Genomic DNA, 47,743 nt, shown 5'->3' on the forward strand with positions numbered 1-47,743 from the left:
GATGAGCTACGACCGGGCCGTGGTCAAGCTGTCGGCGGAGTCGATCGCGGCGAACCGGACGCTCTATTCGCCGCCGCCGCGCGTGACGCATCTCGTGCCCTCGTCCGACCGTGCGCCGCAGGCGTGGCGCTACACGATGTCGGCGCCGGCCGACACGTGGATGCAGGCGGCGTTCGACGCCTCCGCCTGGAGCGAGGGGCCCGGCGGCTTCGGCGCGAAGGACACGCGTTTCGCGCGCGTCGGCACCGAGTGGAAGAGCGCCGACATCTGGCTGCGCCGGACGATCGAGCTGACCTCCGCGCCGTCGACGCTCTACCTGCGCGTGTTCCACGACGACGACGCCGAGGTGTACGTCAACGGCGTCCTGGCGGCGAAGCTGGCGGGAGCCAACTCGTCGTACGCCTATGTGCCGCTCGGCGCCGGAGCCCGCGCGGCCCTGGGGGCTGGTCCGGCCGTCCTCGCCGTGCACGCGCACCAGGTGCGCGGCGGCCAGTTCGTCGACGTTGGCCTCGCCGACGTGCAGCCGCCGCGCTGAGAGGACCCGCCCCGACGCCCTCTCGATCGCGAAGCCGCCGATTGGCGCGCGGGCGGCGAGTGGTCAGACCGCTTTGCCGATTGTGCGGCGCCCATCGCCGCAATTCTCTTGACAGCGCACCCCCGAATGGGTTCTCCTGTCGCCGGCGAGCGCGGTAAGTGGTTTGGCCACTTGGCGCGGCGCCGCCGGCAACCCCCTCGAGGGCGGCGGTCGGAGGTCGGAATCTCAGGCGGCCAGGTCTTCACTTCCGAGAGCCAACCTGGCCGTCGGCACCCGATCTCCGACCCCCGTCTTCGGGACCTCCCGCTATACTGATTCGACCAATGTTCGAGGGCAGCACCGACCAGGTCGTCGCCTTCGTCCGCGACCTCATCGTGCGCGGCCAGGTCCGTCCTGGGGACCGGCTGCCAGCGGAGCGGGAGCTGGCGGTACAGATCGGCGTCAGCCGTCCCTCGGTGCGCGCCGGCCTGCATGCGCTCGCGGCGATGGGCGTGGTGCAGTCGCGCCACGGATCCGGCACCTACATTCCGTCCGGGCCGCCGGCACTCGGGTCGGAGCCGCTGAGCTTTCTCGCGGCGCTGCACGGCTTCTCGCGCGACGACATGTACGAGGCGCGGCGCATTCTCGAGGTGGAAGCGGCCGGCCTTGCGGCCGAGCGCGCCACCCACGAGCACCTGGCCACCCTCGCAGACGAAGTGGCCGGCCTCTTCGCCAACCGGGAGAATCCACAGCTCTTCTTCGTGCACGACATCAATTTTCATCGTGGTGTCGCCAATGCCGCCGGCAATCCGATCGTCGCCGCGCTGGTCGACATGGTCTCCGCGATGTACTACGAGCGGCGTCAGGCGACGGTCGCGCGCGCCTCCGACCGCGACCTGCGCGACGCCGCCGAAGCCCACCGGCGCATCTACCAGGCCATCCGCGCCCACGACGCGGCCGCGGCCAGGCGCGCCATGAACGATCACCTGCTGCAGGCGAGCCGCTATCAGGCGCAGGAACTCGCCAAGGCGGTGCCGCGCGTGGCGGTCCGCCGCCGCAAGTCCACCCCGGCCCGGGCTTACTCCTAGCCGGTCTGCCGGCGAGCGCCAATCATCCGTGAACCCGATCATCATCATCAGCCCGTCCGACAACGTCGCGACCGCGCTCGAACCGCTCGAGCCCGGGCTCGTGCTGGCGGGCGCCAGCGCGGTGACGGTCAGCGAATCGATTCCGCGCGGGCACAAAGTCGCGCTGCGCGCCATCGGCGCCGGCAACCCGGTCGTCAAGTACGGGAGCTCGATCGGGACCGCTACGGCGGATATCGCGCCGGGCGCGCACGTCCACACCCACAACCTGGCCAGCCGGCGGGGCCGCGGCGATCTGGCGGCGGCCGGCCACGCCGCCGTTCCGCGCCTGGCCGAGCCGCCCGACGATCGAGGCGATGCATGACGGCGCCCCGTGCGACCTTTCAAGGCTACCGGCGCCCCGACGGCCGCGTCGGCGTCCGGAACCATCTGCTGGTCGTGCCGACCGTGATCTGTTCGTCGGTGGTGGCCGACCGCGTCGCCGCGTCGGTCGCGCCGGTCGGTACGTCGCTGCCGCACACCGCCGGCTGCGGCCAGCTGGGCCCCGACCTGCTGACGACGCATGGCACGCTGGCGGCCTACTGCGCGCACCCGAACGTCGGCGCCGTCATCGTGATGGCGCTCGGCTGCGAGCAGGTGGTCGCGCAGCACCTGGCGGAGACCGCGCGCCGGGCCGGCAAGCCGGTGCAGGTGATCGCGATTCAGCACGAAGGGGGCACCGTGCGCGCCACCGAGCGCGGCATAGCGGCGGCGCGGCAGATGGTCGACGATCTGGCGCGCGCGCCACGAGAGACGTGCGATCTCACGGAGCTCATCCTGTCGGTGAAGTGCGGGGGCTCGGACTACACCTCTGGCCTCGCGTCGAACCCGGCGCTGGGGCGCGTCGCGGATCGGCTCGTCGATCTCGGCGGCGCGGTGGTGCTCGGCGAGATCGCCGAAATCATGGGCGCCGAGGATCTGCTGGCGGCCCGCGCCGTGACGCCCGACACCGGCGCTCGCCTGTTGCGGGTCGTCAACCGCGTCGAATCGGAGGCGATGTCGCTCGGTCTCGATATCCGCGGCACGCAGCCGGCGCCGGGCAACATCCGCGGCGGGCTGACGACGATCGAGGAGAAATCGCTCGGCGCGACCCACAAGGGGGGTGAGCACGCACCGCTCACCGACGTCGTCGGCTACTCGGCGCGGATCACCGAGAAGGGGCTGACGGTGATGGACACGCCCGGCCTCGACGTCGAGGCGGTGACCGGCATGGTCGGCGGCGGCGCGCAGGTGGTCGTGTTCACGACCGGGCTTGGCACGCCGACGGGGAATCCGATCGCGCCGGTGATCAAGATCACCGGTAACGCGCGCACGGCCGTGTCGATGGCCGACAACATCGACCTCGACGTGAGCGGCGTCCTCGACGATCGCGAAACACTGGATCAGGCCGCGTCGCGCCTGTTCGACAGGCTGCTGGCGGTCTGTGCCGGCGACGCCACGGCGACCGAGCGCCTCGGGTTCCGGGAGTTCGCGATCTACCGCCGCAACCCGACCATCTGAAGGAGAGGTTCCCGCGTGGCGTCCGCATCGACGACGACGGAAGCGCCGGCCCCCGGCGCCGGCAGGTGGCGGTGGGGCGTCTGCGCGCTGCTGTTCCTGGCGACGACGGTCAACTACGTCGATCGACAGGTGATCGCGCTGCTGAAGCCGACGCTCCAGCACGACCTCGGGTGGACCGAGATCGACTACGCCGACATCGTCTTCGCCTTCCAGGGCGCCTACGCGATTGGCCTGCTGGTCGCCGGCCGGATCATCGATCGCATCGGCACCAAACTCGGGTTCTCGCTCGCGCTGCTCGTCTGGAGCGCTGCGGCGATTGCGCATGCGTGGGCGATCGCGATCGGCGGCTACACGGCGCCGCTGCTGGCGCTGGCCGGCCTCACGTATTCAGGCTCGGTCGCGGGTTTCATCGCGGTGCGCTTTCTCTTGGGGCTTGGCGAAGGCGGAAATTTCCCAGCGGCGATCAAGACCGTCGCGGAGTGGTTCCCGAAGAAGGAGCGCGCGCTGGCGACCGGGATCTTCAATTCCGGCACCAATGTCGGCGCGTTGCTGGCGCCGCTCGCCGTGCCGTGGCTGACGCTGCGCTACGGATGGCCGGGCGCGTTCGTCGCGACCGGCGCCATCGGCCTCGCGTGGCTGGCGCTCTGGTGGCCGCTCTACGCGCCGGCGGCGCGCCATCCTCGGGTGACGCCGCAGGAACTCGCCTACATTCAGAGCGACCCGCCGGACCCACCCGTGCGAGTGCCGTGGCTGAAGCTGATTCCGCACCGGCAGACGTGGGCTGTCGCGGCCGCCAAAGGGCTCACCGATCCGATCTGGTGGCTCTATCTCTTCTGGATTCCCGACTTCCTGTTCAAGCGGTACGGCATCGACCTGAAGTCGCTGGCCTTGCCGGTGATCGTCATCTATCAGCTGGCGACGGTCGGCAGCGTCGGCGGCGGCTGGTTCTCGTCGGCGCTGATGCGCCGGGGCTGGACGCTGAACGGCGCGCGCAAGTCGGCGATGCTGACGTGCGCGATCGCGGTCGTGCCGATCGCGTTCGCGGCGCGCGCCGGCAGCGTGTGGACCGCGGTGATCCTGATCGGCGTGGCCGCCGCCGCGCATCAGGGATGGTCGGCGAACGTGTTCACGCTCGCCTCGGACATGTTCCCGCGCCACGCCGTCGGCTCGGTGGTCGGGTTCGCCGGCATGTGGGGCGCGCTCGGCGGCATGGTCATCGCCAAGGTGACCGGGTATATTCTGCAGACGACCGGCAGCTATGTACCGGTGTTCATGATTGCGGCGTCGGCGTACCTCGTCGCGATCGCGGTCGTGCACGTCCTCGCGCCGAGGCTCGAGCCGGCACAGCTGGATCAGGCATGACGACAGGCGTTCTGCAATCCGCTTCGTCCGTCCGCATCCTCTCGACCGAGGAGATGCGGGCGATCGTCCGCGAGGCGCTCTCCGGGGTCCGCCCGGGAACGCGCGTGCTTGCCGTCATACCGGACAAAACGCGCGACGACAGTACAGATCTTCTCTTCCCCATGGTGTCGCAGGAGCTGCAGGCGCGAGGCGCGGGATCGTTCGACGCGCTGGTGGCGCAGGGGACCCATCCGCCGATGACCGGCGGGGAAAAGCGGGCCAAGATCGGCTTCGGCACGGCGGAGCTGCCGCTCCTCGGCGAAGTCTTCGATCATCACTGGGATGATCCGTCGCAGTTGACGACCCTCGGGACGCTCAGCGCCGACGAGGTGTCGTGTCTCACTGATGGCCTGATGCGCGAGGAGGTGCCGATCCAGCTCAATCGCCTGCTGGCGCCGGGCGCCTACGATCTGATTCTCGTGATCGGGGCGGTCGTGCCGCACGAGGTCGCCGGATTCGCGGGCGGGGCGAAGTACTTTTTCCCTGGCGTCGCCGGCCCGGCGCTGACCCACCTGACGCATTGGCTCGGCGCGCTCGCCACGATCGAACACGTCATCGGACGCGTCGAGACTCCGACGCGGCGCGTGATCGAGGCCGCGGCCGATCGGGTGTCGACCCCCGTCATCGGACTCACGTCGGTGGTGACGCGTGTCGACGGAGCGCTGCGCACGCATGGGCTGTTTGCCGGATCGCTGCGCGACACGGTCCGCCAGGCCGCGGCGGTCAGCACGCAGGTCCACATCCGGTATACGGGACGCCGCTATCGCCGCGTGCTCGCCCTCCTCGACGAGCACTACGACGAGATGTGGGTTGCCGGCAAGGCGAGCTACAAGCTTGGCGGGATCATCGAATCGGGCGGCGAGCTCGTCATCTACGCACCGCACCTGACCGCCATTTCGACGACGCACGGACGGCTGATCGAGAAGTACGGCTACGCGCCGCTCGAGCAGGTGCAGGACATGCTGGCGGGTTCCGACGAGCTGCGCGCCAACCTCTGCGTCGCGGCGCACCTGGCGCACGTCAGTTACGGCAGCCGCGTCGCCACCGACGGGGTCATCGTCCCGCGGTACCGGATTACCCTGGCGTCGGCGATCCCGGAGGACGTCTGCCGGCGCGTCCGCCTGGGGTATGCGCCGGTCGCGTCGATCGACGTCGCCGCGGGCCGCCTCGATCCCGACACCCTGGTGGTCGAAAACGCCGGGCGCGACCTGTATCTCGTCGCCTGACGCGGCTGGCCGCCCTCCCCATCCTGGCTGGTGACATGCGAAGTGCATTGATCGTGGGCGCCGGCATCGGCGGGCTCGCGGCGGCGATCGCGCTGCGGCACGCCGACTGGGAGGTCCAGATCGTCGAGCAGGCGGCGACGCCGCGCGAACTGGGCTTCGCATTGGCACTTGCGCCCAACGCGCTCGCGGCACTCGACGAGCTCGGCCTGCGCCACGTCGTCGTGCCGCGCGGCGTCGAGGTGAAGACGCTCGAGGTGCGCCGCGCCGATGGGCGCCTGCTCAAGCGGATCGTCATGTCGGGCGCCGCCGTGCAGTCCGTCGTCCTCTTGCGCCCCGCGCTGCACGGGGCACTCCTGGAGGCGGTCGGCCCCGGCGTCCTCCAGCCAGGTTGTCGCGTGACAGGCGTCGAATCCGGGTCTTCGGCAGCGGTGGTGACGGCCGACAATCAGGACCTCTCCCGGCGCACGCCAGCCGATGTTGTCGTCGGAGCTGACGGAGTGGGGTCGGTCGTGCGACGGGCGCTCCATCCCGGCGAGCCGCCGCCGCGGCCTTCCGGCTACCATGCGCTGCGCGGGGTCAGCGAAAACGTCGCCGACCGGATGGGTGGCGCCGACGCCGTTGTGTATCTCGGCGACGGTGTGGAGATCGGCGTTGCGCGCGCGAGCGCGTCCGCGGTCTATTGGTACATCTCGCTGCTGGACGGGGCCGTCGAAGCCGACGCGGCGGCGGCGCTCGATCGCGGGCTTCGCGGCGTCCACGAAACCCCCGCGGGAATCATACGCGCCGCCGCAGCCGACGCGATCCGACTGGATCGGCTGTGGCTGCGCGCGCCGCTCGTGACTTGGGGACGCGGCCGCGTGACGCTGCTCGGCGACGCGGCGCATCCGGTCCTGCCGCACACGGCGCAGGGCGCCGCGCAGGCGCTCGAAGACGCGGTCGCGCTTGGGCTCGCCCTGCGAGGCGGCGATATCGAGGCGGGTCTGCGGCGCTACGAGCAGGTCCGCGCGGCGCGGACGCGGCGGATCATCCAGTCGGGGCCGCGGATCGCGGCGATGACGACCACGCGCAGCCGCGCGAGGATCGCGCTGCGCGACTCGCTCGTGCGCCTCACGCCGGCCCGGGTGCTGGCGACGACGATGACCCGGCTGGCGGCGGATCCGCACCGCGCGCTTCGCGGCTGAGCAAATCAGCGCGTCATAGAGTCAGGCCGAGCTGGCTCGTCACGTACGCCTTGTTGGTCTCGGCGCTCGTCTTCGGCGTCCCGTTGGCGTCGACCACCTTGTCGAGCTCGACGATGGCCCAGCCGGAAAAGCCAATCGCCTTCAGCGCCGCGACGCAGCCTTTGACGTCGACGCGTCCCCGTCCGAGCTCGACCCACTGGTAGCCGGGCGCTTCGTTGACGATTCGGACATCCTTGAGATGCACGACCTTGATCGCATTGCCGTGCTGTTGAATGAACGCGACCGGATCGCCGCCACCCTGCTGGTAGTGCGCGATGTCGAAGAGCAGGCCGACCGACGCGGCATCGCACTGGCTGAGGATCGCCTCGATCGCCGCGGGCGGTTCTCCCGTGCTGTTCATGTGATGGTGATAGACGAGCGGCACGCCGAGCGCGTTCGTCTTCGCGCCGAGCGTGTTCATCGCGTCGGCGAGCCGTTTGTAATCGTCGGTCGTGACGACGCGCCCCTTCGGTTTCTCGTCGATGACCTGGATCCGCTGCCCGCCGGCATCACGCACGAACTTCGCGTGCTCCAGGTGCATGTCGATGTTGGCGGCGACGTCCGCCGCCTGGTAGTTCAGATTGCCGCTCGAGAGCACCGGAAAGGCCAGCGTGTGCGTCTTCAAGAGCGCCTTCAAATCCGCCGGCGTCTTCCCCCAGCGATCGAACGCGCTGGCACGCAGCTGGATACCCTTGAAGCCCACCGCCGAGACATCTTCGATGGCTTTGGGATCGTCACCGCCCCAGGTGATCGCGGCGTAGCCAATTGTGAACGCCTGCGCGGCGGCGGCGTTCAGGCGCCAGGCGATCGGCGCGGCGGCCAGCAGTGACAGGAACTCCCGGCGTTGCATGTCAGACATGACTCGTGACCTCGTGCGCACTCCGGCGCGGCAGCGCGGCGATCGCCAGTGTGCCGACGAGCGCAATGGCAATCAGAAGAAGGAACCCGGTCCGGTAACTGGCCGAATGGTCCCGAAGATACCCGATCAGCATCGGCGCTGTCGCTTCCGCCACGCCGTCCGCGGTGAGAAGCACCCCCAGCAGCCGGCCGAGCACCCGCACACCGAACAGCTCGGCGGCCATCAGCGGGATGATCATGTACTCGCCGCCGAGACCCAGGCCGAACACGATCGAGAACGCGGAGAGCGACGTCGGGCTGCCGGTCAGCAGCAACGGGATCGAGCCGGCGACGAGCACGTAGATCAGGAGCATCACCGCTTTTTTCGGAAGTCGATCGGCGAGCCATCCCATGAGCAGACGCCCGAAGATGCTGAAGAACAGCACCATCGCGGCGATCCGGCCGGCGGCATCCTGCGCGAACTTCAGGTCGAGGCTGAGATACAGCTTGAGATGCTGGTTGGCGCCCCCGACCGCCGCGATCGAGCACATGCTGCCGAGCGCCAGCAGGTAGAACGCGGGGTCGCGGAAGACGTCTCGCAGTCCGGGCCCGTCTGGCGGGTCGTTCGCACGCGGGCCACGTCGCGCGGGTCCGGCGCCGTCTGGCTGGTCCGTCACGAAATACGCCATCGGCAGCGCGACGACAACGATCACGACGCCGATGACCTGCAGCGCACCGCGCCAGCCGAACGCGGCCGCCAGGTTCGGCGACAACCTGAGCACGAGCCAACCGCCGATGCCGATGCCCAGGTAGGCGAAGCCCATCGCCTTGCCGCGGCCGGTGTCGAACCAGCGCGACAGCAACACCTGGTTCGGAAGCGGGCCGCCGCAGACGTAGCCGATCGCGTTGAAGACGTAGAAGAGGTAGAACATCCACAGCGTTGACATGTGCGCGAGCCCGACGAGCGCGCCACCCGCCATCACGATCCCGGCCATCATGAGCCGCCGCGGTCCGAACCGATCGACGATCCATCCGGCGGCGAATCCGAACAACGGTCCGATGATCAGCCGGCTGATCGCGTTTCCGGACGTCACCTGCGCGCGCGACCAGCCGAACTCGCGCACCATGAAGTCGTAGTAGAACGGCAGCCCGTAGAGCGCGAGGCCGACGATGGTGAAGAGCGCCGTGAACGAGGTGGCGGCGACGTAGCCGCGGCGCCTATCCACGAACGTCCTCCAACCGTCGCTTCGGATCGTCGAGCCGCGACGCGTCATCGCTCACGATAGTGTTCCTCGCTCAGTGCGCGCAGGCGCGCGGCCGCCAACCGCAGGAGTGGCGGGTAGAAGTGTGCGTGCCGGTGGCGGCATGGTGGGGTGCATCACGCGATCCGCCGTACACCGTCGGACGCCGCACAGGGATAGATGTCGGCGACTCGCCCGGTGGTCGTCGCATAGCCGCCGCGGATCTGCTCGGCGACCGAGGCGACCGCCGGCGCGTCGACCAGCGCGACGACACAGCCGCCGAAGCCGCCGCCGGTGAGGCGAGCGCCGTAGACGCCGTGACAGGCGCGCGCCGCGTCCACCAGCGCATCGATCGAGGGGGTGCTGATCTCATAGTCGTCCCGCATGCTGGCGTGCGAGGCGTCCATCAGCGCGCCGAAGGCCCGAAGATCGCCGCGGGTGAGAGCCTCCGCCGCGTGGAGGACGCGCTCGTTCTCGGTGACGACGTGGCGGCAGCGGCGGTAGACGCGGGCGTCGAGCCGCGCCCGGCTCTCCTCGAGCTGGGCGGAGGTCACGTCGCGCAGCGCGCGGACGTCTGGAAGCGCCCCCTGCAGCGACCGCACGCCGCTCTCGCAGTCGCTACGGCGGTGGTTGTACTCGCCCGACGCGTGCGCGTGCCTGGTCATCGAGTTGCAGATGAGCACGCGGACGCCGTCCGGTATCGGCAGGGCGTCGATGCGCAGCGAGCGCGTGTCGATCAGTAGGGCATGCCCGGCGCGACCGTGACAAGCGATGAACTGGTCCATGATTCCACAGCGCGTCCCGACGAACTCGTGTTCGGCCTGCTGGCAGGCCAGAGCCAGCTCGGTGAGGTCGATCGGCGCGCCGGCCAGATCGAGGAGCCCGAACCCGATCGACACTTCGAGCGCCGCCGAAGAGCTGAGCCCCGCCCCGGCGGGCACGTCGCTGGTGATGGCGATGTCGGCGCCGCGCAGGCGATGGCCGCGCCGCTCCAGGATCGCGGCGGTGCCACGGAGGTAGTCGCTCCAGCTCCCGCTCGGTCCGGATCCCGGCTGGTCGAGGTCGAACGCGATCGACGGCGCCTGTCCCGATTGCACCACCACCGTGCGATCGGGGCGCGGGGTCATCGTGGCGGTCGTCGCACGATCGATGGCGACCGGCATGACGAAGCCGTCGTTGTAGTCGGTGTGCTCGCCGATGAGATTGACGCGGCCTGGCGCGCGGTAGGCGAACGTCATGACATGCCGCCTCTAGTCGACCCAGAGCCGCGGCTGGCGCACGAAGAAGTTGCGGATCACTTCCTCGACGTTGGAGTCCGCCGGCAGCGTGGACCAGAGTTGCAGGTAGGACGGCTCGCCGAGCGCGCGGCCCGCGAAGAGCAGGCTGGCCTGGCGCATGGGCCACGCCCCGTCGTACATCACGTCAGGCGGCTTCGGCCACGTCTGCTTGTCGCGGATGTAGGGCACCATGAAGGCCATGGCCCTGCGCATGCCGCGGCCGTCGGGCAGCTCGTAGGTCCACAGATCGTCGTTTCTGGTCGAGAGGATCTGGCAGATCGTCGCCATCGCCTCGAGATTGAAGAGCGAGTAGCCGTAGGGCTTGCTGCGGGCGAGCTCGCGGGGGAAGCTGCCGTCGGCGGCCATCTGCTGCAGAAGGACGGTCTTGAACCGGCCGCGGCAGTCGCGCAGCAGCGGCTCGTTGCCGGTGTAGTGCGCGAAGGCCGCCACCTGCATCACCCAGCAGGTGGCGTGGTTGTTCGTCGTGTCGCGTTCGTCGCGGCCGTACTGGTCGGTCGTCAGCCAGTCGAGATAATCGGCGAACCAGCGCCGCGTGCTGCGCGCCGACTCCGGGCCCCAGCCGGGAGCGCCGTCGAGGCGTTCGAGCGCGCGCGCCACCTCGACGAGGTGGATCGTGTCGATGATGCCGGTGCCGCGGCCGGTAACGCGGCCGTGGATCGCCTGCGCGTAGCGCAAAGCTGGCGTCATCTTCGTCGCCGCCGCCACGAACCACGCGTCGGCATGGCGCCCAGCGGCGAGCGCATACTTGCGGTCGTGGGTCAGCAGATAGGCGGCGGTGAGCGCCGGCATCTCGACCGACAACCGCATCAACGCCTTGCGGTGCTCGTCGAAGTTTCCGGGATTGCTCATGCCGTCGCGCTGGAGGTAGGGCCCGTCGGGATTCGCCGGGTCGGGCCACCAGTAATCGCCTTCCGAGAAGTAGTCGTGCACGCCGCCGGCGCTGCGCGGCGAGTGCGACGCCGTGACCGTCGTGGGGGCGTCGGTGAGATAGCGATCGGCCTGCGCGAGCACGCGCGCGCGCTCGCGCGTGCTGGTGTCCTGCGGCAGCGCCGGAGCGAGCCACAGCAGCAGGACCGCGCCGATGACACCCAGACGAATCACCTGACGAGGCTCGATTGCGGCACGAGGCGCGGCGGGGTGATGACCCCCTCGATCACGATGGGCACGATGCTCACGGTGCAGGGCATGGGGCTGCGGTCACTTTAGCGTTAAAGTGAGCCGACTGTATCACCGGCGCAGCTAGGTAGCTGTTGGCAGCGCCCGTCACGGATCGCAGGAGCAATGATGCGTAGATCGATGCTCGCCCCGACGCTGATGTTGATGCCGATGTTGCTGCTGATACCGATGCTGACGGGGGCGGCTCGCCTCGATTCAGCCCACGGTCTCGCGCAGGGCGCCGGCGCGGATCCGGCAAAAGAGACACGGCTCGAATGGTTCCGTGAGGCCAAATACGGGATGTTCATCCACTGGGGCCTCTACGCCATTCCCGCAGGCGAGTGGAAAGGGCAGCGCTGCCTGGGGCTCGGCGAGTGGCTGATGAACCGGTGCAAGGTGCCGGTGCACGACTACGAGGCGCTCGCGAAGCAGTTCAACCCGATCAAATACGATCCCGACGCCTGGGTGCAGCTCGCGCAGGACGCGGGGATGAAGTACATCGTCATCACCTCCAAGCATCACGACGGATTTGCGCTCTTCAAGTCGGCGGCGAGCCCGTACAACGTCGTCGACGCGACGCCGTATCACAAGGACGTGCTGAAGCAGCTGGCCGACGCGTGCGCGCGCCGCGGGATGCGGCTCGGGTTCTATTACTCGCAATCGCAGGACTGGCACGAGCCGGGAGGCGCCGGCAACACCTGGGACTTCGGTCCAGACACCGGCCCCGACGGTAAGACCGAGCTCAAGAAATACGACGACTACCTGCGCGGCAAGGCGGAGCCGCAGGTCAAGGAGCTGCTCACGAACTACGGGCCGGTGGCGCTCGTCTGGTTCGACACGCCGAGGATGATGACGCCCGAGCGCGGTCAACGGTTCGCCGACATCGTCCGCACCCTGCAGCCCAAGACATTGATTGACGGCCGCCTGGGTTCGGAAGGTGACTACCGCTCCACCGGCGACAACGTGATCCCGTCGGAGGCTTCGACAGAGGCCTGGGAGACGCCAGCGACCACGAACGACACCTGGGGGTACCGCACCGACGACACCAACTGGAAGGGGCCCGGCCAGATTCTCTTCAAGCTCATCGATATCGTGAGCAAGGGGGGGAACTATCTGCTCAATGTCGGCCCCATGGCCGACGGACTGATCCCGGAGCCGCCTCAGGAAAGCCTTCGCACCGTCGGGCGGTGGCTGAAACTCAACGGAGAGGCGATTTACGGGACCAGCCAGTCTCCCTTCGGGGACGAGTTCGGGGAGTGGACGTCGCGGAACGCCAAAGACATACGCGGACAGCGGTTGTTCCTGCCGAACACCGACTGGCGGGCGACGGTGAAGCCAGGAAAGCTGTATCTGACGTTTTTTGTCGCGCCGCGAGGCCCGTTCGTGCTGCCGGCGATGCAGAACAAGGTGACCCGCGCTTATCGTCTAATGGACAAGGTTCCGGTGACCGTATCGTCCGAAAACGGACACACGTCGCTGACGATCGACGGACCGTTGCCGGATCCGATGGCCACTGTGGTCGTGGTCGAGTTCAGTGGTGACAAAATCGTGCGCTGATCGCCTTCCAGCGGGAACGCTACGGCCGGCTGGGCGCGCTCGTCGTCTGAAAAGAAGTTGCAACCTTTGGCCAAGACCGCTAGATTGACCTTATCCGGGGTCTGACGATGGGTGGCGCGGCGGGCGCTTTCGCGCTAACGCTTCTCCTCCCGACGCGACTTCGCAGTCGCGCCGCCCATCGGCAGGCCCCGCTTCTCACATTCGGGTTCCAATCCCGCCGCTTCAACGATCCTGAAATTCCTACTCGCTGATCAGTGATCCCTGATCAGCGTTCCGACATCGCGACTCTCCGCCGTCATCCCTTCTGCGCCTTCAGCTTCGCTGCATCGGGGTGCGCGACATAGAACGGGTCGAGCGGATAGCAGCCCGACACGAGGCCGAGGCGCGGGCCGGTCGTGCAGTCGCTGAACGTGCGGCAGATCGACTTGCGCGACATCGGCCGGCCGGCGAGCACGTCGGCCGCCATCTGCGGATACGACAGCACCATACGGCCGAGGCCGACGAAGTCGGTCAAGCCGTTGCGTACGTTGTACTGCGCGACGTGCGGCAGCCACTCTTGGAGATAGGTGTAAGCGGAGCCAACGATCGCCAAGTGCGGAAACGCCTCTTTCAGTCTGGCGGTTCCAGCGATCTGGCGGGCGACGCCGCGCAGGGGATCTTCAGGCGGGAGATAGCCGTCGCTCGGCGGAAACAGCGCCGGCCGCTGCATGTGCGGGTTGTAGTACGGGCTGCCCGCCGTCACACAGATCCAGCGGATGCCAAGGCCTTCGAGGATCCCGAGCAGCTCCCTGGCGTCGGCGAGGGCGGCATCCAGGTGGCCATCGTCGGGCAGGAACCCGAACGCCGACGCGTATGCGCCGGGAACCTGTTCCGGTTCGCCGACGCCGTTTTCCCCCTTGCGGTACGGGATCATGTCGAACGCGGAGAGGCGCACCGCTACCCGCAGTCCGGGCACCGTGGCGCGAATTCCTGCCGTGACGTTCCGAATGAAGCGCGTGCGATTCTCGATCGATCCGCCGTATTTCCCTGCACGCGCGCGCGCGCTCAACAGCTCGTGCCCGAGATAGCCGTGGCAGTGCTTGATGTCGACGAAAGCGAAACCGGCATCGTGCGCCTCTCTCGCGGCGGCGACAAAGCGATCGACGAGGCGATCCATGTCGTCGTCGGTCATCGTCGTCAGGCCGGCTGCAAAGCGGCGGTCGAGCAGGGGATGCGCATAGGCGACGCGCGGCTCCATGCGTCCCTTGACCGACGGCTGCGAATAGCGGCCGGAATGCGTGAGCTGCAGGCCGATTGCGAGATCAGCATCGGCATTGGCGCCGAACGCCTCGCGGTGCGCCGCGACGAGCGTCTCGCGCAGGGCGGCAAGCGCCGGCGTGGTCGCCTCTGAGATCAGGAGCTGCCGCGGATTCGCGCGGCCGTCGAACTGCACGGCCACCGCCTCGCCTCCCCAAATCAGCTTGGCGCCGCTCCTGCCGAACTGCTGCCAGCGGCGGCGGGTCAGGTCGCTCGGGTGGCCATCGGCGGTGCCGTCCCAGCCTTCCATCGGCAGGATGCAGAAGCGGTTGCCGGTGCTCAGGCCGTCAAGTTCGAACGGCCTCGCCATTGGCGATGCACCGGGCGGGTCGAGCACGTCGTCGAACTCGAGCGCCGCACCGATTTGCCGCAGGTGCTCGCGAAAGGCCGACGCTGTCTTCAACGACGCGACACGCGGGTAGCTCACGAGTCGGACCTGTCGGGGCGACGGACTGTTCTCATGGGGCTCGCGTTCCATCGGTGATTCATCGCTGGTGCGCCCGGGACGATCGAAGCTCGGTCCACACCGGGCCGTCCGGATAACGGTACGCCACTCGCGTTTCCGGCTTGATCGTGCTGCTGTAGCCGGGCATCGACGGCGCACGATAGCGGCCGCGCTCGACGACGACAGGATCGACGAAGTGCTCGTGGAGGTGGTCGACGAACTCGGCCACGCGATCGTCCATCCGGCCTGACACGGAGACGAAATCCCACATCGAGAGGTGCTGCACCAGCTCGCAGAGTCCGACGCCGCCGGCGTGGGGGCATACCGGTACGCCGAACTTCAGCGCCATCAGGATGACAGCGAGATTTTCGTTGACGCCGCCGAGCCGGCAGCTGTCGATCTGGCAGTAGGAGATGGCGTTGGCCTGCAGCAACTGCTTGAACAACACGCGGTTGGCGCAGTGCTCGCCAGTGGCGACGCCGATCGGCGCGACCGCCCGCGCGATCGCCGCGTGCCCGAGCACGTCGTCGGGACTGGTCGGCTCTTCGATCCACATGATGTCGTGGTGCTTGAGCGCGGTCACGCAGGCGATGGCCTCACCGACGTCCCACCGCTGGTTGGCGTCGATCATCAGCTTGTTGTCCGGCCCGATGGCCTCGCGTACCAGCGCGACGCGCCGCGCGTCGTCGGCGGGATCGGCGCCGACCTTGACCTTGAAGTGAGTGAAGCCTTCGTCGAGCGCCTCCCGGCAGAGGCGGCGCACCTTGTCGTCGGAATAGCCCATCCATCCGGCCGACGTCGTGTAAGCGGGGTACCCGTCGCGCAACAGGATCCGCTCGCGGTCGGCCTTGGTGGCGTGCTGACGCTCCAGGATGGCTTCCGCTTCCTCGGGTGTCAGCGCGTCAGTGATGTAGCGAAAGTCGATCGTCGAGACGATCTGTTGCGGCGTCATGTCGGCCAGCAGCTTCCACAGCGGCTTGCCGGCCTGCTTGGCGTGCAGGTCCCACATGGCGTTGACGATCGCGGCCATCGAGATGTGGATCACGCCCTTCTCGGGGCCGAGCCAGCGCAGCTGCGAGTCGCAGGCGAGCGTCCGCCAGAACGCCGCCGAATCGGCGAAGACCGCGTCCACGTCCTGGCCGACGACGAGCGGCATGAAGCCCCGGATCGCTTCGGCGCAGATGTCGTTGCCGCGGCCGATGGTGAAGGTGAAGCCGTGCCCCTCGAGCGCGGTGTCGGTCTTCAGCACGACGTAGGCCGCCGAGTAGTCGGGATCCTTGTGGACGGCGTCGGTGCCGTCGGCGGTCAGCGACGTGGGAAACCGCAGGTCGAAGATCTCGTAGCCGGTAATCCGCATGAGACTAGAGGCTATCTCATAAATGCCGGTTGCAATCGCCGGCGAGCGAGCGCCGCGAGTGAGCCACGCGAACGGAGCGCGCCGGCGCAGCGGCGCGCGAGAGCGCGTGTAGGGGGGCCCGGCTGGGCGAAGCGCCCCGGGGAAATTACTAGTGCCCCTTTGCCGACCGCACGCGATCGACCGCCACCGCGGCGACGATGATCGCGCCGGTCACGATCTGCTGGACCCAGTTGGCCAGCCCCTTCTGCGAGCAGCCAATCTGGATGATGGTCATGATCGCGGCTCCCATGATCGTGCCCGCCACCGAGCCGCGTCCGCCGGTGAGGCTGCCGCCGCCGATGATGACGGCGGCGATCACGTCGAGCTCGGCGCCGACGCCCACGGTGGGGTCGCCGACCGAGAGCTTCGAGAACTGCAGCAGACCGGCCAGGCCAGTGAGCAGCCCGGAGAGCGTGTAGACGACGACCTTGGTGCGTGGAATCGCCACTCCGCACAGCCGCGCCATCCGCTCGTTCGAGCCGATCGCGAAGACGTGCCGCCCGAACCGTGTGTAGCGGAGCAGCGCCGCGATCAGAATCGCGGTGGCGAAGACGCCCCAGATGCCCCACGGGACCATCGCCGGGCCCCGCTCGGCACGGAGCAGATCGTTCAGCCAGGTGAAGGGCGCTTCGATCCGGCGTTCGTCGGCCAGCCCCTTTGCGGCGCCGCGCACGACGAGCATCGTCCCGAGCGTGACGATGAAGGGAATCACGTTGAGGCGGGTGATCAGCAGGCCGTTGAGCAGTCCGCACACCGCGGCTGCCGCCACCCCCGCGACCGCCGCCGCCAGCGGGCCCATGCCGGCACGCAGCGCAATGGCAATCGCCACCGTGGTGAGTGCGATGATCGAACCGACGGAGAGGTCGATGCCGCCGGCGGCGATGACGATCGTCATGCCGATCGCCGACACGCAGACGATCGCCGCCTGCCTGGCCATCAGATCGAGGTTTCCAGGGGCGTAGAACTGGCGTCCGACGAGGATCCCGAAGATCGTCGCGACGACGATGAGCCCGATCAGGGTGCCGGCGCGGTCAACGAACGATCGGCGGGTCATGCGCGCGACGGCCCTCCGCTCGAGTCGAGAAGGAGGTCGTGCTCGTTGAGGCCGGCCGCCGCACGCGGCGCCTGCAGTCGTCCGCGCTGCATCACCGCGATCCGGTCGCAGAGCCCGAGCAGCTCGGGGAAATAACTGCTGACGACGAGCACAGCTTTGGCGGGCGCGCCGTCGGCACCCGCCGCCAGCCGGTCGACGAGGCGGTAGATCTGGGCCTTGCTCGCCACGTCGATGCCCCGCGTCGGCTCGTCGAGGAGGAGCACGTCGACGTCGTGGTGGAGGAGCCGGGCGAGCGCGACTTTCTGCTGGTTGCCTCCCGACAGCTCGCCGGCCGCCTGGTCGGGTCCGCCGCACTTGATCGCCAGACGGGCGATCCAGGCGGCCGCGGAATGGCGCTGCCGCCGCGGCACGACAACACCGGCGGGGCCGAAAGGCTGCAGGCAAGTCAGCGTGAGATTGTCGGCCACGCTCAGGCTGCCCGCCAGCCCTTCGTTCTTGCGATCCTCGCTCAGCAGTCCCATGCCGGCGCGCCAGTGATCGCGCGGGGTGCGGCCGCCCCCGCCGGCGCCGATGCGCACCCGGCCGCTCTTCACCGGCGCGAGCCCGAACAGCGCACGCAGGAACCGCGTGCGGCCGGAGCCGACCAGGCCAGCGATGCCGAGCACTTCACCGCGACGCAGCGTGAAGGTGGCGCCGCCGGGCTCGAAACCGCTCACCTCGAGCAGCGGCTCGCCTGGCTGCCGATCGCTGCGCGCGAACAGATCGCCAGCCGCGGCGCCCACCATCGACGCCACGATGGCGGCGGGCGTCGACTCCGGCGTGCTGCCGCCGCCGGCGTTGCGGCCGTCACGCAGGACGGTATAGCGGTCGGTGATCGCCTGCACTTCTTCGATGAAGTGGGAAATATAGACGATGGCATACCCGTCGGCCTTGAGGCGGCGGAGCAGCGCGAACAGGTGCGCGACGTCGTCGCGTCCCAGGCTGCTGGTCGGCTCGTCGAGCACGAGAACGCGGCAGCCGACGGCGAGCGCGCGGGCAATTTCGACGAGCTGCTGGTGGGCGACCGAGAGATCGCCGACGACGGCATCGGGCCGGATGTCGTCGTGTCCGAGCTGAGCCAGCGCGGCCTTCGCCTGCGCGCGCATCGCCCGCCAGTCGACCAGGCCCGGGACCCACGACCACCGGCCGGTCGGGGCCGGCTCCGCCCCCAGCAGCATGTTCTCCATGACCGTCAGATGCGGCGCCAGCGACAGCTCCTGGTGAATCATCGCGACGCCGGCGCGGCGCGCCTCGATCGGGCTCTTGGGCACATACGGGCGCCCGTCGATCGTCATCGAGCCGGCATCGGGCTGCAGCACGCCTGCCAGAATGGCCATCAGCGTGCTCTTGCCGGCGCCGTTCTGTCCGACGAGCCCGAGGATCTCGCCGGACGCGACCGAGAGATCGACGCCGTCGAGCGCCTGGGTGGCGCCAAACGCCTTGCGCACCCCCCGCATGTTGAACGACGTTTCGTTCTGCATCGTGTCGGTGTCAGATGCCGAACGTTCGGTGCGCCTTTTCGCTCATCATTTCTTGAGGTCCGGCTCCAGCAGCGACTTGATCTCGGGCGTGTCCATGTTGTCGCGGGTGGCGACGTGCGCGCCGGTGTCGATCCGCTTGTCGACCGGCTGGCCGTGGAGGTGCGAGACCATCGTCTTCACGGCGAGGTACCCCATGCGCACCGGGTCCTGGACGACCAGGCCGTCGATGGCGCCGTCGCGCAGCCCCGTCACCAGGTTCGGCGACGCATCGAAGCCGACGAACTTTACCTTACCGGCCCAGCCGTTGTCCTGCAGCACGCGCATCATCGCGAACGACACCGATTCGTTCGGCGTGAAGATGCCGTCGATCGCGAGCGAACCATCACCCTTCTTGTAGGTACTGAGCAGCGCCTCCGCCTTCTTGTACGCTCCCTCGACGTCAGCCCCGCCGTACTGGTTGTCGCTGACCACCTCGATGCCGGAATTCGCTTTCATCGCCGCGAGGAAGCCTTCCTCGCGCTTGCCTGTGCTGTCGTGGCCTTCGGCGTAGCGGAGCAGGAGCACCTTCCCCTTGCCGCCCAGCGACTGGGCCAGGCGCTCGCCGCCGATCCGTCCGCCATTGAGATTGTCGGTCGCCACGAAGCTGACGTAGTCGTCGCTCTTCAGCCCTGAGTCGAAAATAACCACGGGGATCTTCCTCTGCTGCGCCTCCTGGATGGGCCGCACCAGCGCCGACTCGTCGAGCGGCGCGATACAGATGCCGGACACGCCGCGGCTGACCGCGTTCTCGACCTCCGACACCTGCGCGTCGCGGTCGTCTTCGCGGAGCGGGCCGCGCCATACGATCGCGACGTTGAGTTCCTTGCCAGCCTGCTCGGCGCCGGCGCGGATGCTCTGCCAGAACACGTGCGTCGTGCCTTTCGGAATGACTTCGATGGTCAACCCGCCGGATCCCGTCTGGCCCCTGCCGCATGCGGCGAGCGCCGCGAGAGCGACGAATGCGAAGGCTCGTCTCATGACTCGTTCATCCTCAGATAGACGTGTTCAGCCGTCCGCCCCATGATGCGGGCGCGTTCCTCGTCAGAGTATTCCGCGATGGCCTCGCGCACCAGCGCGAGGGTCTGCCGATAGGTCGCCCCCAGGGTACACACCGGCCAGTCGGATCCGAACATCAGCCGCGACGGCCCGAAGGCCTCGAGCGCTGTGTCGAGATACGGGCGCAGGCCGGCGGGCGTCCACGTACGCCAGTCTGCCTCGGTGACCAGCCCCGAGAGCTTGCACCACACGTTGGGCAGCGCCGCGAGTCCCCGGATGTCGCGGCGCCACGATTCGAATCCGCCGCCCCGGATGTCGGGCTTGCCGAGATGGTCCAGCACGAACCGCTGCGCCGGGAACGCCGCGGCGAAGCGCGTCGCCTCGGGCAGCTGGCGCGCGTAGATCAAGATGTCGTAGACGAGCCCGACCCGCGCCAGGGCGGCGATGCCGTGGCGGAACCCGCTGCCGTCGAGAAAACCCTCGGGCTCGGCCTGGACGACATGCCGGATACCGACCACACACGGCTCCTGGCCGACCCGTTCGAGCTGCCGCTCGATATCGCGCGCGCGCAGGTCGATCCAGCCAACCACGCCCCTGATGAACGGCTGGGTGTTGGCCAGTTCGATCAGCCAGCCGGTTTCCTCGGTGTCCTGGCGCGCCTGCACGGCGATCGTGCCGCCGACCCCCTCGGCGCGCAGCTCGTCCTCCAGATCGCCCGGCAGGAAGTCGTGCGCGAGCGCGGCCATCGAGCCGTCGATCCAGCCGTAACGCGACGGTTCATACCGCCAGAAGTGCTGATGCGCATCGATCACGTGGGCGGAGGACTCGTTCGCGGCGCTCACTCGCGGCGTCCTCTGTGCGGCACCGGCGTCGCGCCATGGGCGCTGGAGTCGTAGCAGGCTTCGACGACGGCCATCGTCTTGATCGCATCGTCGACGGATGAGACGAGTGCAGGGTCTTCCTTGGCGACGAACCGCTGCAGGTTCGACATCGGACCCTCGAACGCCTCGGTGAACCACGAGCCGCGCAGCGGCACGTCGTGCCAGCGGCGCTCGGCCGTCACCTGCATCGTGTCGGGCGGACCGGCCGGGTAATCCAGGTTGACCCCCCAGGTGACGCGCGCGATCCCGTTCGTCCCCTCGACCATGATCTGCGAGCGCTTGAAGGCCGGCTCGGCCCGATGGGTGTGGTTGAGGACGAGTGAGCACCGCAGCCGGTCGCCGTAGTCGAGGATGATCGAGCTGCGCGTGTCGCGCAGCTGCGGCATCTCGGGGTGACCGACCGCTTTGCAGTAGACACCAGCGGGCTCGCCGATCAGCCAGCGGATGGCGTCGAGATAGTGGATCGAGTGATAGACGATCTCGACGCGCGGCGCGCCGGCCATGAACGTCCAGTTCCCCCACGGCTGCTCGACCACGAGCCGGACATCGACGTCGACGATGCGGCCGAGATCGCCGCCGGCGGCGAGATCGTGCAGAGCCAGCATGGCCGGGGCGAAACGCAGCTGGAAGTTGAGTGCGGCGACCAGGCTGCGCTGGTGGCAGCAGGCCAGGATGCGATCGGCTCCGGCGAGATCCGCGCCCATCGGCTTCTGGATCAGCACGGGCGCGCCCTGTGGCAGCCGCTCGAGGATGCCGACGATCTGGTCTCCCGGGACTGCCAGGTCGAACACCGCCCCGGGATGCGCCGCAGCCGCCTCGATCGAGGTGAAGACCGTCGCGGACGGCACCGACGTGGCCGTCGCTCTCGCCTGCTCCGGATTCACGTCGAAGAACCCGGCGACCGGGAAGCCGAGGCGCGCATAGGCCGGCAGATGCGAGGTCCGGACGATGGCGCCTGCGCCGACGAAGACGATCGGACGAGGATGGGCGGGGCGCGGCCAGGCCTGTCGGAGGTCGCGCATGACGGCGCTCAGGGACGCGCCGAGGGCACGCGATGCTCGAACACCAGATCCATCGCGGTCCACCAGTCGCGCTCGCCCGCGCCGGGCGCCGGCCGCTGCAGCGACATCATCAGCTGCTCCCATTCGGCCACGCGCGGGTGCGAGGCCATGCGCGTGGCGAAGGCGCTGCGCAGATCGGAGCCGTCTTCGAGGTCGGCGATCATCACCAGCCGCGTAGCGAGCAGGTAGATCTGCATGTCGATCACCCCGGAGGCGCGCATGCTCTCGAGCACCTCCGGCCAGACGCGGCGATGGTAGTCGCAATAGGTCTCGACGACCGAATCGTCCTTGAGATCGATCGCGAGTACCTGACGAATCATCGGTGTCTAACCGGAAAACGCCGTGACCGTCTGCCGCTGCCTGCCGAGGCCGTCGATGCCGAGCTCGACGACGTCGCCGGCCTTGAGGAAGACCGGCTCCGGCTTCAGACCGAGCCCGACGCCAGCCGGGGTGCCGGTGGTGATGACGTCGCCCGGCAGCAGCGTCATGAACTGGCTGCAGTAGCTGACCAGCGCGCGCACGCCGAAGATCATGTTCGCCGTCGTGCCCTTCTGCCGCGACACGCCGTTGACCGTCAGCCACATGCCGAGCTGCTGCGGATCCGCGACCTCGTCGGCCGTGGTGATGAAGGGTCCGAGCGGCGCGAATGTGTCGCAGCTCTTGCCCTTGACCCACTGTCCGCCGCGCTCGAGCTGAAAGGCGCGCTCCGAGTAGTCGTTGTGCAGCACGTAGCCGGCCACGTGTTCGAGCGCGTGGGGCTCGTCGACGTAGGACGCCTTCTTCCCGATCACGACCGCCAGCTCGACCTCCCAGTCGGTTTTCGTCGCCCCCTTCGGGATGACGAGATCGTCGTTGGGGCCGACGATCGCCGAGGTCGCCTTGAAGAAGAGGATCGGCTCCTTTGGCAGATCCATCTTGCTCTCGGCGGCGTGATCCTTGAAGTTCAGCCCGATGCAGACGATCTTGCTGGGCCGCGCCAGCGCGGCGCCGGTGCGCGCGGCGGCGTCGATTTTCGGCGCTGCGGCTCCCTTCTGCCGGACCCAGTCGGCGACGCCGCGAAGGCCGTCGCCACCAAAGAAGGCCTCGTCGAAGTCGCGGACATAGCCGGACACGTCGAGGCGGGTGTGGTCGTCGAGCAGCACCGCGGGTTTTTCCTGGCCTGGTGCGCCATAGCGGGCGAGTTTCATACGGCGGTCACGCCTCCGTCGATCGGATACGCGGCGCCGGTGATGAACGACGCCTCGTCCGAGCAGAGATAGAGCGCAAGTTGCGCGATTTCCTCCGGGCGCCCCATGCGCCCGATCGGTTGATAGGCCGACAGCGTCTGCATCATCTCCTGCTCGCGGCCCGGATAGTTCTTCGCCAGGTAGCCGTCGACGAACGGCGTGTGGACGCGGCCCGGGCAGATGCAGTTGCAGCGGATGCCGCGCTTCACGTAGTCGGCGGCGATCGAGCGGGTCATCGTCAGCACCGCTCCTTTGGTCATCGAGTAGGCGAAGCGATCGACGATGCCGACCAGCGCCGCCACGGAACACATGTTGAGGATGACGCCGCCGCCCTGGCGCAGCATGACCGGCACGATCGCGTGCGCGCAGAGATAGACGCCGAAGATGTTGACGCGGTACAGCCGGTCCATGTCGTCGGGCGCCGTCGTCTCGACGGTGCCGACGTGCGCGATGCCGGCGTTGTTGACGAGGATGTCGATGCGCGCGTGGGCCGCGGCAAGCGTCGCGGCGAGCGCGTCGACCTCGGCTGGCTGCGAGACGTCGCAGCGATGCGCCGACCCGGCGCCGCCGGCCGCCGCGATCTCGTCGGCGATCTGGCGGGCGGCGGCCTCGTCGCGATCGACCACCGCCACCTGCGCGCCGCGGGCCGCGAAGACCCGCGCGATGGCCGCCCCGATGCCCGAGCCCGCGCCGGTCACCACGGCCATCTTTCCCTGGAGTTCGAACATGTCCGACTGCGATCTATCTTAGTGGATTTCCGGATCGGCGATCGGCGCGGTGCCCTGCAGGAAGTCGAAGTCGCATCCCTTGTCTGCCTGCGTGACGTGGCGCGCGTAGAGGTGGCCGTAGCCGCGCGGGTAGGCGACCTCGCGCGGCGTCCACGCCGCTCTGCGCCGCGCCATCTCCTCGTCGTCGACGCGCAGCGACAACCGTCGCGCCGGCACGTCGAGCTCGACGATGTCGCCGTCGCGGACGAACGCGAGCGGACCGCCGATGAACGACTCGGGCGCGACGTGCAGCACGCAGGCGCCGTAGCTCGTGCCGCTCATTCTGGCGTCGGAGATCCGCACCATGTCGCGCACCCCCTGCGACAGCAGCTTCTTCGGGATCGGCAGCATGCCCCATTCCGGCATGCCCGGTCCGCCGAGCGGGCCGGCGTTCTGCAGCACCAGTACCGAATCCGCCGTGACCGGCAAGTCCGGATCCTCGAGCCGCCGCTCGAGATCGTTGTAGTCGCGAAACACGACCGCCGGTCCCGCGTGTTGCAGCAGCCGCCGCTCGGCGGCGGTGTGCTTGATGACGGCGCCGTCGGGCGCGAGATTGCCGCGCAGCACGGCCACCCCTCCTTCCGGCCCGACCGGGTTGTCGCGCGTGCGGATGACGGCGTCCTGGCACACGACCGCCCCTGCGATTTCGGCGCCGAGCGTGCGCCCCGTCACCGTCAGGCAGTCGAGGTCGAGCAGGTCGCGCAGCCGGGTCAAGGCGGCGCGCAGGCCTCCGGCATAGAAGAAGTCCTCCATCAGGAATGCGCCCGACGGCCGGATGTTGCCGATGAACGGCGTGCGCCGGGAGAGCGCGTCGAAGCGATCCAGATCCAGCGTCGCGCCGGCGCGCCCCGCCATCGCGATGAGGTGAATGATCGCATTGGTCGATCCGCCGAGCGCCATGGCGGCCGTCACCGCGTTGCCGAACGCCGCGGTCGTCATGATCTCGCGCGGCGTGAGATCCTCCCATACCATCTCGACGATGCGGCGGCCGGCGGCGGAGGCCATGCGCGGATGCGACGAATCGGCGGCGGGAATCGACGAGGCGCCGGGCAGCGTCATGCCGAGAGCGTCCACCGTCGCGGCCATCGTCGAGGCGGTGCCCATCGTCATGCAGGTGCCGAACGAGCGCGCGATGCCGTCCTCGATCTCGCGCCAGGCGCATTCGTCGATGCCGCCGACGCGCTTCTCGTCCCAGTACTTCCAGGCGTCGCTGCCGGAGCCGAGCGTCTGTCCGCGCCAGGTGCCGCGCAGCATCGGTCCGGCCGGGACGAAGATCGCCGGCAGATTCGCGCTGGTCGCGCCCATCATCAGCGCCGGCACCGTCTTGTCGCAGCCGCCGAGCAGCACGACCCCGTCGGCGGGGTAGGCGCGGAGCGCTTCCTCGGCGTCCATCGCCAGGAGATTGCGATAGAGCATCGTGCTCGGCTTCATGAATGTCTCGCCGAGCGTGAGGACGGGGATTTCCATCGGGAAGCCGCCGGCCTGCCAGATGCCGCGCTTGACGTCCTCGGCGCGTAGCTTGAAGTGCGCGTGGCAGGGATTGGCGTCGCTCCAGGTGTTGAGGATGGCGATCACCGGCTTGCCGGCGATGTCGTCGGCGGTGAAGCCGGCCTGCTTGATGCGCGAGCGATGACCGAAGGATCGGAAGTCGTCGCGGCCGAACCAGCGGTGGCTGCGGAGATCCGCAGGGGACGTCTTCGGGGTCATGCGTCTCTCAGCGTTCGCGCGGCCGGCGTGACTTGCGCGATCTGCGCATCCTTCAGCGCCGACACATAGGGTGGGATCGGGCCGGTCCCGGCGATCCCCGCGGCCTCGGTGGCGTGATGCAGCACGCGCGCCGGGCCCCAGGCGTCGCGCAGATCCTCGAGCGGTATGAAGTGCGCGCGCAGCGTTTCGGCCGCCGCCCAATCCCCCGCACGCGCGGCGGCGAAGAATTCCTGGCAGCGCGCCGGCGCGATGCAGCCGGATCCGGTCGTCATGCCGATGAGCCCGAAGTCGCGCAGGTGGACGACGGCCGGACGCTCTCCCATGCCGCTGACGACCTTCGACCGATCAACCCGGCGCAGCAGACCGTCGAGATACGGATCGCGCGAGGGATCGTCGAGGACGACGGCGTATTTGATCGCGACGGCGACGCCGTCGGCGACGAGCCGGCCGATCGCGTCGAGGCCGGCGTCCCGATCGCTGCCGAACACGGTGTCGGACTTCAGATACAGGATGAGCGGCATGCCGGCGGCGTCGGCGATGTCGCGGTAGCCCGCGTCGAGACCGCCCGCGTCACGCGGGTCGCCGCACGGCAGCATCATCACGGCCGGGAATCGGTGGCGGCGCAAAATCCGCGCCTGATCCATCGCGTGTCCGAACGACGGGCCGATGCTCGGGATCGGCCAGCGCGGTGCGGCGAACGAGGCCAGCCAGCCGCAGAGCATCTCGAACTCGCCGAGCGTGGCGTGATAGAGAAACGCGTTGCCGCCGTAGAGAAAGCGGGTGATGCCGCCAGCCTCGATGTAGCGCGCGATCTGCTCGGCGGCGTCGAGATCGAGCGTCCGCCTGGCGTCGGCGCGTCGAGGCAGCGGCGGAACGGAGAACACACCGTCGAGGGTCAGAGCCGTCATACGCCTGTCACATTCTCCATACGCCCGACGCCGTCAGGCCGCCTTCGATGTCGATCGCCGGCCAGTCGGGCGTCGAGGTGATGATCTCGAGGCGATCGCCGAGGACGAGCGCGGTGTCCTCGACTTTCGTCCCGGTCACGGTCGGATTCCATGCGAACGCCTGGCGCTCGGCGACGACTTCCGGCGAGTGGGGATGCGCGATCCATTCGCGGGCGCGATACCCGATCGCGCCTCCCTGATGATGCTTCAGGATTTCCTCGGCGCAGCCGGCATCGGCGTAGGCGCGCGCCAGCGTGTCGTAGAGCGCCGCGCCGGTCGCGCCCGGCCGGGTCGCGGCCAACACCCGCCCGAATACGCCCGCCGCCGTGCGTGTCCGCGTCTCGAGATCGGGCCGCGCCCCGGCGGCGACGACCCGCGAGAGCGAGACGATCAGCCCGTCGCGCTCGGCGCACAGCGCGAGCATGACCGCCTCCTTCCACGCCGTCTGCGTCGGCACCGGGTGCCGGTAGCGGCGCAGCCGTTCGTCGGCGCCGACGAGCGCCACCACGGCGCGGGCCCGGAAGCCGGCCGCCGCGTCGGCGACGGCGCGGGCGATGTCGACCTCGAGGCCGCCCGGCTCGAGGCCGCGGCAGATCCGGCCCAGCGCGACACCGGCGTCACGCCCGAGCGTGCGGTAGCGTGCGGCCTCGCCGTCGGTCAGGCGCGCCCGCGCGCGCGACAACATCGGCTCGATCGGCGTCGTGTCGGGCAGCGGCCAGTCGGCGGCCACGCTCGCGCCGCCCGGCAGCACGCGCTGCGCCAGGCGGACGGCGTGGCGGGGATCCTGGTCATCCGCCCACGGATACTCGATCGGGGCGTAGTCGAGGCCGGCCAGCACCTCCTCGAGCATGCGCGGCATCTCGATCGCGTTGGCGAGCACATGACGGCCGCCGGCCGCCGTCACCAGCAGCCGCGCCGATCCCGTCTCGCGCGTCGTGTCGATGCGGTTGTGCCGTCCGCTGGTGAGCCAGGCGATGTTGTGGTGCGCCGCGAGCAGGATGGCGCCCGCGCCCGCGTCGCGCGCCAGGCGGACGAGGCGGTCCAGCTTTTCGTCGTGTTCGGCCGCGCGGTCGGTCATCGGCGCCCGTTGGCGGCGGCTCCCGTCTGTGCAAACGCCTTCTGTTCGCGATCGGCGCGCTCGGGCGTGAGGCCCCCGTCGACGATCAGGACCCGATAACGGAAGGTCACCGACTGTTTCGGTTCGAGCGCGAAGCCCAGCGTCTCCTTGCCGTTGCTGAAGATCTTCTGGCCGAGTGGATTCGCCGAGAACAGTCCGAAGTTACGCGCGTGCCAGTAGGTGGGATAACCGGGATTCGACGGGTGATCGAGGATGGCGATGGTGATCGTGTCGCTGCCGATCTGGCCGGTCAGCAAACACCAGCGGCCGCGCGTGCCCCAGGCGTCGTCGCCCTGTTTGCCGTCGCTCGTCGTGTAGTTGCCGGTGATGCCGGCGTTGTCGAGCTTCGGCACCTCGGTCGGGCGGCCCGACATATCGGTGAAGACTTCCGGCTTCGTCGACGGCAGCTCGAGCTGGCGCGCGACCCGCAGGCCGAGCATCCCGTCCTTCGCGTCGTCGAAAGTGACTCGCGTGTCGAGCGCCGTCAGCGTAGTCGTGCGATCGATCGTGCGGGTGGCCGCGTCGCCGCGGAAGACGAACGCGGTGCGCTCGTGCAGCAGCGTGGTGCCGTCGTGCCGCACCCAGTCCGACTCCGTGACGAGATCGCCGCGCTCGCCGGAGGTCGCGCTGACGATGCGGCGGTGGAGGATGGTGCCCATCTTTGGCGCGTCTTCGGGCTTGATCGCGTCGGAGTTGTTCCAGAAGTCGATGCCGTTGACGTTCTCGTAGTTGAGCCAGAACCCGACGTGATGCGGATGGTCGACCCGCTCGCCCGGACGCGGATCCAGGGGCCAGCCGCGCGTGACGAGCGTGCCGTGCGCGTCGCGAATCGGGTAGAGGACCGGCTTCTTGACGGTGTCGGGCCAGATGTACGACGTGAACGGTTTGCCGTCGACGGTGACGTCGACACGCCGCGCCGCCTCGTCGACCTTGACGTTCACTCCAGGGATGCCGGTCACACCGGCGGTGCTGCGCTCCGCGGCCAGCGGAAGGACCAGCCCGACGGCGGACACCAGGAGGACGAAGAGGGGACGCATGGCGACAGCTCCTTGTGGGCGGCCGGACGAAAGCGGTAAAGTCTGTCCCACATGACTGCCAAATTCAAGCTCGCCACCATGACGTTTGTTGCCGCCGCAGCGGCCGCAACGCAGACGGTCGCGACGGCGCAGACCAGGAAGGATCCCACCGCCGCGACCGTCGCAGCCGACCAAGCCGGTGGCTGGACGCCGCTCTTCGACGGCAAGGACTTGAAGGGCTGGCGCGGCTACAACAAACCGGACGCGTCGGAAACGCGGTGGCGCGTCGAAGACGGTCTGCTGACGCTGCCATCCAACGGCGCCGGCGACACCCACGGCCAGCGCGATCTGATCACCGACGCGACCTACGACCAGTTCGACCTGCGGTGGGAATGGAAGATCTCGCTGGGGGGCAACAGCGGCGTCAAGTACTTCGTGCTGGAGGATCGCCCTGATGCGATCGGCCACGAGTACCAGATGATCGACGACGAGCGGCATCCCGACGCGAAAATCGGTCCCCACCGCCAGACGGCGGCGTTCTACGACGTGTTTCCCGCGCACGATCGCCCGATGAAACCGGCCGGCGAGTGGAACACCAGCGAGGTGATCGTCAAGGGCAAGCACGTCACGCACTTCCTCAACGGCAAGAACGTGCTCGAGTACGACCTCGATTCGCCGGCGCTGATGGCCCAGATCGAGAAGAGCAAGTTCAAGGGGATCGAGCGTTTCGGCCACCCGCAGAACGGCCACATTCTCGTCCAGGACCATGGCGATCAAGTGTGGTACCGCACGATCGAGATCAAGCGCCTGAAGTAGATCGCACCGTGCGAATCGGGATCATCGGCGCGGGCGGCATCTCGGGGACGCACGTCAGGGCGGCGCAGGGCATCGACGGCGTCGAGATCGTCGCCGTCCACGGACACAACCTGCAGAAGACGACAGCGCTGGCCGACTCGTGCGGCGCGGTCGCCTACGAGGACTTCGACGCGTTCCTCGCGCATCCGATGGACATGGTGGCGATCGGCAGTCCATCCGGGCTCCATGCCCGGCAGGCGATCGCCGCGCTCCGCCGCGGCCTGCATGCGCTCGTCGAGAAGCCGCTCGACGTCACCACCGCGAACGTCGACGCGGTGATCGTCGAGGCGGATCGCGCCGGCCGCCGGGTCGGCGTGATGTTCCAGGAACGCCTGCTGCCCGAGGTCGTGGCGCTCAAGCAGCGCCTCGATGCGGGTGAGATTGGCTCGCCGCTCTTCATTTCGGGACAGATGCACTGGTACCGGCCGCCTGAGTACTACGCCTCGTCGAAGTGGCGCGGCACGCCTGGGCTCGACGGCGGCGGCGCTGTCATCAACCAGGGCATCCACACCCTCGACCTGATGCTGCATCTCCTCGGCGACGCGCGGCGGGTCAGCGCCCGCACGGCAACCCGGCTCCACGACATCAAGGTCGAAGACACGGCCGCGGCGCTGATCGAATTCGAGAACCGCGCCTTCGGGCTCTTCGAAGCCACGACCGCCGCGGCGCCGGGGTTCGCGCGCCGGATCGAGATCGCCGGCAGCCAGGGACGGCTCGTCTACGAGGATCCGCCGCGTCCGGCGACGGTCGCCGACGCCACGCCGCATCGCCGCGTGTTCGAGGACTTCATCGAAGCGGTCCGGACCGGCCGCCGGCCCGCCTGCGACGCGGTGGAAGGGCGCCGCAGCGTGGCGCTCATCGAGGCCCTCTACAGGTCCGCCACGTCTGGAGGATTCGAGACGCCATGACCATGAAGCGAATCGCCGCCGCCGCGCTGCTGATGCTGGCCGGCGCCGGCCTGCAGGCGCTCGCGTCCGCGCGCACCGCGCCCGGCGGCTACATCATCGAGCGCGATGCCGACATCGCCAGGGACGAGCCCGGCACCCACAACGGCGGCGGCATGACGATCGGCTACTCCTTCTTCGCGAAGGTGCCGAACCTGAAGCTGGTCTTCCGCAAGCGCGCCTTCCACCCTGGATCGGGGGTCGGCCTGCACGAGCAGAAGGAAGACGAGATTTACTACGTGCTGAGCGGGAAGGGACGGATGACGCTCGACGGCAAGGACTACGACGTCACGCCAGGCACCGCCATCCTCACCAGGACTGGCAGCTCGCACAGCCTGAAGCAGGTGGGCAGCGACGATCTGGTCGTGCTGATCAACTACGAAGTCGAGCCGCAGCCGATGAAGTGAGCGCGGGACCGGCCGGTCATTTCCTGGCCGGCTCGCGGCGTGCGATCCACTTCAGGATGCGGTCGGCGGCGTCCTTCGCGGCATGCGCCGGCGAGCCCTGACCGATACCCTTGAGCTCGGATTCCTGACCGCCGGACGAGAGGCGGAAACGCAGGATCGTCTCGCCGAGCGAGGTGACCTTCTTCCCGCCGAACGGCCCGCCGCCTTCATCCTGCACTTCGCGCCCGGTCACTTCGACGAGCAGCGTCGCGTCCTCTTTGCGATCGACGAGGCTGATGCCTTTCTTCTTGCTGAGCGCATCCTTCAGCTCGCGCACCCCCTCGACCCGCCCCTGCTCCTCGGCGGATGGCGCGCCGGTCGACGTGGTGTCGGTGAAGACATAGGCACGAACCGTGGTGAGCGTGTCCTTGGCCTGCGGCGGCGCGACACTCAGAAGCGAGAGCACGAGCGGGAGGATCATCTGGTCTCTCCAGGTTACAGGCGTGGCAGTGACAGGCCCCCGTCGACGGTGATGACGCTGCCGGTGGCGTACGGCGCGTCGCCGCGCAGCAGGGCGGCGACCAGGCGCCCGACGTCGGCCGGCGTGCCCCAGCGGCGCTCCGGCACGAGCCCGTCCGCGATTCGCTGATCGTAAACCTCCCGCACGCCCGCCGTCATGTCAGTGTCGATGATGCCGGGCCTGACTTCGTAGACGGGAATGGCGTGCGGGGCCAGTCGCAGCGCAAAGAGCCGCGCCGCCATCGAGAGTCCCGCCTTGCTGATGCAGTAGTCGCCGCGGTGGGTCGAGGCCAGCTCGGCCGAGACCGACGTGATGAATACGATCGCGGCGGCGAACGCCGGATCGGACCCGCGTCGGGTCACCTGCGCGCGCGCCAGCGCCTGCGTCAGGAAATACGGCCCCTGCAGGTTGGTGCGGATCAGCTCCTCGAAGCTCTCCTCGGACGCGTCGAGGATGTCGGCGCGCACGCGCGGGGCGCGGCCGGCGTTGTTGACGATAGCGTGGAGGCCGCCGTAACGGCTGGCAATCGCCTGCGCGAAGCGCGATCGCTGGTCGGAGCTGGAGAGGTCGACCGCGTCGTAGGTGACGCGCGCCCCGCCCTCGCGCAGCGCCGCGAGCGTGCCGACGACGTCCGCCTCGGCGCGCGTGCCGCACAGTACCAGGTTCCACCCATCGTCGGCCAGCGCCCGCGCGATGCCGAGCCCGATGCCGCGGGTCCCGCCGGTGACGAGCGCGGTACGCCGTTCACTCATAAAACGTCATGTACGAGTCCTCGGCCATTCGCGTGACGAGCAGCGCCGCCTCTCGCGCGTGGTAGTCGCCCCACTGGCTCGACTCGCCGCGCGGAATGTGCGACCCGGGCGGCACGTGGTCCCAGCGGTTCGGCCAGTGATAGACGGAATGGAGCAGCAGTCCCTGGTGCGCCCGATCGAGACTGAGGTACGGGCCGCTGTCACCGAACAGCGTCGCCAGTACCTGCAGCCCGGCCTGTTCGTATCGGCTGCCGTCCTCGCCGCGCGCGGCCAGCACCCGTGACAGCCGCAGCAGTCCCTGGGCGCCGATCGCCGCGGCTGAACTGTCGACCGGTTCGTGCGCGTTGAACGGATCCGCGGGGCGATCGCGCCAGCCGGCCATAGCCGCCAGCCCCGGGGCGCCGGCGTCCCAATAGGGAATGCCGTCGGCGGCGGTGGCGCTTTCGACGTAGTGATCGCAGGTGGCGCGCGCCGCGTCGAGCAGCGTCCGCTCGATCGCCGGACGGCCGCCGAGCGGCGCCAGTTCGTCGTCACCGCGCGCGGCCAGGAACTCGAGCTCTTCGGCGAAGCCGAGCATGGCCCACGCGAGACCGCGCGTCCACGTCGAAAAGGGGGAGTAGCCCTGCTGCGTGCTGGGGCCGCGGTAGGTGCCGCTCGCGACGTTGAACAGACTCTCGTGCGCGGTCCGCCCGCGCACGTCGAAGCGATCGCGTCCGGTGCCGAAGTAGACGTTGAACGCCGCCGTCGCCCGCGCGTGCTGCACCAGGCGCTCGAGCAGGCTGATGCTCGCGTCCTGTTCGTCCATGAGCCTCTGGCCGAGCGCGTGGCCGAGGGCCAGCGCGCGCAGCGAGCGGATGGTGTCGACGAACAGCGAGTGGGCGCCGTTGAAGGAGTGGATGAACCCGCCCTCGGGGAGGCGCGTCCATCGCTTCGCCTGGACGGCGCCGCTCACCTTCAGGGCGAGCTCGTAGAAATGGATCTCCCACGGCGACGCATCGATGCGGCCGGCGCGAGCCAGCCGCCACAGCGTGCCGTAGGTGCTGACGTTGTTGAAACCGTGATCGTGGACGCCGGTGTGGGTGAGATGCGGCGCCATCCGCTCCAGCGTCCGCGATCGTCCGAGCTCCAGGAACGCGCGATCGCCGGTGGCCTCGAACTGCAGCAGCGCCGACCCGAACTGAAAGCCCTGCGTCCACTCGGTCCAGCCGCGGGCGCGATAGACGCCTTCGACGGTGAACACCGGCGCGCCGGCGTTCGGCTGCCAGGTCCGTTCGATCGCGTCGATTTTCGATCCCGACAGATCGAACAGGCGCTGGACAGCCGGAAGCAGATCCTGGGGCGTGCGGCGGCGATCGGGGCGCATGCGAAGCGTAGTGTATTTGGAAATGTGGAGATGTGGGAATGTGGAAATGTGGGGATGGGGGAAATGTGGAAATGGGGGAATGTGCGAACGCGCCTGGCGCGGATACACTGGCTGCCGCTGAACGCCATGCTTCCCGTACCGCAGCTCGCCGCCGCCGACCAGCAGCGCGTCATCGCGGTTGTCACGCGCCGGCTGGTGTCGTTCGCGTTTCTCTGCTACGTCGTCGCCTACATCGATCGCGTCAACATTGGCTTCGCGGCGGCAGCGCTGCAGCGCGACCTCCACCTGAGCGACACCGCCTACGGGATTGGCGGCGGGCTGTTCTTTCTCGGCTACTGTCTGTTCGAGATCCCGAGCAACCTGCTGCTCGATCGGGTCGGCGCGCGAAGATGGATCGCCCGCATCATGGTCGGGTGGGGCCTGGTGTCGATGGCGTCGATGTTCGTGACCGACGCGGCCTCTTTCTACGTGGCGCGCGTCGTGCTGGGGATCGCGGAGGCGGGCTTCTTTCCGGGCATGGTGCTGTATCTCACCTACTGGATTCCTGCCGCCGACCGCGCGCGGACCGGCGCGCTGTTCATGATGGCGGCGCCGATCGCGATCATCGTCGGGGCGCCGGTGTCGGAAGCGGTGCTGTCGCTCCACCAGCGCGCTGGACTGGCCGGATGGCAGTGGCTCTTCCTGCTCGAAGGCGCGCCCGCAGTGGTGCTCGGCGTGCTCGCGCTGTGGATCCTGACCGACCGTCCGGAGGACGCGGCATGGCTCGACGCGCCAGGACGGCAGTGGCTCGCCGCGACGATGGCCGCGGAGCGCGCGGCGCGGATGCGTCCGGGCCACGACGCGATCTTCGCGGCGTTCGCCTCGCCGAAGGTGTGGCGCCTCTGCGTGATCTATTTCCTCAACACACTCGTGACCTACGGCGTGTTCCTGTGGCTGCCGAAGATCCTGCGCGATCTGTCCGGCACCGGCGGCTGGCGGTTGACGGTGATCACGTCGATCCCGTTCGTCTGCGCGCTGATCGGGATGATCGTGATCGGCCGGCACTCGGACCGGACGGGCGAGCGCAAGCGCCACGTCGCCGCGTGCGCGCTGACGGCGGCCATCGGCCTGATCGTCGCCGCCGCGTTCACGCACGATCTGTCGCTGCTCGTCCTCAGCTTCGCGTTCTCGCAGGTGGGACAGCGCTCGGTAATGAGCGTGTTCTGGGCGATCCCGCCGCTCGTGCTGGGCGGTTCAGCCGCCGCCGGCGGAATCGCCCTGATCAACGCCGTCGGCAACCTGGGCGGCTTCGTCGGCCCCTCGGTCATGGGCGCGCTGCGCCAGGCGACCGGCAGCTATAGCGGTGGCCTGCTGGTGCTCGCGGTCGCCTTGATCGGGTGCGCGGGGCTGGTTGCGACGATGGAGCTGCCGGAGGAAGGGCGGTGAGGATGGGGAGATGTGGAGATGTGGAGATGTGGGAATGTGGAAATGTGGAAATGTGGAAATGTGGAGATGTGGAGATGTGGAAATGTAAATGTCGGGAAGGGGAGACTCGCGTCGGGTAGATGAGTCCCGTTCTAGATGGCTCTGGGCGTCCGAGTCGTTGATTCTCTTTTGAATTCGGTGGGCACGTTTGGTGCTGCGGAGTTCGACATGAATCAGCAGCAGCTTCGCGATCGAACGAAGGTCTTTCGCCAAGGCCATCATCCATCTGAATCACGGGCTGCGTTCCGATTGGGACGTGCGGGAAATCGCCAAGCAGCTCCTGCGTGCCGGAACGTCTGTCGCGGCGAACTATCGGGCAGTGGGTCGCGCGCGCAGCGACAAGGAGTTCTGCGCCAAGCTCGGTCTCGTCGTGGAGGAATCCGACGAATCGCAGTTGTGGCTGGAACTGCTGCCGGAGGCCGACCCGTCGATTGCCGGCACGATGCACAAGGAATTGTTAGCGGAGGCGGGTGAACTGACCGCGATTTTCACCGCCTCGCACTCCTCGGCGAAGCGGAACCTGGCAAACAGAAAGTCGGACGGCAACAAAAGGCGCGCACCCATGGGCGAGCGCTAAATCACTTCACCTCTCCACATTCCCACATTTCCACATTTCCGATCATCCAACAATCTGCGCAATCGTCGCCGGATTCGTCCTGATCGTCATCCGCTGCCGTGCCTTTGTCATGTAGGCGGCGAAGAACTTCTGTTTGCGGTCGTTGAGCAGCTCGTTGCGCACCGCATCCTGATCCTTGGCCATCTCCTGCGGGGTCGGGTCCTTGCGCTCGACCACCTTGACGACGGCGGCGCCGTTCTCGGTGACGATCGGGTCGCTGACCGAACCGGCCGGCAGCGCGAAGGCGACCTGGTCGAGCTTCGGGCTCACGCCGATGTCCGCGATCGGCGCGCCGCGCGCGATGAGATCGGTGGTCTTCACCTCGAGGCCCGCGGCCTTGGCGGCTTTGTCGAAATCACCGGCCTTCAGCGACGCGTCGACGGTGGCGGCGGTGGCGCGCGCCTTGTCGATGGCCTTCTGCTTCAGGACGTCGTCGCGCACTTTGGCTTTTACTTCTTCGAGCTTGGGGACGTAGGCGTCCTGTTTGCCGGTGACGGTGATGAAGACGTAGCCCTGCGGCGTGCGAATCGGCTCGCTGACCTCTCCCTCTTTCATCGAAAACGCGGCCTGGCTGACGGCGGGCGAGACGCCGATGCCGGCGATCGGCTCATCGGGCAGGAAGAAGCCGGTCTCGCCGTTGTGCAGGCTGCGCGCGCGCGCGACCTTCTCGATGTCCGCCGGCTTCTTGATCTCGCCGGCCACCTCGTCGGCGAGCTTCTGGGCTGCCGACTGCGCCTGTTCGTACTTGAGCTGATCCTCGATTTGGGTCCGCACGTCGCTCAGGGTCTTGGTCGTGGCCGCGCGCTTGTCGGTCACCTTGATGATGTGGTACCCGAACTGCGACTTCACCAGATCGCTGACCTGGCCGGGCTGCAGCTCGAACGCCACCTTGTCGAACTCGGCGACCATCTGGCCGCGTGGGAAGAAGTCGAGGTCGCCGCCCTTGACCGCGCTCGATTCGTCCTGCGAGTTCTTCCTGGCCAGCTCGGCGAAGTCGGCGCCCTTCTTGACTTGCGCGAGCAGGTCCTCGGCCTTCTTCTTCGCGGCCGTGTCTTCCTCGGCCGTGCCGTTGCTCTTGATCAGAATGTGGCTGGCGCGCACCTGCTCGGGCGTCGAGTACTGCTGGATGTTCTCGTTGTAGGCGCGCTCGATCTGCTGGCCGGTGACGGTCGCTTTGGCGCGGAGCGCCTCCTGGTCGATCGTGACGTAGCGGATCTTGCGCTTGTCGCCGACCCGGTACTGCTCCTTGTGATCCTCGAAGAACTTGGCGATCTCGTCGTCGCCGACGCTCAGGCCGTCGCGAAACTTGTCGGCCGGGAAGTTGACGACCGCGAGCTTGACCTTCTCGTTCCGCTTGCGGAACTCGGTCTCCACGTCTTTGTCACCAACCGCGATCCAGCCCGTGACCGCCGCCTGGAGCTTCTCGGCGACGATGCTGCGGCGCACCTCGTCTTCGAAGTCGCTCGGACGCATCGGCGGGTTCTGCATCCCGAGCAGCTGGCGGTAGCGCGTGTCGCCAATGAACTGGCCGTTCTCCTGGAAGGCCGGCAGCGAGAGGATGCGCTCGCGCACCTCCGCATCGCTCGCGGCGATGCCAAGCCGGCCGGCCTCCGCCAGCGACGCCTCTTCCTGGATCATCTGCTGCACGATCCGCTGGTCGATGCCGAGCTGCTTGAGCAGCCGCTCGTCGACGTTCGCGCCGTACGACTGGCGGTACTGCTGCATCTGCTGCTGGTAGACGCGCCGGAACTGGGTCGCGGTGATTTCGCGGCCGTCGACGCTCGCGACGACGGAGTTGCCCGCCGCCCCCTGCGTCGAATCGCCCAGGAAGCTTGGAATGTAGAGCAGAACGAAAGAGACGACGACGATCGCCAGGCTCCATTTGAGCCAGCCGCGATGCCGCCGCATCCGGTCGAGCATGGTCATGGTAGTCGCTCATCATATCGCAGAGTGCGTTGCCGCCATAAGGGATGCCGCCTCGCCGAGCGTACTCGTGACAGACCCCATCACAACTCCGAGCGGCAACTCCGATCGGCACGTCCGCCTGGGCTCCCGCCGTGCTATATTTGCATACGGATAGAACGACTTAGAGGGATCCGGCATTCCGCAGCCTCGCCTACGCCGACGACCGGGCACTCGTGTGCCGACCAGCCGCCGCTCGCCGCCTCCTGCGCGGCTGGACCTTGCCAGCCGGCTGCGGCCGCTGCAGAGCGCGTTGCGTAGCCGACTCTCGCGCATCGACGTTCTCACGGACGTGACTCGCGCGGTCAACGCGACACTCGACCCCGAGCGTGTGGCCGACGCCATTCTGGCGTTTGCCGCGGCGTGGCTGCCGATTCCTGCCTGGGTCGTCTACGCGCTCGACAACACCGGGATTCGCAGTTTCGGTTCGCGCGGCGTGCCGAGCGGACTCGAGGCTTCAGCCGCGGCGATCGGCCACTGGGTGGTGAAGCACGGCGAGGTGTGCGGCACCGGAGACGTGTCGGCCGACCGCCGGTTCGGCGGCGGGCCGGAGGCGGCGGCGCTGGCGTTCCCGCTTGAGTGCCGCGGCCGGGTGGTCGCGGCGGTCGTCGGGGTCGACAAGACCACCGCCGCGCGCGAGCCGGCCCTGGCGCCGACGACGCTGGCCGCGATGCGTCGGGTGCTCGAGCCCTGCGGCATCGCCCTCGAGAACGCGATGCGGGTGCAGCGCGCTGAGGCGCTGTCGGTCACCGACGACCTGACCCAGCTCTACAATTCTCGATACCTCTCGCAGGTTCTGAGGCGCGAGACCAAGCGGGCTTCGCGCAGCGGCCGGCCACTCTCGCTGCTCTTCATCGACCTCGACGGCTTCAAGAGCATCAACGACACGCACGGCCATCTGTCGGGCAGCCGCGCGCTGGTCGAAGCGGCGGGCGTGATCCGCCAGAGCGCGCGCGAGACCGACGTGGTGGCGCGTTTCGGCGGCGACGAGTTCTCGTTGATTCTCCCCGACACCGGCAGCGAAGGGGCCGCGGCGGTTGGCGAGCGCATCCGCGAGAAGGTGAACGCGCACGGATTTCTCCAGGTGGACGGCCTGGACATTCATTTGACCGTGTCGGTCGGCGTCGCGACGCTGCCCGACGTCGCGGCGTCGGCCGAGGGCCTGATCCAGGCGGCCGACCAGGCGATGTACTACGTCAAGGAACACGGTAAGAACGGCATCTACATCGCGGGCAGCGGAAGCGAGGAACGGATTTGAGTTTACGGTCACTGTTCTCACTGTTCTCGAGCGATCTCGCGATCGATCTCGGCACGGCGAACACCTGCGTCTATGCGCGCGGGAAGGGGATCGTCGTCAACGAGCCGTCGATCGTGGCGATCAACAAGGTCAACGGCCGGATCGAGGCCGTTGGCAAGGACGCCAAGGAGATGCTCGGGCGCACGCCCGGCAACATCGTCGCCATCAAGCCGATGAAGGACGGAGTCATCGCCGACTTCGAGGTGACCGAGAAGATGCTCACCTACTTCATCAAGAAGGCGCACAACCGCAACGTCTGGGTGCGTCCGCGCATCGTCATCGGCGTGCCGAGCGAGATCACGCAGGTCGAGAAGCGGGCGGTGAAAGACAGCGCCTACCGCGCCAAGGCCAGCGAGGTCTACCTGGTGGAAGAGGCGATGGCGGCGGCGATCGGCGCCGGCATGCCGATCACCGAGCCGTCGGGCAACATGATCGTCGACATCGGCGGCGGCACCACCGACATCGCGGTGATCTCGCTCGCCGGCATCGTCTACAGCAAGGCGGTGCGGGTCGCGGGCAACGAGATGGACGACGCGATCATCCAGTACATCAAGAAAACCTACAACCTGCTGATCGGCGAGCGCACCGCCGAGGCGATCAAGATAGAGGTTGGCTCGGCCTACCCGCTCGAAGAGCGGATCACCATGGAGATCAAGGGGCGCCACCTGATCGAGGGCGTTCCCAAGACGATCACCATCACCGACGAGGAGATTCGCGAGGCGCTGGCCGAGACGGTCAACGTCATCGTCGACGCGGTGCGCGTGGCGCTGGAGCGGACGCCGCCGGAGCTGTCGGCCGACATCGTCGATCGCGGCATCGTGCTGACCGGCGGCGGCTCGATGCTGAAGAACCTCGACAAGCGGCTGCGCGAGGAGACCGGACTGCCGCTGGCGATGGCCGAGGATCCGCTGTCCTCGGTGGTGCTGGGAGCGGGACGGATGCTCTCCGACTTCAACCTGCTGCGCAAGATCTCGATTGACTGAGATGGGCGGCTGCGGCCCGCGCGAGGCGGCGGAGTGAACGGCGCCGCAGGCGCGGCCAGCGCGGCGCGAGCGGGGGTGGGGCTCCGCGAGCACCAATGTTAGACATCCGGAAGCGCACCGGCTACGTGTTCCTCGGTCTGATGATCGGGCAGGTGCTCCTCGTGTCGTGGCAGGTACAGACGCGGACCGGGACGCGGGTGCTGCAGGCAGTGACGTTCGAAGTCTTCTCGCGGGTACAGTATGCGGCGGCGTCGGTGGTCAACGGCACCCGCTCGAGTTGGGTGCGCTACGTCGCGCTGCGCGGGGCGCGCGTCGAGAACGAGGAGTTGAAGCGGCGCCTGGCGGCGCTCGAGGTGCAGTTGCAGCAGGAGCACGCCATGGCGGCGCGCTCGTCGCAGCTGGCCGCGCTCGTGGACCTGACGTCGAAGGCCGGGTTTCCGACGCTGGCGGCAGAAGTGATCGCCGGCAACCCCGATCCGGTGACCCAGTCGGTGACGATCGACCGCGGCAGCGCCGACGGGGTGGTCGCCGACATGGCGGTGATCGCCCCGGCCGGCATCGTCGGGCGGGTGCTCGGCCCGGTGGCGCGGCGCGCGGCGCGCGTGCAGCTCATCATCGATCGCAACGCGGCGCTCGGCGGCGTCACCGAGCGGATGCGCGCCGGCGGCATGGTGGTCGGAACCGAAGCCGATCCGCCGCTGCGGATGGAGCTGGTGTCGAATCTCAACGACGTGAAGCCGGGCGACGTCGTGGTGGCCTCGGGCGTCGACGGCATCTATCCGAAGGGCTATCCGATCGGCCGGGTGGAGTCGGCCAGCAGCCGCAGCGGCGGCCTCTACCAGGCGATCCTGGTGCGGCCGGCCGTCGATTTTTCTGGCCTGGGGGAGGTGCTCGTCGTGCTCGTCCCGCCGAGGGCGGCGACCCGCGACGAGGACGTGAAGTGAAGGCGGTCGTCGTGGTCCTCGCGCTGGCGGCGGCGCTGCTGGTGCAGTCGGTGCTCGCCGGGCTGTTCGTCGGCGCGACGGTCGCGGTGAACCTGGTGCTGGTCGCGGTCGTCTACGTGGCGCTCCTGTATGGCGCACTGACCGGTGTCCTGGCGGGCACGGTGGGCGGCATCGTCCAGGACGCGCTCGGCGGTGGCATCGTCGGCATCGGCGGGCTGACCAAGACGTTGATCGGGTTCGTCGTCGGCGTGTTGAGCGCGCAGTTCAACCTGTCGTCGACGGTGCCGCGGCTGGTGATGTTCGCCGCCGCGACCTTCGTGCACGAGGTGGTGTTCCGGGGGCTGCAGGCCATCGCGGTCGGCCGCCCGTTCGCGCTGAAGGGCTCGGCGCTCCTCGTGCAGGCGCTCGCCAACAGCCTCGTCGGTGTGGCGGCGTTTCTCCTCGTCGAGCAGGGGCCAGGGGCGATCCAGCGGAGACAGATGCGGCGGGCCTCGCTCGCCAAGCGGCGGTTCTAGCGAAAGCGCAGTCGGGCAGGGACAAGGCATGAGCACGAATTTGATCCCGGATGATCGCCGCAGTCTGACGGTGCGGCTCTCGGTGGTACAGTACTTGGTGGCGGCAATCTTCGTGGTGCTCGCGGTGGGATTCTGGATCTTCCAGATCGCGCAGCACGAGAAATTCCGCGAGATGGCCGAGAACAATCAGCTGCGGCGGCTGCCGCTGCCGGCGCCGCGCGGCGTGCTGCTCGACCGCAACGGCAAGGTGCTGGTCGAAAACCAGGACACGCTCAACATCGCGATCGTCCGCGAGCAGACCAAGAGCGTCGGCGACGTGCTGCACGTGCTGGCCGCCGCGACCGGCGCCGACGAAGCGCAGCTGCGCGACACGGTCAACCGCCGCCGTCGCGAACCGTCCTACCGCCCGATCGTCCTGATTGAAAACGCCACCCAGGAGCAGTACATCGCGGCGTGGGCGAGGCGCCTCGAGCTGCCCGGGATCATCGTCGAGGAAGTGCCGGCGCGGCGCTACCCGGCGCAGGAGATGGCGGCGCATCTCTTCGGGTATGTCGGTGAAGTCACGATCGCGCAACTGCAGCGCCCCGACTACGACGGCGTCGAACCGGGCACCATTGTCGGGCAGGCCGGCGTCGAACTCGCCTACAACAAGATGCTGATGGGGAGCGACGGCGCCAAGACGGTCGTCGTCAACAGCGTCGGCCGCGAGATCAAACAGCTCGACATGCAGTTGCCGACGACCGGCCGGCCGCTGCAGTTGACGATCGACGAGGACCTGCAGAAGGCGACGGAGGACGGCTTTACCGCGGCAGGTTTCAACGGCGCAGCGGTTGTCCTCGATCCGAGTAACGGCGAGGTACTGGCGTTCACCAGCCGTCCGGCTTACGACCCCAATGCATTTGCGGCCGGGATCAAGCCTGCCGCATGGAATGCGCTCAACGCGGACGCCTTGAAGCCGCTGCAGAACCGCGCGTTGCAGGGACGGTATTCACCGGGTTCGACGTTCAAGATGGCGGTGGCGCTTGCCGGACTGGAAGAAGGCATCATCACCCCCGACTTCAAGGTGCACTGCGCAGGGAGCGCGACCTTCTATGGACGGCCGTTCGCGTGCTGGGCGAAGAAAAAAGGCGGCCACGGCACGATCGATCTGCGCCACGCAATCGAGCAGTCGTGTGACGTGTATTTCTACACGGTGGCGAACATGCTCGGCATTGACAAGATCAACAAGTGGGCGACGCTGCTTGGCCTCGGAGTCAAGTCCAACATCGACCTGCCCAACGAACTGACCGGCCTGGTGCCGTCGAGCAAGTGGAAGCTGGAGACGAAGCACGAAAAATGGTACGCCGGCGAGACGATCTCGGTCGGGATCGGACAAGGCCAGGTGTCGGTGACTCCGGTGTCGATGGCGGTCTATATGGCGACGCTGGCCAACGGCGGCACGCGGGTGACGCCGCATCTGCTGAAAGCGGTGAGCGACGGCGTCGGCTGGAAGCCGATCGACCCGCCAGCGCCGCAGTCACGGGTGACGATCGATCCCGACAAGCTGCAGGCGATCCGCGACGGACTGTGGATGGTCGTCAACGCCGCGGGCACGGGCGGCACGGCGCGGATCCAGGGACACGATGTGTCCGGCAAGACCGGTAGCGCGCAGGTGATCTCGAACCAGGGGCGGGTCGCGGCGCAGCGCGCCGGCAAAGGCGGCGACCTGCGCGACAACGGCTGGTTCGTCTTCTTCGCGCCGCGCGACAATCCGACGATTGCCGGCGTCGTCTTCCTCGAGCACGGCATCCATGGCGGCAACGCGGCACGCGTCGCGCACCACATCCTGGCGACCTACTTTGCCAAGCTCGACGCCAAACCGCTGCCGCCGCCTCCGACCCACGAGGATCTGCATCTCGATTATTCGGATCCCTACGCCAAGGGCGGCCCGGTCGGGTCCGGAGGCGGGCACTAGGCCATGTTCGAACGCCGTCTCTATTTCCACGTCGACTGGCTGCTGCTCGGCGCTGTGCTGCTGCTCGCCGTCTTTGGCGTGGCAATGATCTACAGCACCACTTACGTAATCGCGCCGACCGGCGACCACATGGGCAAGGAAGTAATGCCGCAGGTCTACGCGCTGGTCATCGGGCTGGTGGCGCTGCTGGTGTTCCTCGCGATCGACTACCGGTTGCTGGCCGAGTACTCGCTGCTCATCTTCGGCCTGCTGCTCCTGCTGCTGGTGTTCGTGCTCTTCAAGGGGCAGACGCAGATGGGGGCGCAGCGCTGGATTCCAATCGGGCCGTTCCACCTGCAGCCCTCCGAGTTCGGCCGGATCGCCGTGGCGCTCGTGCTGGCGATGTACTTCGGCGAGAACCGCCGCGGCGCCAAGAATCCCGGTGACCTGATCATCGGCGGCGTCCTCTGTCTCGTGCCGCTGCTGCTCATCGCCAAGCAGCCGGATCTCGGCACGGCGGTGACGCTGCTGCCGGTCTTCGTCGGCGTCGCCTTCCTGGCCGGCCTGCGGCTCCGGCTGCTCGGCATCATCGCCATCGCCTGCCTTCCGCTCGGTCTCTTCGGCTACAAGTTCGCCCTCAAGGATTATCAGCGGCAGCGCATCCAGACGTTCCTCGACCCCGAGCAGGATCCCCGCGGCGCCGGATACCAGACCATCCAGGCGCGCATCACCGTGGGCTCGGGCGGCCTGACCGGCAAGGGTTTCCGCAAGGGAACGCAGGGACAGCTCAAGTACCTGCCGGTCGCGCACAACGACTTCATCTTCTCGGTTCTGGCGGAGGAGCAGGGCTTCGTGGGCGTGCTCGGCGCGCTCGGGCTCTATCTGTTCGTCATCCTTCGATCCCTCGAGGCGGCGCGCCTGGCCAAGGACCGCCTCGGCTCGTATCTGGTGGGAGGCATCATTTCGGGGTTTGCATTCCAGGTGATCTACAACGTGACGATGTCGGCCGGCCTCGCGCCGGTGAAGGGCATTACGCTGCCGCTCATGAGCTACGGCGGATCGTCCCTGATCGCATCGCTCGCGGGTTTCGGTCTCGTCCTCAACGTGCGGATGAGACGTTTCACGAATTGAGCCGCGGAGAGGCACGGATCAACGTGTGCGTCCGTACCGTGCGGTCCACGCCGGTCCGCGGCAGGAGTTTCGGCAATGAACAAGGAGATGATCATCTCCTCGGGTGCGCACGACACGCGCGTCGCGATTCTCGAGGACGACCAGGTCGTCGAGATCTTCATCGAGCGCGAGCATCAGCGCGGAGTGGTCGGCAACATCTACAAGGGGCGCGTGTCCAAGGTCCTCCCGGGCATGCAGTCGTCGTTCATCGACATCGGACTCGAGCGCGACGCGTTCCTGTACGTCTCTGAAGTGATCGACACGCTGGAGGAGTTCGAGAAGCTCGCCGGCGACGATGACGACGAGGACGACAGGAGTCAGAAGGCGGAAGACCGACGGCAGAAGCCCGAAGACAGAAGCGCAGACGGCGTTGAAGGGACGGAGGCGGCGCCAGGAGCCGCGGCGAAGCCGCCCGAACGGCGCGCTGGCCGCGATCGCGACCGGGACCAGCCGCAGGCGAAGATCGAAGACCTCCTGAAGGAAGGCCAGGAGATCCTCGTCCAGGTCGTCAAGGAGCCGCTCGGCACGAAAGGCGCGCGGCTGACCTCGCACGTCACGATGCCGGGGCGGTTTCTCGTCTTCATGCCGACGGTCGATCACGTCGGCGTCTCGCGCAAGATCGAGTCGCGCGAAGAGCGCACGCGCCTGCGCGGCATCGTCAAGCAGTTCCGCGAGACGCACGGCTTCACCGGCGGCGTGATCATCCGCACCGCCGCGGGCGGCCGCTCCGAGGCGGACATCATCAGCGACCTGTCGTACTTCCACGAGATCTGGACGCAGGTGCGCCAGAAGATGGAATCGCGGCGTCCGCCGGCGGTGCTGTTCCAGGAGCAGAGCCTCGTCACGAAGCTCCTGCGCGACATGCTCACCGACGACTACACGGCCATCCGTCTCGACGACGACGCGGAGCACCGGCGCGTGACGCAGCTCGTCGAGCGGATCATGCCGTCGCTGCTGCCGCGCGTGAAGCTCTACACCAAGGAATACCCGATCTTCGAGGAGTACGGCGTCCAGGCGGAGATCGACAAGGCGCTGCGCCCGAAGGTCTGGCTGAAGTCAGGCGGCTATCTGGTCATCAACCAGACCGAAGCGCTCGTCGCGATCGACGTCAATACCGGCCGCTCCGTCGGCAAGAAATCGAGCGGCCGCCTCGAGGACACGATCGTCAAGACGAACCTCGAAGCGGTGAAGGAGATCGTCCGGCAGATCCGGCTGCGCGATCTCGGCGGGATCATCGTCCTCGACCTGATCGACATGGAGGAGAAGAAGAACCGCCAGCGGGTCTTCCAGGACGTCGAGAAGGAGCTGCGCCGCGACCGCTCGCCGTCGAAGGCGCTGCAGGTCTCGGACTTCGGCCTCGTCATCGTGACGCGCAAGCGCGTCAAGCAGAGCCTCGAGCGGCAGCTCACCGAACCGTGCCCCTACTGTTCCGGGTCGGGATCGATCAAGTCCACCGCGACGATCTGCTACGAGATTCTCGGCGAGGTGCGGAAGATCGGGCCCGATCTCAACGGCCATCGTCTGCTGTTGAGAGTCAATCCCGACATCGCGCGGGCGCTCCACGAAGAGGAGAGCGCCGTGCTGCGCGAAGTGCAGCAGGTGCTCGGCAGACCGGTTACAATCCGGCCCGACGCCCATTTACATCACGAACAGTTCGATGTGATGGCGATCTGAGGAGTTGGCAATTGGCAGTTGGCAGCTTGCAGTCCGAGACTGCAGTCTGCCAACTGCCAACTGCAGGCTGCTAACTCTTTGTCAGATGCACTAGATAGTAGTTCCCACCCTTGTTGATCCACACCCGGACGTAGTCGCCGCCCTTAAGTCCTTCGACCTTCGAACCGCCCGCCGGGGGCGGGGTGTCCTTCTGGACGAGCTGCTTTTCGGTTGCGGGGACGATCGAGACGACTTCGCGGCCGGCCACCTGGCCGCCCTTGACGAACTCGACCCAGCGCTCGAGCTTCTGGTCGCTGCCCTTGGCGTCCGGTTTCGCTTCATCGCCGGTCAATCTGACCGAATAGACGCCCGCCGGCAGGTCCTTGCCGTCGGCCTTGACGCCCTTGGGGATGTGGACCGTGCCGAGCGCCATCGGGCCAGGGGCGGTCGCGTCGCCGGTTGTGTTCGGCTGGGCCTTGGGCGCCGTATGGGATCCCGCCGCATTGTCGCCGGCGGCCTTCGCGGTACTCTTCTTCTTGGTGGCGGCTGGTTTGTCGGCTGGCTGTTCCGCCGTGGCCGGCTTCGTCGCCGTCTGGCTCATGGCACCGGCGGCGGGCTGCTTCGCCGCGGGCGTGGACGACTGCGCGAAGGCGTTGCCGCCGAGCGCGAGTGCGCCAGCCAGGGTGCCTGCAATCACGAACTTCTTCATCTCTGCCTCCAAGCCTGAATCCCTCAGGGCTGGGATTGCCCGACTCTGTAGCCGATTATAACGGGACACCCAGTCTTAAGGGAGGAATAGCAAGGGCAGTGCCATTTAGTTGAGCTTTTCGGCCCAAACCGAAGGGCTCAGCGCTTCGCGATCACAATCGATCCGCTGAACGTGCTCAAGTCGAGCACGGCGCTGCCGTCGCCCCAGGTGCCGGTGAGATGACGCCCGCTGAGGCGGCCGCGCGCAGTGATGGGGTAGTCGTCGGAGCGGATCTGTCCGGAGAACGAGCTGGCGTCGACGTCGAAGCCGGTGCCGCCCGACAGCGCGACGCGGATCTCGCCCGAGAAGCCTTTCAGCTCGTAATGGCCGTTGCGCGCCAGCGCCCCGGCGAACCCGATCGTCCCGCTCGTCGTGTGCGCCTCGACGCGATCGCATTTCAGGTCTTCGAGGTGAATGTTGCCGCTGACCGACCCGGCCTCGACGCGCTGCGCCGACAGGCGCCGCACCGTCACGTCGCCGCTGACGCTCGACGCCTCGAGCGGGCCGTCGACTTGCCCATCGAGGATCTCGACGGCGCCCGAAATCGACTTGGCGCTGCCGATCCGGCCGCCACCTGAGATCCGCACGTCGCCGCTGATCGAGCTGGCGGTGACGTCCCCCTTGATGTCGGCGATCTTGACGTTGCCCGAGATCGTCTCGACGGCGAGGTGGATGCCGGCCGGCGCGGTGACGGTGTAGGCGATGCTGACGTTGAGATTGCGGCGGCCGTTCCTCTTCATCTCGTCGCCGCCCGGATAGTGCGCCTTCACTTCGGCCCGGCCGTTGCGCTCGCTGGCGTCGACGGTGACGATCTGCAGCAAGTCGCGCGCGTCGGCGGCGTCGCGGCCGTGCGCCGTCTTGACGATGTCGACGACGGTATCGCTGCCGGAGCCGCGCGTCACGGTGATGTCGCCGGCGATGTTGCCGAGCGTCAGCGTGCCGCCCGTGCCGAGCTTGAACGTCCTGGTCGTGCGGTCGGTCGCCTCCTCGCGCGCGTCGCCGCGGTCGCGGCGCTGATAGCCGGCGCTGCTGACGACGTGCCGCGTCTTGACGACGATGCGGTCCGGGTAGACCTGGGCGCCGGCAGCCGCGGGGAC

44 protein-coding genes (1 of these 44 running past the window's edge) are annotated in these 47,743 nt (G+C 68.2%); 20 read left to right on the forward strand and 24 right to left on the reverse strand.

Features of this window, described 5'->3' with window-relative positions:
- From VGI12_17090 to VGI12_17120, 7 genes are all read left to right on the forward strand, one after another.
- A protein-coding gene (locus tag VGI12_17090; GenBank protein HEY2434393.1) for a glycoside hydrolase family 2 TIM barrel-domain containing protein crosses the window boundary here: on the forward strand, positions 1–535 show its end. 1,664 nt of this gene lie to the left of the window's left edge; only the last 535 of its 2,199 coding nucleotides appear in the window; its start codon lies beyond the left edge, outside the window; it ends in the stop codon at positions 533–535.
- A gap of 323 nt (positions 536–858) precedes the next feature.
- On the forward strand, positions 859–1,602 hold the full coding sequence (locus tag VGI12_17095) for a FadR/GntR family transcriptional regulator (GenBank protein ID HEY2434394.1): 744 nt from the start codon (positions 859–861) through the stop codon (positions 1,600–1,602).
- A 28-nt stretch (positions 1,603–1,630) separates the two neighbouring features.
- Positions 1,631–1,963 carry a UxaA family hydrolase gene (locus VGI12_17100; GenBank protein HEY2434395.1) on the forward strand — a complete coding sequence of 111 codons (333 nt, stop codon included), beginning with the start codon at positions 1,631–1,633 and terminating at the stop codon, positions 1,961–1,963.
- Positions 1,960–3,138 carry a UxaA family hydrolase gene (locus VGI12_17105; protein HEY2434396.1) on the forward strand — a complete coding sequence of 393 codons (1,179 nt, stop codon included), beginning with the start codon at positions 1,960–1,962 and terminating at the stop codon, positions 3,136–3,138. Before VGI12_17100 ends, VGI12_17105 begins: the two co-directional genes overlap by 4 nt.
- A 15-nt stretch (positions 3,139–3,153) precedes the next feature.
- Positions 3,154–4,500, forward strand: coding sequence for an MFS transporter (locus VGI12_17110; GenBank protein HEY2434397.1), 1,347 nt, complete (start codon positions 3,154–3,156; stop codon positions 4,498–4,500).
- A complete protein-coding gene (locus VGI12_17115; GenBank protein HEY2434398.1) occupies positions 4,497–5,765 on the forward strand; it encodes a lactate racemase domain-containing protein in 1,269 nt (422 codons plus the stop codon). Before VGI12_17110 ends, VGI12_17115 begins: the two co-directional genes overlap by 4 nt.
- 35 nt (positions 5,766–5,800) lie before the next feature.
- Complete coding sequence (locus VGI12_17120; GenBank protein ID HEY2434399.1) at positions 5,801–6,946, forward strand: FAD-dependent monooxygenase; 1,146 nt, start codon at positions 5,801–5,803, stop codon at positions 6,944–6,946.
- 13 nt (positions 6,947–6,959) lie between these two features.
- Here VGI12_17120 and VGI12_17125 read toward each other — a convergent pair whose 3' ends face one another.
- The 4 genes from VGI12_17125 to VGI12_17140 form a co-directional block, all read right to left on the reverse strand.
- Positions 6,960–7,844, reverse strand: coding sequence for a TIM barrel protein (locus tag VGI12_17125; protein HEY2434400.1), 885 nt, complete (start codon positions 7,842–7,844; stop codon positions 6,960–6,962).
- Positions 7,837–9,048: an MFS transporter gene (locus VGI12_17130; protein ID HEY2434401.1), complete on the reverse strand. Its 1,212-nt coding sequence runs from the start codon at positions 9,046–9,048 to the stop codon at positions 7,837–7,839. Before VGI12_17130 ends, VGI12_17125 begins: the two co-directional genes overlap by 8 nt.
- A 152-nt stretch (positions 9,049–9,200) precedes the next feature.
- Positions 9,201–10,301, reverse strand: coding sequence for a galactokinase (gene galK, locus VGI12_17135; GenBank protein ID HEY2434402.1), 1,101 nt, complete (start codon positions 10,299–10,301; stop codon positions 9,201–9,203).
- A 12-nt stretch (positions 10,302–10,313) separates the two neighbouring features.
- Positions 10,314–11,462, reverse strand: coding sequence for an alginate lyase family protein (locus VGI12_17140; GenBank protein HEY2434403.1), 1,149 nt, complete (start codon positions 11,460–11,462; stop codon positions 10,314–10,316).
- Positions 11,463–11,645: 183 nt separating this feature from the next.
- Between VGI12_17140 and VGI12_17145 the strand changes: the two genes are divergently transcribed.
- Complete coding sequence (locus tag VGI12_17145; GenBank protein HEY2434404.1) at positions 11,646–13,073, forward strand: alpha-L-fucosidase; 1,428 nt, start codon at positions 11,646–11,648, stop codon at positions 13,071–13,073.
- A gap of 295 nt (positions 13,074–13,368) precedes the next feature.
- Here the strand turns inward: VGI12_17145 and VGI12_17150 are convergent, their stop codons facing one another.
- The 14 genes from VGI12_17150 to VGI12_17215 all read right to left on the reverse strand — a co-directional run bounded on the left by VGI12_17150 (position 13,369) and on the right by VGI12_17215 (position 28,562).
- The gene (locus VGI12_17150; protein ID HEY2434405.1) at positions 13,369–14,796 is read right to left on the reverse strand and encodes a hypothetical protein; all 1,428 of its coding nucleotides are present in this window, start codon (positions 14,794–14,796) and stop codon (positions 13,369–13,371) included.
- A 58-nt stretch (positions 14,797–14,854) separates the two neighbouring features.
- A complete protein-coding gene (locus VGI12_17155; GenBank protein ID HEY2434406.1) occupies positions 14,855–16,171 on the reverse strand; it encodes an L-fuconate dehydratase in 1,317 nt (438 codons plus the stop codon).
- Positions 16,172–16,319: 148 nt separating this feature from the next.
- Positions 16,320–17,264, reverse strand: a complete 945-nt coding sequence (locus tag VGI12_17160; GenBank protein HEY2434407.1) for an ABC transporter permease — start codon at positions 17,262–17,264, stop codon at positions 16,320–16,322.
- Positions 17,261–18,784, reverse strand: a complete 1,524-nt coding sequence (locus tag VGI12_17165; GenBank protein HEY2434408.1) for a sugar ABC transporter ATP-binding protein — start codon at positions 18,782–18,784, stop codon at positions 17,261–17,263. Before VGI12_17165 ends, VGI12_17160 begins: the two co-directional genes overlap by 4 nt.
- Positions 18,785–18,829: 45 nt before the next feature.
- Entirely contained in the window at positions 18,830–19,801 is a 972-nt protein-coding gene (locus VGI12_17170) for a substrate-binding domain-containing protein (GenBank protein ID HEY2434409.1), read from the reverse strand.
- Complete coding sequence (locus tag VGI12_17175) at positions 19,798–20,631, reverse strand: amidohydrolase family protein (GenBank protein HEY2434410.1); 834 nt, start codon at positions 20,629–20,631, stop codon at positions 19,798–19,800. Before VGI12_17175 ends, VGI12_17170 begins: the two co-directional genes overlap by 4 nt.
- Positions 20,632–20,657: 26 nt before the next feature.
- Entirely contained in the window at positions 20,658–21,722 is a 1,065-nt protein-coding gene (locus tag VGI12_17180) for a Gfo/Idh/MocA family oxidoreductase (GenBank protein HEY2434411.1), read from the reverse strand.
- Between the two features lie 8 nt (positions 21,723–21,730).
- A complete protein-coding gene (locus VGI12_17185; GenBank protein HEY2434412.1) occupies positions 21,731–22,081 on the reverse strand; it encodes an L-rhamnose mutarotase in 351 nt (116 codons plus the stop codon).
- 6 nt (positions 22,082–22,087) lie between these two features.
- Positions 22,088–22,948: a fumarylacetoacetate hydrolase family protein gene (locus VGI12_17190; GenBank protein ID HEY2434413.1), complete on the reverse strand. Its 861-nt coding sequence runs from the start codon at positions 22,946–22,948 to the stop codon at positions 22,088–22,090.
- Positions 22,945–23,715 carry an SDR family oxidoreductase gene (locus VGI12_17195; GenBank protein HEY2434414.1) on the reverse strand — a complete coding sequence of 257 codons (771 nt, stop codon included), beginning with the start codon at positions 23,713–23,715 and terminating at the stop codon, positions 22,945–22,947. Before VGI12_17195 ends, VGI12_17190 begins: the two co-directional genes overlap by 4 nt.
- A gap of 18 nt (positions 23,716–23,733) precedes the next feature.
- Complete coding sequence (araD, locus tag VGI12_17200; GenBank protein HEY2434415.1) at positions 23,734–25,461, reverse strand: L-arabinonate dehydratase; 1,728 nt, start codon at positions 25,459–25,461, stop codon at positions 23,734–23,736.
- Positions 25,458–26,369 (reverse strand): dihydrodipicolinate synthase family protein, encoded by a 912-nt coding sequence (locus VGI12_17205; protein ID HEY2434416.1) that lies wholly within the window; start codon positions 26,367–26,369, stop codon positions 25,458–25,460. The genes araD and VGI12_17205 overlap by 4 nt, the downstream gene beginning before the upstream one ends.
- A gap of 7 nt (positions 26,370–26,376) precedes the next feature.
- Entirely contained in the window at positions 26,377–27,486 is a 1,110-nt protein-coding gene (locus VGI12_17210) for a M24 family metallopeptidase (GenBank protein HEY2434417.1), read from the reverse strand.
- The gene (locus tag VGI12_17215; GenBank protein HEY2434418.1) at positions 27,483–28,562 is read right to left on the reverse strand and encodes a PmoA family protein; all 1,080 of its coding nucleotides are present in this window, start codon (positions 28,560–28,562) and stop codon (positions 27,483–27,485) included. Before VGI12_17215 ends, VGI12_17210 begins: the two co-directional genes overlap by 4 nt.
- 51 nt (positions 28,563–28,613) lie before the next feature.
- Between VGI12_17215 and VGI12_17220 the strand changes: the two genes are divergently transcribed.
- Genes VGI12_17220 through VGI12_17230 form a run of 3 tightly spaced genes read left to right on the forward strand, consistent with a single transcriptional unit; the run spans position 28,614 to position 30,747 of the window.
- Positions 28,614–29,357 (forward strand): DUF1080 domain-containing protein, encoded by a 744-nt coding sequence (locus VGI12_17220; GenBank protein ID HEY2434419.1) that lies wholly within the window; start codon positions 28,614–28,616, stop codon positions 29,355–29,357.
- A gap of 8 nt (positions 29,358–29,365) precedes the next feature.
- Positions 29,366–30,304: a Gfo/Idh/MocA family oxidoreductase gene (locus VGI12_17225; protein ID HEY2434420.1), complete on the forward strand. Its 939-nt coding sequence runs from the start codon at positions 29,366–29,368 to the stop codon at positions 30,302–30,304.
- On the forward strand, positions 30,301–30,747 hold the full coding sequence (locus tag VGI12_17230; GenBank protein HEY2434421.1) for a cupin domain-containing protein: 447 nt from the start codon (positions 30,301–30,303) through the stop codon (positions 30,745–30,747). The genes VGI12_17225 and VGI12_17230 overlap by 4 nt, the downstream gene beginning before the upstream one ends.
- 16 nt (positions 30,748–30,763) lie before the next feature.
- Here VGI12_17230 and VGI12_17235 read toward each other — a convergent pair whose 3' ends face one another.
- The 3 genes from VGI12_17235 to VGI12_17245 are packed head-to-tail and all read right to left on the reverse strand — an operon-like array spanning position 30,764 to position 33,361.
- Complete coding sequence (locus VGI12_17235) at positions 30,764–31,207, reverse strand: hypothetical protein (protein HEY2434422.1); 444 nt, start codon at positions 31,205–31,207, stop codon at positions 30,764–30,766.
- Positions 31,208–31,221: 14 nt separating this feature from the next.
- Complete coding sequence (locus tag VGI12_17240; GenBank protein HEY2434423.1) at positions 31,222–31,998, reverse strand: 3-ketoacyl-ACP reductase; 777 nt, start codon at positions 31,996–31,998, stop codon at positions 31,222–31,224.
- On the reverse strand, positions 31,991–33,361 hold the full coding sequence (locus VGI12_17245) for a hypothetical protein (GenBank protein HEY2434424.1): 1,371 nt from the start codon (positions 33,359–33,361) through the stop codon (positions 31,991–31,993). The genes VGI12_17240 and VGI12_17245 overlap by 8 nt, the downstream gene beginning before the upstream one ends.
- A gap of 126 nt (positions 33,362–33,487) precedes the next feature.
- On the opposite strand from VGI12_17245, the gene VGI12_17250 reads away from it, so the two are divergent.
- Together VGI12_17250 and VGI12_17255 are read left to right on the forward strand one after the other, a co-directional pair.
- On the forward strand, positions 33,488–34,786 hold the full coding sequence (locus VGI12_17250) for an MFS transporter (GenBank protein ID HEY2434425.1): 1,299 nt from the start codon (positions 33,488–33,490) through the stop codon (positions 34,784–34,786).
- Positions 34,787–35,015: 229 nt separating this feature from the next.
- Positions 35,016–35,402, forward strand: coding sequence for a four helix bundle protein (locus VGI12_17255; GenBank protein ID HEY2434426.1), 387 nt, complete (start codon positions 35,016–35,018; stop codon positions 35,400–35,402).
- Between the two features lie 42 nt (positions 35,403–35,444).
- Here VGI12_17255 and VGI12_17260 read toward each other — a convergent pair whose 3' ends face one another.
- Positions 35,445–37,367, reverse strand: coding sequence for a peptidylprolyl isomerase (locus tag VGI12_17260; GenBank protein ID HEY2434427.1), 1,923 nt, complete (start codon positions 37,365–37,367; stop codon positions 35,445–35,447).
- 328 nt (positions 37,368–37,695) lie between these two features.
- Here VGI12_17260 and VGI12_17265 point away from each other — a divergent pair, with 328 nt between their 5' ends.
- The 7 genes from VGI12_17265 (at position 37,696) to VGI12_17295 (ending at position 45,919) form a co-directional block, all read left to right on the forward strand.
- A complete protein-coding gene (locus VGI12_17265; GenBank protein HEY2434428.1) occupies positions 37,696–38,661 on the forward strand; it encodes a GGDEF domain-containing protein in 966 nt (321 codons plus the stop codon).
- A complete protein-coding gene (locus VGI12_17270) occupies positions 38,658–39,683 on the forward strand; it encodes a rod shape-determining protein (GenBank protein ID HEY2434429.1) in 1,026 nt (341 codons plus the stop codon). Before VGI12_17265 ends, VGI12_17270 begins: the two co-directional genes overlap by 4 nt.
- Positions 39,684–39,778: 95 nt before the next feature.
- Complete coding sequence (gene mreC / locus VGI12_17275; GenBank protein ID HEY2434430.1) at positions 39,779–40,627, forward strand: rod shape-determining protein MreC; 849 nt, start codon at positions 39,779–39,781, stop codon at positions 40,625–40,627.
- Positions 40,624–41,142 carry a rod shape-determining protein MreD gene (gene mreD / locus VGI12_17280; GenBank protein ID HEY2434431.1) on the forward strand — a complete coding sequence of 173 codons (519 nt, stop codon included), beginning with the start codon at positions 40,624–40,626 and terminating at the stop codon, positions 41,140–41,142. Before mreC ends, mreD begins: the two co-directional genes overlap by 4 nt.
- Positions 41,143–41,170: 28 nt before the next feature.
- The gene (gene mrdA, locus VGI12_17285; GenBank protein ID HEY2434432.1) at positions 41,171–43,096 is read left to right on the forward strand and encodes a penicillin-binding protein 2; all 1,926 of its coding nucleotides are present in this window, start codon (positions 41,171–41,173) and stop codon (positions 43,094–43,096) included.
- A 3-nt stretch (positions 43,097–43,099) separates the two neighbouring features.
- Entirely contained in the window at positions 43,100–44,206 is a 1,107-nt protein-coding gene (rodA, locus tag VGI12_17290; protein HEY2434433.1) for a rod shape-determining protein RodA, read from the forward strand.
- 75 nt (positions 44,207–44,281) lie between these two features.
- On the forward strand, positions 44,282–45,919 hold the full coding sequence (locus VGI12_17295) for an Rne/Rng family ribonuclease (GenBank protein HEY2434434.1): 1,638 nt from the start codon (positions 44,282–44,284) through the stop codon (positions 45,917–45,919).
- A 70-nt stretch (positions 45,920–45,989) separates the two neighbouring features.
- On the opposite strand, the gene VGI12_17300 is transcribed toward VGI12_17295, so the two are convergent.
- Together VGI12_17300 and VGI12_17305 are read right to left on the reverse strand one after the other, a co-directional pair.
- On the reverse strand, positions 45,990–46,607 hold the full coding sequence (locus VGI12_17300) for a hypothetical protein (GenBank protein ID HEY2434435.1): 618 nt from the start codon (positions 46,605–46,607) through the stop codon (positions 45,990–45,992).
- A 137-nt stretch (positions 46,608–46,744) separates the two neighbouring features.
- The coding region (locus VGI12_17305) for a DUF4097 family beta strand repeat-containing protein (protein HEY2434436.1) at positions 46,745–47,743 on the reverse strand (999 nt) is incomplete at its 5' end.

The organism is Vicinamibacterales bacterium (assembly GCA_036496585.1).
Taxonomy (GTDB): Bacteria; Acidobacteriota; Vicinamibacteria; order Vicinamibacterales; family 2-12-FULL-66-21; genus JAICSD01.

Excerpts from the sequence above, each read along its gene's own strand:
- VGI12_17095 (HEY2434394.1), top strand. The coding sequence starts at position 859 with ATGTTCGAGGGCAGCACCGACCAGGTCGTCGCCTTCGTCCGCGACCTC.
- VGI12_17105 (HEY2434396.1), top strand. The coding sequence starts at position 1,960 with ATGACGGCGCCCCGTGCGACCTTTCAAGGCTACCGGCGCCCCGACGGC.
- VGI12_17115 (HEY2434398.1), top strand. The coding sequence starts at position 4,497 with ATGACGACAGGCGTTCTGCAATCCGCTTCGTCCGTCCGCATCCTCTCG.
- VGI12_17120 (HEY2434399.1), top strand. The coding sequence starts at position 5,801 with ATGCGAAGTGCATTGATCGTGGGCGCCGGCATCGGCGGGCTCGCGGCG.
- VGI12_17125 (HEY2434400.1), bottom strand. The coding sequence starts at position 7,844 with ATGTCTGACATGCAACGCCGGGAGTTCCTGTCACTGCTGGCCGCCGCG.
- galK (HEY2434402.1), bottom strand. The coding sequence starts at position 10,301 with ATGACGTTCGCCTACCGCGCGCCAGGCCGCGTCAATCTCATCGGCGAG.
- VGI12_17145 (HEY2434404.1), top strand. The coding sequence starts at position 11,646 with ATGCGTAGATCGATGCTCGCCCCGACGCTGATGTTGATGCCGATGTTG.
- VGI12_17155 (HEY2434406.1), bottom strand. The coding sequence starts at position 16,171 with ATGCGGATTACCGGCTACGAGATCTTCGACCTGCGGTTTCCCACGTCG.
- VGI12_17160 (HEY2434407.1), bottom strand. The coding sequence starts at position 17,264 with ATGACCCGCCGATCGTTCGTTGACCGCGCCGGCACCCTGATCGGGCTC.
- VGI12_17165 (HEY2434408.1), bottom strand. The coding sequence starts at position 18,784 with ATGCAGAACGAAACGTCGTTCAACATGCGGGGGGTGCGCAAGGCGTTT.
- VGI12_17170 (HEY2434409.1), bottom strand. The coding sequence starts at position 19,801 with ATGAGACGAGCCTTCGCATTCGTCGCTCTCGCGGCGCTCGCCGCATGC.
- VGI12_17180 (HEY2434411.1), bottom strand. The coding sequence starts at position 21,722 with ATGCGCGACCTCCGACAGGCCTGGCCGCGCCCCGCCCATCCTCGTCCG.
- VGI12_17185 (HEY2434412.1), bottom strand. The coding sequence starts at position 22,081 with ATGATTCGTCAGGTACTCGCGATCGATCTCAAGGACGATTCGGTCGTC.
- VGI12_17190 (HEY2434413.1), bottom strand. The coding sequence starts at position 22,948 with ATGAAACTCGCCCGCTATGGCGCACCAGGCCAGGAAAAACCCGCGGTG.
- VGI12_17195 (HEY2434414.1), bottom strand. The coding sequence starts at position 23,715 with ATGTTCGAACTCCAGGGAAAGATGGCCGTGGTGACCGGCGCGGGCTCG.
- araD (HEY2434415.1), bottom strand. The coding sequence starts at position 25,461 with ATGACCCCGAAGACGTCCCCTGCGGATCTCCGCAGCCACCGCTGGTTC.
- VGI12_17205 (HEY2434416.1), bottom strand. The coding sequence starts at position 26,369 with ATGACGGCTCTGACCCTCGACGGTGTGTTCTCCGTTCCGCCGCTGCCT.
- VGI12_17210 (HEY2434417.1), bottom strand. The coding sequence starts at position 27,486 with ATGACCGACCGCGCGGCCGAACACGACGAAAAGCTGGACCGCCTCGTC.
- VGI12_17215 (HEY2434418.1), bottom strand. The coding sequence starts at position 28,562 with ATGCGTCCCCTCTTCGTCCTCCTGGTGTCCGCCGTCGGGCTGGTCCTT.
- VGI12_17220 (HEY2434419.1), top strand. The coding sequence starts at position 28,614 with ATGACTGCCAAATTCAAGCTCGCCACCATGACGTTTGTTGCCGCCGCA.
- VGI12_17230 (HEY2434421.1), top strand. The coding sequence starts at position 30,301 with ATGACCATGAAGCGAATCGCCGCCGCCGCGCTGCTGATGCTGGCCGGC.
- VGI12_17235 (HEY2434422.1), bottom strand. The coding sequence starts at position 31,207 with ATGATCCTCCCGCTCGTGCTCTCGCTTCTGAGTGTCGCGCCGCCGCAG.
- VGI12_17240 (HEY2434423.1), bottom strand. The coding sequence starts at position 31,998 with ATGAGTGAACGGCGTACCGCGCTCGTCACCGGCGGGACCCGCGGCATC.
- VGI12_17245 (HEY2434424.1), bottom strand. The coding sequence starts at position 33,361 with ATGCGCCCCGATCGCCGCCGCACGCCCCAGGATCTGCTTCCGGCTGTC.
- VGI12_17250 (HEY2434425.1), top strand. The coding sequence starts at position 33,488 with ATGCTTCCCGTACCGCAGCTCGCCGCCGCCGACCAGCAGCGCGTCATC.
- VGI12_17260 (HEY2434427.1), bottom strand. The coding sequence starts at position 37,367 with ATGACCATGCTCGACCGGATGCGGCGGCATCGCGGCTGGCTCAAATGG.
- mreC (HEY2434430.1), top strand. The coding sequence starts at position 39,779 with ATGTTAGACATCCGGAAGCGCACCGGCTACGTGTTCCTCGGTCTGATG.
- mrdA (HEY2434432.1), top strand. The coding sequence starts at position 41,171 with ATGAGCACGAATTTGATCCCGGATGATCGCCGCAGTCTGACGGTGCGG.
- rodA (HEY2434433.1), top strand. The coding sequence starts at position 43,100 with ATGTTCGAACGCCGTCTCTATTTCCACGTCGACTGGCTGCTGCTCGGC.
- VGI12_17295 (HEY2434434.1), top strand. The coding sequence starts at position 44,282 with ATGAACAAGGAGATGATCATCTCCTCGGGTGCGCACGACACGCGCGTC.
- VGI12_17300 (HEY2434435.1), bottom strand. The coding sequence starts at position 46,607 with ATGAAGAAGTTCGTGATTGCAGGCACCCTGGCTGGCGCACTCGCGCTC.